The 49551-nt window shown below is 59.3% G+C and carries 44 protein-coding genes and 1 tRNA gene (1 of these 45 cut by a window edge); 30 read left to right on the top strand and 15 right to left on the bottom strand.

The features are described 5' to 3' along the window. From purC to purD, 8 genes are all read left to right on the top strand, one after another. A partial coding sequence (gene purC, locus Q0J75_RS02215) for a phosphoribosylaminoimidazolesuccinocarboxamide synthase (protein ID WP_297196355.1) occupies nt 1–582 on the top strand: 582 nt, incomplete at its 5' end. A gap of 3 nt (nt 583–585) precedes the next feature. After that, entirely contained in the window at nt 586–2007 is a 1422-nt protein-coding gene (locus Q0J75_RS02210) for an amidophosphoribosyltransferase (protein ID WP_297196353.1), read from the top strand. A gap of 54 nt (nt 2008–2061) precedes the next feature. Continuing rightward, nucleotides 2062–3486: an amidophosphoribosyltransferase gene (gene purF / locus Q0J75_RS02205; protein WP_297196351.1), complete on the top strand. Its 1425-nt coding sequence runs from the start codon at nt 2062–2064 to the stop codon at nt 3484–3486. An 18-nt stretch (nt 3487–3504) separates the two neighbouring features. Continuing rightward, nucleotides 3505–4548, top strand: a complete 1044-nt coding sequence (purM, locus tag Q0J75_RS02200; protein ID WP_297196349.1) for a phosphoribosylformylglycinamidine cyclo-ligase — start codon at nt 3505–3507, stop codon at nt 4546–4548. Next, entirely contained in the window at nt 4545–5177 is a 633-nt protein-coding gene (gene purN, locus Q0J75_RS02195) for a phosphoribosylglycinamide formyltransferase (RefSeq protein WP_297196347.1), read from the top strand. Before purM ends, purN begins: the two co-directional genes overlap by 4 nt. 4 nt (nt 5178–5181) lie before the next feature. Then, nucleotides 5182–5889: an IMP cyclohydrolase gene (locus Q0J75_RS02190; protein ID WP_297196345.1), complete on the top strand. Its 708-nt coding sequence runs from the start codon at nt 5182–5184 to the stop codon at nt 5887–5889. Between the two features lie 19 nt (nt 5890–5908). Beyond that, on the top strand, nt 5909–7081 hold the full coding sequence (locus Q0J75_RS02185; protein WP_297196343.1) for a phosphoribosylaminoimidazolecarboxamide formyltransferase: 1173 nt from the start codon (nt 5909–5911) through the stop codon (nt 7079–7081). 43 nt (nt 7082–7124) lie between these two features. Next, nucleotides 7125–8381, top strand: coding sequence for a phosphoribosylamine--glycine ligase (gene purD / locus Q0J75_RS02180; RefSeq protein ID WP_297196341.1), 1257 nt, complete (start codon nt 7125–7127; stop codon nt 8379–8381). A gap of 72 nt (nt 8382–8453) precedes the next feature. Here the strand turns inward: purD and Q0J75_RS02175 are convergent, their stop codons facing one another. From Q0J75_RS02175 to Q0J75_RS02165, 3 genes are read right to left on the bottom strand one after another with little or no spacing between them, the layout of a single operon-like run. Continuing rightward, nucleotides 8454–9677, bottom strand: a complete 1224-nt coding sequence (locus Q0J75_RS02175; protein ID WP_297196339.1) for an aspartate kinase — start codon at nt 9675–9677, stop codon at nt 8454–8456. Nucleotides 9678–9729: 52 nt separating this feature from the next. Then, nucleotides 9730–10944: a homoserine dehydrogenase gene (locus Q0J75_RS02170; protein WP_297196337.1), complete on the bottom strand. Its 1215-nt coding sequence runs from the start codon at nt 10942–10944 to the stop codon at nt 9730–9732. A 29-nt stretch (nt 10945–10973) separates the two neighbouring features. Beyond that, a complete protein-coding gene (locus Q0J75_RS02165) occupies nt 10974–11414 on the bottom strand; it encodes an ACT domain-containing protein (RefSeq protein WP_297196335.1) in 441 nt (146 codons plus the stop codon). Between the two features lie 175 nt (nt 11415–11589). On the opposite strand from Q0J75_RS02165, the gene ytvI reads away from it, so the two are divergent. Next, on the top strand, nt 11590–12714 hold the full coding sequence (gene ytvI / locus Q0J75_RS02160) for a sporulation integral membrane protein YtvI (RefSeq protein ID WP_297196333.1): 1125 nt from the start codon (nt 11590–11592) through the stop codon (nt 12712–12714). Here ytvI and Q0J75_RS02155 read toward each other — a convergent pair. Both Q0J75_RS02155 and Q0J75_RS02150 read right to left on the bottom strand, forming a co-directional pair. Beyond that, a complete protein-coding gene (locus tag Q0J75_RS02155; protein WP_297196331.1) occupies nt 12705–13094 on the bottom strand; it encodes a PaaI family thioesterase in 390 nt (129 codons plus the stop codon). The genes ytvI and Q0J75_RS02155 overlap by 10 nt on opposite strands. 13 nt (nt 13095–13107) lie before the next feature. Then, nucleotides 13108–13677 carry a xanthine phosphoribosyltransferase gene (locus tag Q0J75_RS02150; protein WP_297196330.1) on the bottom strand — a complete coding sequence of 190 codons (570 nt, stop codon included), beginning with the start codon at nt 13675–13677 and terminating at the stop codon, nt 13108–13110. A 162-nt stretch (nt 13678–13839) separates the two neighbouring features. Here Q0J75_RS02150 and Q0J75_RS02145 point away from each other — a divergent pair. The 3 genes from Q0J75_RS02145 (at nt 13840) to Q0J75_RS02135 (ending at nt 15697) form a co-directional block, all read left to right on the top strand. Then, nucleotides 13840–13928, top strand: a tRNA-Ser gene (locus Q0J75_RS02145). A 108-nt stretch (nt 13929–14036) separates the two neighbouring features. Next, nucleotides 14037–14963, top strand: coding sequence for a restriction endonuclease (locus tag Q0J75_RS02140; protein WP_297196328.1), 927 nt, complete (start codon nt 14037–14039; stop codon nt 14961–14963). A gap of 170 nt (nt 14964–15133) precedes the next feature. Then, entirely contained in the window at nt 15134–15697 is a 564-nt protein-coding gene (locus Q0J75_RS02135) for a hypothetical protein (protein WP_297196326.1), read from the top strand. An 84-nt stretch (nt 15698–15781) separates the two neighbouring features. Here Q0J75_RS02135 and Q0J75_RS02130 read toward each other — a convergent pair whose 3' ends face one another. The 4 genes from Q0J75_RS02130 to Q0J75_RS02115 form a co-directional block, all read right to left on the bottom strand. Then, complete coding sequence (locus tag Q0J75_RS02130) at nt 15782–17131, bottom strand: MATE family efflux transporter (protein ID WP_297196324.1); 1350 nt, start codon at nt 17129–17131, stop codon at nt 15782–15784. Between the two features lie 101 nt (nt 17132–17232). Beyond that, nucleotides 17233–17793: a GNAT family N-acetyltransferase gene (locus tag Q0J75_RS02125; RefSeq protein WP_297196322.1), complete on the bottom strand. Its 561-nt coding sequence runs from the start codon at nt 17791–17793 to the stop codon at nt 17233–17235. Next, nucleotides 17786–19096 carry a 2-hydroxyacyl-CoA dehydratase gene (locus tag Q0J75_RS02120; protein WP_297196319.1) on the bottom strand — a complete coding sequence of 437 codons (1311 nt, stop codon included), beginning with the start codon at nt 19094–19096 and terminating at the stop codon, nt 17786–17788. The genes Q0J75_RS02125 and Q0J75_RS02120 overlap by 8 nt, the downstream gene beginning before the upstream one ends. Before the next feature lie 52 nt (nt 19097–19148). Beyond that, nucleotides 19149–22085 carry an acyl-CoA dehydratase activase gene (locus Q0J75_RS02115; RefSeq protein ID WP_297196317.1) on the bottom strand — a complete coding sequence of 979 codons (2937 nt, stop codon included), beginning with the start codon at nt 22083–22085 and terminating at the stop codon, nt 19149–19151. A 259-nt stretch (nt 22086–22344) separates the two neighbouring features. On the opposite strand from Q0J75_RS02115, the gene Q0J75_RS02110 reads away from it, so the two are divergent. Next, on the top strand, nt 22345–22674 hold the full coding sequence (locus Q0J75_RS02110) for a PadR family transcriptional regulator (RefSeq protein WP_297196315.1): 330 nt from the start codon (nt 22345–22347) through the stop codon (nt 22672–22674). Further along, nucleotides 22667–23644, top strand: coding sequence for an HAAS signaling domain-containing protein (locus Q0J75_RS02105; RefSeq protein WP_297196313.1), 978 nt, complete (start codon nt 22667–22669; stop codon nt 23642–23644). The genes Q0J75_RS02110 and Q0J75_RS02105 overlap by 8 nt, the downstream gene beginning before the upstream one ends. Nucleotides 23645–23695: 51 nt before the next feature. On the opposite strand, the gene malQ is transcribed toward Q0J75_RS02105, so the two are convergent. From malQ to Q0J75_RS02090, 3 genes are all read right to left on the bottom strand, one after another. After that, complete coding sequence (gene malQ, locus Q0J75_RS02100; protein WP_297196310.1) at nt 23696–25183, bottom strand: 4-alpha-glucanotransferase; 1488 nt, start codon at nt 25181–25183, stop codon at nt 23696–23698. 121 nt (nt 25184–25304) lie between these two features. Beyond that, on the bottom strand, nt 25305–25856 hold the full coding sequence (locus tag Q0J75_RS02095) for a DUF4358 domain-containing protein (RefSeq protein WP_297196308.1): 552 nt from the start codon (nt 25854–25856) through the stop codon (nt 25305–25307). Continuing rightward, entirely contained in the window at nt 25841–28330 is a 2490-nt protein-coding gene (locus Q0J75_RS02090) for an ATP-dependent Clp protease ATP-binding subunit (RefSeq protein ID WP_297196306.1), read from the bottom strand. The genes Q0J75_RS02095 and Q0J75_RS02090 overlap by 16 nt, the downstream gene beginning before the upstream one ends. Nucleotides 28331–28658: 328 nt before the next feature. On the opposite strand from Q0J75_RS02090, the gene Q0J75_RS02085 reads away from it, so the two are divergent. The 10 genes from Q0J75_RS02085 to cls all read left to right on the top strand — a co-directional run bounded on the left by Q0J75_RS02085 (nt 28659) and on the right by cls (nt 40263). Further along, a complete protein-coding gene (locus tag Q0J75_RS02085; RefSeq protein ID WP_087189254.1) occupies nt 28659–28829 on the top strand; it encodes a DUF362 domain-containing protein in 171 nt (56 codons plus the stop codon). Nucleotides 28830–28935: 106 nt separating this feature from the next. Then, nucleotides 28936–30225: a branched-chain amino acid transport system II carrier protein gene (gene brnQ, locus Q0J75_RS02080; protein ID WP_297196303.1), complete on the top strand. Its 1290-nt coding sequence runs from the start codon at nt 28936–28938 to the stop codon at nt 30223–30225. Nucleotides 30226–30337: 112 nt separating this feature from the next. Then, a complete protein-coding gene (locus tag Q0J75_RS02075) occupies nt 30338–31087 on the top strand; it encodes a glycoside hydrolase family 25 protein (protein ID WP_297196301.1) in 750 nt (249 codons plus the stop codon). Between the two features lie 76 nt (nt 31088–31163). Next, a complete protein-coding gene (murB, locus tag Q0J75_RS02070; RefSeq protein WP_297196299.1) occupies nt 31164–32078 on the top strand; it encodes a UDP-N-acetylmuramate dehydrogenase in 915 nt (304 codons plus the stop codon). 11 nt (nt 32079–32089) lie between these two features. Further along, entirely contained in the window at nt 32090–32950 is an 861-nt protein-coding gene (gene rapZ / locus Q0J75_RS02065) for an RNase adapter RapZ (protein ID WP_297196297.1), read from the top strand. Nucleotides 32951–32963: 13 nt separating this feature from the next. Further along, on the top strand, nt 32964–33980 hold the full coding sequence (locus Q0J75_RS02060; RefSeq protein WP_297196295.1) for a gluconeogenesis factor YvcK family protein: 1017 nt from the start codon (nt 32964–32966) through the stop codon (nt 33978–33980). A gap of 13 nt (nt 33981–33993) precedes the next feature. After that, a complete protein-coding gene (whiA, locus tag Q0J75_RS02055) occupies nt 33994–34887 on the top strand; it encodes a DNA-binding protein WhiA (protein WP_297196293.1) in 894 nt (297 codons plus the stop codon). Between the two features lie 25 nt (nt 34888–34912). After that, nucleotides 34913–35176: a hypothetical protein gene (locus tag Q0J75_RS02050; protein ID WP_297196291.1), complete on the top strand. Its 264-nt coding sequence runs from the start codon at nt 34913–34915 to the stop codon at nt 35174–35176. Between the two features lie 34 nt (nt 35177–35210). Next, nucleotides 35211–38693: a DNA polymerase III subunit alpha gene (locus Q0J75_RS02045; RefSeq protein WP_297196289.1), complete on the top strand. Its 3483-nt coding sequence runs from the start codon at nt 35211–35213 to the stop codon at nt 38691–38693. Nucleotides 38694–38718: 25 nt separating this feature from the next. Then, on the top strand, nt 38719–40263 hold the full coding sequence (gene cls / locus Q0J75_RS02040) for a cardiolipin synthase (protein ID WP_297196287.1): 1545 nt from the start codon (nt 38719–38721) through the stop codon (nt 40261–40263). A 58-nt stretch (nt 40264–40321) separates the two neighbouring features. On the opposite strand, the gene Q0J75_RS02035 is transcribed toward cls, so the two are convergent. Beyond that, nucleotides 40322–41791 (bottom strand): serpin family protein, encoded by a 1470-nt coding sequence (locus Q0J75_RS02035; protein WP_297196286.1) that lies wholly within the window; start codon nt 41789–41791, stop codon nt 40322–40324. 3 nt (nt 41792–41794) lie between these two features. Next, entirely contained in the window at nt 41795–42262 is a 468-nt protein-coding gene (locus Q0J75_RS02030; protein WP_297196285.1) for an RNA polymerase sigma factor, read from the bottom strand. Nucleotides 42263–42506: 244 nt separating this feature from the next. On the opposite strand from Q0J75_RS02030, the gene Q0J75_RS02025 reads away from it, so the two are divergent. After that, nucleotides 42507–42755 (top strand): IreB family regulatory phosphoprotein, encoded by a 249-nt coding sequence (locus tag Q0J75_RS02025; RefSeq protein WP_087338832.1) that lies wholly within the window; start codon nt 42507–42509, stop codon nt 42753–42755. Between the two features lie 142 nt (nt 42756–42897). Next, nucleotides 42898–43590 (top strand): ATP-binding protein, encoded by a 693-nt coding sequence (locus Q0J75_RS02020; RefSeq protein ID WP_297196283.1) that lies wholly within the window; start codon nt 42898–42900, stop codon nt 43588–43590. Nucleotides 43591–43664: 74 nt separating this feature from the next. On the opposite strand, the gene Q0J75_RS02015 is transcribed toward Q0J75_RS02020, so the two are convergent. After that, nucleotides 43665–45224 (bottom strand): L-lactate permease, encoded by a 1560-nt coding sequence (locus Q0J75_RS02015; RefSeq protein ID WP_297196281.1) that lies wholly within the window; start codon nt 45222–45224, stop codon nt 43665–43667. Nucleotides 45225–45608: 384 nt separating this feature from the next. On the opposite strand from Q0J75_RS02015, the gene larA reads away from it, so the two are divergent. From larA to Q0J75_RS01995, 4 genes are all read left to right on the top strand, one after another. Next, the gene (gene larA, locus Q0J75_RS02010) at nt 45609–46883 is read left to right on the top strand and encodes a nickel-dependent lactate racemase (protein ID WP_297196279.1); all 1275 of its coding nucleotides are present in this window, start codon (nt 45609–45611) and stop codon (nt 46881–46883) included. 62 nt (nt 46884–46945) lie between these two features. Beyond that, complete coding sequence (locus tag Q0J75_RS02005) at nt 46946–48367, top strand: FAD-binding oxidoreductase (protein WP_297196277.1); 1422 nt, start codon at nt 46946–46948, stop codon at nt 48365–48367. 22 nt (nt 48368–48389) lie between these two features. Continuing rightward, nucleotides 48390–49196 (top strand): electron transfer flavoprotein subunit beta/FixA family protein, encoded by an 807-nt coding sequence (locus tag Q0J75_RS02000; protein WP_087338817.1) that lies wholly within the window; start codon nt 48390–48392, stop codon nt 49194–49196. A 15-nt stretch (nt 49197–49211) separates the two neighbouring features. After that, nucleotides 49212–49551 carry the 5' end (the start) of an electron transfer flavoprotein subunit alpha/FixB family protein gene (locus Q0J75_RS01995; protein ID WP_087338814.1) on the top strand. Its footprint extends 665 nt past the window's final position, so 340 of the gene's 1005 nt are visible here — the first part of the coding sequence; it begins with the start codon at nt 49212–49214; its stop codon lies off the right edge, out of view.

The following is a 49551-nucleotide window of genomic DNA, read 5'->3' as shown; positions in this document are numbered from 1 at the left end:
GGCAAGGGCGCCATCAACAACCGCATGACCAACAACCTGATGCGCCGCCTGGAGGCCAAGGGCGTGCCCACCCACTATGTGGAGGAGCTCAACGACCGGGAGACCGCCGTGAAGAAGGTCTCCATCGTGCCCCTGGAGGTCATTGTCCGCAACATCTCCGCCGGCTCCTTTGCCAAGCGGTATGGCGTGGAGGAGGGCATCGTGTTCGACGAGCCCACCATTGAGTTCTCCTACAAGAACGACGACCTGGGCGACCCCCTGCTCAACACCTATCACGCCCTGGCCCTCAAGCTGGCCACCAAGGAGGAGATCGCCCTCATTGAGAAGTACACCTTCATGGTCAACGACCTGCTGAAGGGCTTCATGAAGGAGATCGGCATTGATCTGGTGGACTTCAAGCTGGAGTTCGGCAAGACCGCCGACGGCACCATCGTGCTGGCCGATGAGATCTCCCCCGACACCTGCCGCCTGTGGGACGAGAAGACCCACGAGAAACTGGACAAGGACCGCTTCCGCCGGGATCTGGGCGGCGCTGAGGAGGCCTATGAAGAGGTCATGCGCCGCCTCATGGGGGACAAGTAAGACATGGGAGGCTTTTTTGGGACCATCTCCAAGCGCGACTGCGTGATGGATGTCTTCTTCGGCACCGACTATCACTCCCACCTGGGCACCAAACGGGGCGGCATGGCAATCTACGATGCCGCCACCGGATTTCAGCGCCAGATCCATAACATTGAGAATACTCCCTTCCGCACCAAGTTTGACAAGGACCTGGCGGATTTCCACGGCTGTGCCGGGATCGGCTGCATCAGCGACACCGACCCTCAGCCTCTGATCGTGCGCTCTCATCTGGGTCTGTATGCCATCATCACCGTGGGCATCATCACCAACACCGACGCTCTGGTGGAGCGGTACTTTTCCGAGCGGGGCCACCAGTTTATGGCCATGAGCTCCGGCAAGGTCAACGCCACCGAACTGACCGCCGCCCTTATCAACCAGAAGGAGGATCTGGTCAGCGGCATTCGCCACGCACAGGAGGAGATCGACGGCTCCTGCACCATGCTGATTCTTACCTCGGACGGTATCATCGCCGCCCGAGACAAGCTGGGCCGGCTGCCGGTACTCATCGGCCGGAACGACGAGGGCTGCTGCGTCTCCTTTGAGTCCTTCGCCTACCACAAGCTGGGCTATACCGACGCCTACGAGCTTGGTCCCAATGAGGTGGTGAAGGTGACGGCGGATGGATGGGAGACGCTTGCCCCCGCCGGGGACAAAATGCGCATCTGCGCCTTTTTGTGGACCTACTATGGCTATCCCAACTCCAACTATGAAGGGGTCAACGTGGAGGTCATGCGCTACCGCAACGGCGAGATCATGGCCCGGGACGAGGTCCAGAAGGGTCAGCTGCCCAAGGTGGACTATGTGGCCGGTGTGCCAGACTCTGGTCTCCCCCACGCCATCGGCTTTGCCAACCGCAGCGGCAAGCCCTTTGCCCGCCCCTTTGTCAAATACACCCCCACCTGGCCCCGGTCCTTCATGCCTGCCAACCAGGAGGCTCGCAATCAGGTAGCCAAAATGAAGCAGATCCCTGTCCCTGAGCTCATCGAGGGGAAGAAGCTGCTCTTTGTGGACGACTCCATCGTCCGGGGTACCCAGCTGCGGGAGACGGTGGACTTTCTCTATGAGTCTGGGGCCGAAGAGGTCCATATGCGCTCAGCCTGTCCCCCCATTATGTACGGATGCAAGTATCTGAACTTCTCCCGCAGCAACTCCGATATGGAACTGCTGGCCCGGCGCACCATCCAGGAGCTGGAGGGCGACGAGGGACAGCAGCATCTGGAAGAGTACGCCGATTCCTCTACCCAGCGGGGCCAGTGTATGCTCAAGTCCATCTGTGAGAAAATGGGCTTTGATTCCCTGGGCTATCAGTCCCTGGAGGGTCTGCTGGAGGCCATCGGCATCGACCGGGACAAAATCTGTACCTACTGCTGGACCGGCAAGGAATAACCCTTTCCCAGCCACCACGTCCAAACCCCATACGCAAAGGAAGATCAGAAAACTATGGCAACGATTCATGAAGAATGCGGTGTGTTCGGCGTATGTGCAGCCGGCATGACCCACGCCGCTTCTGTCACCTACAACGCGCTCTATGCCCTGCAGCACCGGGGCCAGGAGAGCGCCGGCATAGCCATCAATGACGATGGCGTCATCACCAGCCACAAGGACGTGGGACTGGTCAGTGAGGTATTCACCCCTGAAATTCTGGAGCATCTGGGCCCCGGCAGCATGGCTGTGGGCCATGTACGCTACGCAACCACCGGCCGGAAGAGCCGCACCAACGCCCAGCCCATGGTCATCAACCACATCAAGGGCTCTATGGCGCTGGCCCACAACGGCAACCTAACCAACGCCGCTGAGCTGCGGGAAAAGCTGGAGCTGTCCGGCGCTATTTTCCACACCACCAGCGATACTGAGGTCATCGCCTACACCATCACCGGCGCTCGGCTGAATAAACCCTCCATCGAGGAGGCGGTCTCCGCCGCCATGGATGTAATCCAGGGTGCCTACTCCCTGGTCCTCCTCTCCCCCCGCAAGCTGATCGCCGCCCGGGACCCCAACGGTTTTCGGCCCCTGTGCATCGGCACACTGGACAGCGGCTATGTCTTTGCATCGGAGAGCTGCGCCCTGGATGCCATCGGCGCCCACTTCCTCCGGGATGTGGAGCCCGGCGAGATCGTGATTGCCGACCAGTCCGGCCTGCGGAGCATCAAGGACCACTGCGGCAAGACCAAGAGCAGCCTGTGTGTGTTTGAATTCATCTACTTTGCCCGGCCTGACTCGGTGATCGACGGCGCTGGGGTCCACGAGGCCCGGCTGCGGGCCGGGGCCTTCCTAGCCTTAGAGCATCCCGTCCAGGCCGACATTGTGGTGGGCGTGCCCGACTCCGGCATTGACGCCGCCATCGGCTACGCCCGGCAGTCCGGCATCCCCTACGGCACCGGCTTCATCAAAAACAAATATATTGCCCGCACCTTCATCGCCCCCGGCCAGAAAAACCGGGAGGACAAGGTGCGCATCAAGCTCAACCCCATTTCCTCAGTGGTTCGGGGCAAGCGGGTGGTCATCATCGACGACTCCATCGTCCGGGGCACTACCTCGGCCCGCATTGTGGGGCTGCTGCGGGAGGCGGGAGCCACCGAGGTCCACATGCGGGTGTCTGCGCCCCCCTTCCTCCACCCCTGCTATTTCGGCACCGACATCGACTCACGGGACCACCTCATTGCCTGCAACCATACGGTGGAGGAGATCGCCCAGATCATCGGGGCTGACTCTCTGGGCTACCTCAGCGTAGAGAGCGCCCACAAGCTGGCCAACGGCTGCAGCTGCACCTTCTGCGACGGCTGCTTTACTGGTCAATACCCGGTACCAGTGCCCCAGGCCAGAGAGAAATTTCGTTTTGAACAGAAAATCGGTCAAACCCAATAACAAGGGAGGTTTCTCCGTATGAAAAATTCCCATTCTGAGTCCTACGCCGCCGCCGGCGTGGACGTTACCGCCGGCTATGAGGCGGTGGAGCGCATCAAGCCCATGGTGGAATCCACTTACATTCCCGGCGTGATGGGCACCCTGGGCGGCTTCGGCGGCCTGTTTGCCCCCAACATGTCCGGCATGAAAAAGCCCGTGCTGGTGTCCGGCACCGACGGTGTGGGCACCAAGCTGCGGCTGGCCCAGCTGATGAACAAGCACGACACCATTGGCATTGACTGTGTGGCTATGTGCGTCAACGATATCATCTGCGGCGGCGCTTCTCCCCTTTTCTTCCTGGATTACATCGCCTGCGGCAAGAATGATCCCGCCCGTATCGCTGATATCGTCTCCGGCATCACCGAGGGCTGCCGTCAGGCAGGCTGCGCCTTGGTGGGCGGCGAGACCGCCGAGCACCCCGGTCTGATGGCCGACGACGACTATGACGTGGCCGGTTTCTCCGTGGGTCTGGTGGACGAGGAAAAAATCATCGACGGCAAAGATCTGGTTGTAGGCGATGTACTCATTGGTCTGGCCTCCAGCGGTGTCCACTCCAATGGTTTCTCCCTGGTACGCAAGGTGCTGGACGTGGAGCACGCCGACCTGACCGCTCCCGTGGAGGAGCTGGGGGGCAAGAGCCTGGGCGAGACCCTGCTCACCCCCACCCGAATCTATGTCAAGGCTGTTCAGTGTCTGCTGAACAACGAAATCCACGTCAAGGCCATCAGCCACATCACCGGCGGCGGACTGTATGAAAACGTGCCCCGGATGATGAAAGAAGGCCTTACTGCCAGAATTGAGACCGCTGCCTTCCCCGTCCCCCCCATCTTCGGTCTCATCGCCAAGAAGGGCGATATCCCCATGCGGGACATGTACAACACCTTCAACATGGGCGTGGGTCTTATTCTGGCCATTCCCAAGGATGAAGTGGGGCAGGCCAAGGAGCTGCTCTGCGGCTGCGGTGAGCAGGCCTATGTCATCGGCTCCGTGGTCAGCGGCGATGCTGGGGTGGAATTGGTATGACGAGAATTGCTGTACTGGTCTCCGGCGGCGGCACCAATCTCCAGGCACTCATTAACGCCCAGGCCAGAGGAGAGCTGAAAAATGGGGAGATTTCTGCCGTTATCTCCTCCAAAGCCGACGCCTATGCCCTGGAGCGGGCAAAAAATGCCGGTATTCCCGGCTATGTAGTGGCCCGGAAGGACTACTCCTCCAATCGGGATATGACGGCGGCCTTGGTGGACAAATTGAAGGAGCTGGACATTCAGCTGGTGGTACTGGCAGGCTTCATGCACATTCTGACCGAAGAGATGGTGGCGGCCTACCCCAACGCCATCCTCAACGTCCATCCCGCCCTCATTCCCTCCTTCTGCGGGGCGGGCTATTACGGCCTTCACGTCCACGAAAATGCCCTGGCCTATGGGGTAAAGGTCACCGGCGCCACCGTCCACTTCGTCAATGAGGAGCCGGACGGTGGCCCCATCGTCCTGCAAAAGGCGGTGGACATCCTGCCCGGCGACACGCCGGAGGTCCTCCAGCGCCGGGTGATGGAGCAGGCCGAGTGGCATATCCTGCCCCAGGCGGTCTCTCTGTTCTGTCAGGGCCGCCTCTCGGTGGAGGGACGCATCGTAACCATCAAAGAAGGGGAATGATTGTATGAATACATTGGATCTGACTGAACTGCTGCGCTCCAACCCCTATCCCGGCCGGGGCATCGTGCTGGGCCGCTCCTCTGACGACACCAAGGCAGTCATGGCCTACTTCATCATGGGCCGCAGCGAGAACTCCCGCAACCGGGTCTTTGTGGAGACCCCTGACGGCATCCGCACCCAGGCCTTTGACCCCTCCAAGATGACCGATCCCTCCCTCATCATCTATAACCCGGTGCGGGTATTCGGCGCCTCCACCATCGTCACCAACGGCGATCAGACCGACACCATCCGGGAGGGACTGGCGGCGGGCAAGACCTTCTCCCAGGCCCTGCACACCCGCACCTTTGAGCCGGACGAGCCCAACTACACCCCCCGCATCTCCGGTCTGGTGAAAAAGGACGGCGATTATGTGCTGTCCATCCTGAAGAGTGCCGGCGGTGACCCCGCCTCCTGCCGCCGCTATTTCTTTACCTATGAAAAGCCCCTGGCCGGTCAGGGCCACTTCATCCACACCTATATGGGGGACGGCAATCCCCTGCCCTCCTTTGAAGGAGAGCCGGAGCAGGTAACCATCCCCAGCGAGACCCCGGAGGAGTTTGCCCAGCTGATCTGGGAAAGCCTGAACGAAGACAACAAGGTTTCCCTGTTTGTACGGTATGTGGACCTTATGACCGGCAGTTGGGATACCGTTATCCTCAACAAGCATCAGTAAGAAGGAGGAAGCACAGAACATGACCGAACTGGAGCTGAAATACGGCTGCAACCCCAACCAGAAGCCCGCCCGCATCTTCATGGAATCCGGTGAGCTGCCCATCAAGGTACTCAACGGCAAGCCGGGCTACATCAATTTTCTGGACGCCCTCAACTCCTGGCAGCTGGTGAAGGAGCTGAAGGAGGCCACCGGTCTGCCCGCCGCCGCTTCCTTCAAGCATGTCTCCCCCGCCGGCGCTGCCGTTGGCACTCCTCTCTCCGACGTAGAAAAGCAGATCTACTTTGCCGAGGATATGGACCTCTCCCCCATCGCCTGCGCCTATGTGAAGGCCCGGGGAGCCGACCGGTTGTGCTCCTATGGCGACTGGGCCGCCCTGTCCGACGTATGCGACGCCTCCACCGCCCGCTACCTGGCCCTGGAGGTCTCCGACGGCGTCATCGCCCCCGGCTACACCGACGAGGCCCTGGCCATTCTCAAGACCAAGCGCAAGGGCGGCTACAACGTGGTAGAGATCGACCCCAACTACGTTCCAAAGACCATCGAGCATAAGGACGTGTTCGGCATTACCTTCGAGCAGGGCCGCAACAACTACGCCATCAGTGCCGACCTGCTGAACAACGTGGTTACCGATAACAAGGACCTGCCTGAGCAGGCCAAGCGGGATATGATCCTGGCCCTCATCACCCTGAAATACACCCAGTCCAACTCCGTCTGCTATGTGAAGGACGGCCAGGCCATTGGCGTGGGCGCCGGCCAGCAGAGCCGCATCCACTGCACCCGTCTGGCGGGCTCCAAGGCGGACAACTGGCTGCTGCGCCAGCATCCCAAGGTGCTGGGCCTTCAGTTTGTGGAGGGCATCCGCCGTCCCGACCGGGACAACGCCATCGACGTATACATCTCCGACGAGTACGAGGATGTGCTGGCCGAGGGCGTGTGGCAGAACACCTTCCAGGTCAAGCCCGAGGTGCTGACCGCAGAGGAAAAAAAGGCCTGGATTGCCACCCAGTCCGGGGTGACCGTGGGCTCTGACGCCTTTTTCCCCTTCGGCGACAATGTGGAGCGGGCCCGGAAGTCGGGTGTGTCCTATATTGTCCAGCCCGGCGGCTCCATCCGGGACGACCATGTCATTGCCACCTGCAACAAGTATGGCATTGCCATGGCCTTTACCGGGATGCGGCTGTTCCACCACTGATAGGCGCATCGCCTGATATCAACGAGAAACGAGGTATAATGCTATGAAAGTTCTCGTCGTAGGCGGCGGCGGGCGGGAGCACGCCATCTGCTGGAAGCTGTCCCAAAGTCCCCATGTCACCCGGCTTTTCTGCGCCCCTGGCAACGGGGGCATTGAGTCGGTGGCCCAGTGCGTTCCCATTGCCGCCACCGATGTGGATGGCATGGTCAAGTGGGCCAAAAGCCACGGCATGGACTTTGTGGTCGTAGCGCCCGATGATCCTCTGGCCCTGGGCATGGTGGACGCCATGGAGGCGGCAGGTATCCCTGCCTTCGGCCCCACGGCGGATGCCGCCATCATTGAGGCCAGCAAGATTTTCTCTAAAAATCTGATGAAGAAGTACCACATTCCCACCGCGCAGTATGAGACCTTTACCGATATGGACCAGGCTCTGGCCTATGTGGAGGCCCAAGGCGCCCCTATCGTGGTAAAAGCCGATGGTCTGGCCCTGGGCAAGGGGGTCATTGTGGCCCAGACGGTGGAGGAAGCCAAAGAGGCCGTTCGCTCCATGATGAGCGACCACCGCTTTGGCGACGCTGGGGCTAAAATCGTCATTGAGGAGTGCATGACTGGTCCCGAGGTGACGGTATTGGCCTTCTGCGACGGCGAGCATTTGCTGTGTATGCCCTCCTCCCAGGACCATAAGCGGGCTTATGACGGCAATCAGGGTCCCAACACCGGCGGTATGGGGGCCATCTCCCCCTCCCCCAACTACACCGCCGCCGTGGCTATTCAGTGTATGCGGGAGATCTTTATGCCCACTGTGGCGGCTTTAAAGGCAGAAGGCCGTCCCTTCAAGGGTGTGCTCTACTTCGGTCTGATGATTACCCCCAATGGCCCCAAGGTCGTGGAATTCAATGCCCGCTTTGGCGATCCCGAGTGCCAGGCGGTGCTCTCCCTACTGGACTCCGACCTGCTGGAGATCATGGCCTCCTGCCGGGACGGTATCCTCAACAAGATGGATATCCAGTGGAAGCCGGGCGCCGCCTGCTGTCTGGTGCTGGCCTCCGGCGGCTACCCCGGTAGCTACCAAAAGGGCCATCCCATCACAGGCCTGGACGAGGCTGGGGAAACCGCCGTGGTGTTCCACGCCGGTACCAAGCTGGACGACAACGGTGATATCGTCACCAACGGCGGCCGGGTCCTGGGTGTCACCGCCACCGGCGAAACCTTGGACGCCGCCATTGACGCGGCTTACGATGCCGCAAAGCATATCCACTTTACCGACATGCACTTCCGCACCGATATCGGACGGGTATAATTATCTTTTATAACATGAAAAATGGCCGCCTGTGAAGGCGGCCATTTTTATATGTTTTGTAATTGATGTCTCTCAGTTCCCGCCGAACTCGTTAAAAAAGCGGTCGTGGATGACCTGAACGGCCCGGTCAGCCTCGGGCAGGTCCACCAGCACGGAGACCTTGATCTCACTGGTGGAGATCATGTTGATATTGATACCGGCGTTGTAGAGGGCTTCAAACATCTTGGCAGCCACGCCGGGATTATGGATCATACCGGCGCCCACGATGGACACCTTGGCAATGGAGTCGTTGACGTCAATATGGTCAAAGCCCAGGGCAGACTTATTTGCCTCCAGCACTTCCTTAGAGCGCTCCATGTCCTGCTTGCTCACAGTGAAGCTGATGTCCTTGGTATTGTTGCGGCCGATGGACTGGAGGATGATATCCACATTGACCTTTTCCTTGGCCAGCAGAGCAAAAATCTTAAAGGCGATACCGGGCTGGTCGGCCAGCCCCACAACGGCCAGACGAGCCACATTCTTGTCGCAGGCCACCCCGCTGACGTGCATTTTTTCCATGGTTTTTGCAACCTCCTTGACTTTGGTGCCGGGCTTGCCGGAGAAACTGGAGAGCACCTCCAGATTGACGCTGTAGCGTTTTGCCATTTCCACCGAGCGGTTGTGGAGCACCTGGGCACCCAAGGTAGCCAGCTCCAGCATTTCGTCATAGGTGATCTCCTCCAACTGGAAGGCCCCAGTGACGTGGCGGGGATCGGCGGTAAATACGCCGTCCACATCGGTGTAGATCTGACACAGGTCGGCCCGCAAAGCAGCGGCCAGGGCCACCGCCGAGGTATCCGAGCCGCCCCGGCCCAGGGTGGTGATATCGTCGTACTTGTTCAGGCCCTGGAAACCGGTGACAATCACGATGCACTTTTTGTCCAACTCGGCCAGCACACGCTCAGTGTCCAGGCGCTTGATGCGGGCATCCCCGTAAACGGAATTGGTGCGGAATCCAGCCTGCCAGCCCGTCAGGGAGATGACAGGATAGCCCATGGCCTCAATGGCCATGGCACACAGAGAGCAGGAGATCTGCTCACCGGTGGACAGGAGCATATCCATCTCCCGCTTAGAGCCATTGGGGTTGATCTCAGCGGCCTTGGCGATCAGATCGTCGGTGGTGTCTCCCTGGGCGGAGAGCACGGCCACCACATTGTGGCCCCGGCGGTAGGTCTCGGTGATAATACGGGCCACGTTACGGATGCGGTCGGCATCCGCCACAGAGGTGCCTCCAAATTTTTGTACGATGAGTCCCATTGGTGTTTGTACCCCCTAAATCAGGTAAAATCTCTTACAATATTGTATGCGCTCAGTCCAGCACCCGGAACACGGAGCAGGGGCTCAGCCGGGAAAGGCTGGCATCCAGCGCGGAACGAGTCATAGCCTTCGGGGTGAGGAAAGCAAACTCATTTTCCGGTGCACCGGCCCGAGGCAGCAGCGCGGCCTCCGGGAAGGCAGCTTTGACCTCTTCCAGCCGTCCCTCTACCCGGACATACCAGACACTCTCCAAATCGGTGGGCGGAACGGCTACATCGTCGCCCCCCTCAGACCAGAACATCCGCTTCTTTTCATCCTTATGGCGGGCAGCATCGATGACGTCGGCCACCACGGCGGAGGCGGTGGGCAGCTTGCCGGCTCCCCTGCCGTAGAACATCACGTCTCCGATGGCGTTGCCCTTGACGGCGATGGCGTTGAACACGTCCTCCACCCCCGCCAGCGGGTCCTCCCCATCCACCAGATGGGGCGCCACATAGGCGCACACTTTGCCGTCCTCCCGATGAATGGCCCGACCCAGCAGCTTGATCTTCTTGCCGCAGGCATCGGCATAGGCCACATCAGCCAGCGTTACGCCGGTGATGCCCTCAGTGGGCACCTGACGGGGATAGACGTGGCGGCCAAAGGCCAGAGAAGCGAGAATGCAGATCTTCCGGCAGGCGTCATGACCCTCGATATCGGCGGTGGGGTCCTGCTCGGCATAGCCATTCTGCTGGGCCTCCTTCAGGGCCGCCTCAAAGCTGAGCCCGGCCCGGATCATCCGGGTGAGGATATAGTTGGTGGTGCCGTTGAGGATGCCGCAGATCTCCTCGATCTCATTGGCGGCCAGGCACTGGTTCAGAGGCCGGATAATGGGAATGCCGCCCCCCACGCTGGCCTCAAACAGATAGCTGACGCCCTTTTCCTGGGCCAGCTTGAGCAGCTCGCAGCCGTGCTCGGCCACCAGTTCCTTGTTGGAGGTGACCACGCTCTTCCCGGCCATCAGCGCCCGGTGGGTAAAGTCCAGGGCCACCTTGGCTCCCCCGATGGTCTCCACCACAATGTTGACCTCAGGATCGTTTTCAATGATGCTGAAGTCGTGGATCACCTGATCGGCAAAGGGACTGTCTGGAAAATCCCGTACATCCAGAATATATTTCAGCCGGATCAGATCGTCCACCTTTTTGTCAATATGGCTGCCGTTGGTAGCCAGAACCTCCGCCACACCGGAACCTACCACGCCAAAGCCCAAAATCGCTACGTTCACCATTGTAATGCCTCCTTACCTCCAAAGGGCCGTTACCCCGATAATACCTGACTATTCAGCACACCGTTTTCCTTTCTCAGCCGCTCCAGCAGCTCCTCCATGGGGATTTGAAGCCCGGAAGTCTCCGCCCCCACTGTCACCGCTGCGCAGCCGTTGACGGGGATCGCCTGGTTAATGGTCAGAATATTTCCGCCGGTGGCGGCAAAAATATTCAGGACTGCCGACAGCACCCCCGGCTCATCCTTCAGCATGATCTGAAAGGTAACGATGCGTCCGTGGAGCATATCGTTGAAGGGACGGATGGTGTCCTTATATTTATAAAAGGCGCTGCGGCTGATGCCCACCCGGCGTACCGCCTGGTTGACCGCCCCGGCCTCACCGGTTTCCAACAGCCGCTTGGCCTCCGCCACCTTCAAAAACACTTCCGGGAGCGCGCCGGCCTCCACAATGAAATAGCCTGGTGCCTTGCCCATTCTATGGCCCCCTTTCTGTCCTTGACAGAAAAGCATTTGTTTTTGTATTGTGGTCTATTTTAGCACAATAAAGTCCCTCGCGCAAGGTCCAACTTTCCCCTGCACGCCGATTTCCTCCTGTGATCCACAGCCGAATTTGGTCAATTTATACATATTTCACAAAGGAGGGGCTATTTTGCGGGAGGACAGGTACCTGCGGTGGGTAATCCGTCTGCTGTGGGCAGGTCTGGTACTGGCCGGGGTTTGGGCGGGCTTTCGGTGGGTGCTGCCTTGGCTTGCCCCCTTTCTGCTGGCGGCCATTTTGGCCTGGCTGCTGGAACCGCTCATCCGGCTGTTGACCGAAGTATGCCATCTCCCCCGCCGTCTGGCGGCGGCACTGTGTACACTAGCGACAGTGGCTCTGCTTGGGGGGATTGCAGCACTGCTGCTGTGGCGGCTGTGGTACGAGCTGGTTCAGCTAGCCGGGCGGCTACCCACATTGCTGGGGAATCTGAGCGCGCTGGCCGACCAGGCGGAGAGCTGGCTGTACCGTCTCTTTATAGCCCTTCCCTCCGATCTGCGGAAACCAGCCCGCCAAGCGGTAGAAGAGCTGGCCCGCAGCGCACTGGCCTTGCCGGGACAGATGGGAGAAACCGGGGCGGCTTGGGTGGCAAATACCCTCTCCGCCCTGCCATCGGCCGGGCTGTTTCTCTTTACCCTCTTTCTGGCCACCTACTTTTTCAGCGCAAGCCGCCCCGGCCTGCGGGCAGCAATCCGGCAGCTGCCGTCCCACTGGCAGAGCCGGCTTAGTTGGTGGCAGCAAGCTACTGTACAGGCAGCCGGAGGCTGGCTGCGGGCTCAAGGGCTGCTTCTCATGGCTACCTTTGCCCAGGTAACGGTCGGCCTGCTTCTCCTGCGGGTGGAACCCGCTGTCCTGCTGGCTGGCCTTACCGCGCTGGTGGACGCTCTGCCCATCTTTGGAAGCGGTACAGTGCTGGTTCCCTGGGGGATCTGGGCGCTTCTGAGCGGAGACCTGCTTCGTGGATTTGGCCTTTTGTTCCTGTATGGACTGGTTACCCTGGTGCGCAGCCTTCTGGAGCCCCGTCTGGTCGGCCGGCGGGCAGGGCTTCCTCCCCTGGTGGCGCTTATTAGTATGTATGGAGGCTTTCGGCTCTTCGGTATCTTGGGGCTGTTACTGGCGCCGCTGGCGGCAGTGGTGATCTGGCAGCTCTGGATGGAAGGCAAGCCTGACCCAGAAGTAAAAAAAGGGACGGCGCCCAAGCCGTCCCCCAGAAAAGATCCGCCCTGCAATCAGTGCTGATTGATGCAGAAGAAGGTAAAATCGCCGGTAGCCAACAGGGTTCCTGTCCCGTCACAGATTTCTACGGCAAGCTGACAAGTACTCTTACCCCGATGCCGGACCCGGGCGGTGGCCGTTACTTTTCCGCTGCGGGCAGAGCGGATAAAGTCGATGCCGCCGTGAAGCGTGACATACCGGCGGCCATCAGACCGGCAGGCACAGCCACAGGCACAGTCGGCCAGGGTATAATAGGCACCTCCGTGCAGCAGCCCATAGGGGTTGAGGCTGTCCGGTACGACCTCCAGCGTCGCTTCCGCCTGTTCCGGGCCAACCACTCTGTATTGGATACCATTGTGTTCAGCAAATGCGTTGGGAAGCAACGGGTGTTTTTGTTCTTCCATCGTGTTCTTCCTCTTATGCTAACATGATTCGGCCATGTTCAATGGCCTCCACCGTGGCCAGCGCCTCTACCCGGATACCCATCCGGCGCAGCACTCTTCCGCCCTCCCGCATGGACTTTTCAATGGCCACGCCTACGCCAACCACTTCCCCGCCCGATTTGGATACCAGCTCCAGCAGACTGAGCATCGTCTGGCCGTTGGAAAGAATATCATCCACCAGCAGCACCCGGTCGTCCTCTGTCAGGTATTTTCTGGATACCCGCAGGGTATAGGATTTATCCAGCGAAAAGGAGTGGGTCTCTGCGGAATACACATCCGGGTCGATGTAGCCGGTCTGAAACTTCTTGGCGTAGATCACCGGTACATCCAGAGCTTTCGCGGTAAAGCAGGCCAGCGCAATGCCGGAACTCTCAGCGGTCAGCACTTTGGTGATCCGCTCTCCCCGATACCGTTTGGCCAAAGCGGCACCCATCCGCTCCATGAGATCCATATCCATACAGTGGTTGAGGAACATATCGACATGAATAATGTCCCCCTCACCCACGATCGCGTCACTGAGTATGCGTCGTTTCAGTTCTTCCATGTTTTCCCCCTTGCGTATGTTGACGCGGTTTTGACATGCCTGTATCAGCTATCAATTATATCCCATTTTATGCCGCGCCGCAATATTGACAAGCGCACAAAAATAATGTATCCTATATAATACTGTGTCGTGTTCTTTTGCGCCGGCACAAACTTTGCATACGCAGCGGTATCGAAGTGGTCATAACGGGGCTGACTCGAAATCAGTTTGCGGGCAACCGCACGAGGGTTCGAATCCCTCCCGCTGCGCCAGAACGGGGCTCTGCCCCAAAAAGTGGAGCATCCATCTGGATGCTCCACTTTTTATTGTTGGGAAAATGGAAAGCATCAAAAACAATAAAATAAGGACAGGTGAACAGTATGGCAATTCCAAAATACGATGAAATGTATCGAGCACTTCTGGAATGTTTGGCTGATATGCAGCCTCATAAACGTAAAGACATAAAGGATGCCATCGCCAGTAGCCTGCATGTTACACCGGAAGAACGACAGATACTGCTCTCCAGTGGTCGTCAACGGCTTTTTGATAATCGTGTTGCTTGGGCAAGTTCCTATTTATCAAAGGCAGAACTGATTGAACGTCCGGTTAGAGGAACCTATCAACTCACCGCACGCGGAAAGCAGGTACTAGATTCTAATCCCCCTGTTCTAGACAATACATTTTTGAAACAGTTTGAATCATTTCGGCAGTTTATTCATGCTGAAACATCACCAACTGAATCGAAACAGAGTAGCGCCGAAAATTTGGACGGACAGACCCCTCAAGACGCGTTTGATCTTGCTTATCAACAAATTAATCACGCACTGGCTGATGACCTTCTCTCAGAGATCATGAAACAAACTCCTGCTTTTTTTGAAAAAATGGTCGTTCAGTTGCTGGAAAATATGGGATATGGCGGTTCTATAGAAAACGCGGGGCTTGTTGTTGGCCAGACTGGTGATGAAGGGATTGACGGTATTATCCGGGAGGATAAGCTGGGATTCAGTCTGATTTATATCCAAGCAAAGCGATGGGATAGGACAACTTCCGTTGGAAGGCCGGAAATTCAAAAATTTGTTGGAGCACTGGCAGGTCAGGGGGCCAATAAGGGATTGTTTATCACCACTGCACAATTCACCAAAGATGCACGTGAATATGCCAAGAAACAGCACACAACAAAAGTGGTACTGGTTGATGGTGAATCTTTAGCGAAACTTATGATTGAATATAATCTTGGTGTGTCTACAGAAGCGGTATACCAGATCAAACGGCTGGACACCGATTTTTTTAGTGACGATAACGATTGATTAGCATAAAACAGCGGCACGGAGCCACGCTCCATGCCGCTGTTTTTCTGTCGAAACGTCAAGAAAAGGCCCCTGGCCTAATCTTAATAAAACCTTAATTTGTTTCAGGTTTTGGTCGACTTATCCTATAGAAGGTACTCCATAACATCTTTCAAAAAGGAGGTAGCCACATGAAATTGGGAGAGGCACGGCGGATTACGTCAGAACATCTTAACAACCTGTATCACAAGAAAAAAGAACTCACCGACCTACTCAAGGACGAGCAGGCGGTCAGCTCCAGCTACGACCGGGTGGAACTCTCCAAGGCGCTGGCCGCGATAGAAAAGGAGTACGAGCAGACCCAAGAGGTGGCGGACGACCTCAATAACGTGGATGCCGCCATCCAAAACGCCGAGGCAGCCCGCCAGCAGGGCGAGGCCATGATGGAGGCCGCTGAGGAGCTTTTTAAGATTCTGGAAATCTTTCGGCGCATCTCTAAGGGTGACCATGTGCCAATGAAAGATGAAAACAAACTGTTAGAGTATAGCCATGAGCTGTATATGACCGCTAAAAATATGGCCCTGATGAGCCAGAACGCCAAAGCCAAAAAGCACAAATCTCTTTGGGAAGAGGAGGAACCACAAGAAGAACCTCTCTCCCCCTCTGAGGTTGCCTCCAATGTGGAGGTGGGCGATCCTCTGGCCGGCGTGACAGCCTCCTCCAGTAGCTCTGAGGGCCACACAAGCGCTGAATAAGCGCTATTGTCCAGGGCCCTTCAATCCAGCAAAACGGCCGCCGAAAGGGCGGCCGTTTTGCTGGATCTGGGGCAATCACAAACGCTAAGAAGTTTTATCCAGAATGCTGATTTTCTTCTGGTAGACCCGCCGGTAGAGCAGCAGGGCCACACCACAGGAGAGCACCTCCGCTGTCAGAAATGCAAACCATACCAGGCCGCCGCTCAGGGCGCCCAGTACTGCGGCGGCGGGGAGCAGCAGGAGGATCTGCCGCAGCAGAGAGATCAGCAGACTGGCATTGGCAGAGCCCAGCGCCTGGAGCGCCGAGCACAGGATGATGGACACACCGGCAAACACAAAGGAAAGGGCAATGATCCGCAGCGCGGCGGTACCGGCTTCCAGCAGCGGACCGGAGGCATCAAACAAGCTCAGCAGGGGTCCGGCCAGCACCAGCAGGATCAGCGTTCCTGCCGCCATGATGCCCACAGTCAGAAACAGAGCAAAGTGGATGGTACCTGTAATGCGCTCTTTGCTTTTAGCTCCATAGTTAAAGCTGATGATGGGCACCAGAGCGTTGTTCATGCCGTAGAGCGGCATGAAAATAAAAGACTGGATCTTATAGTAGGCCCCCAGAATAAACACACCAAAGGGGGTGAACAGAGGCAGGATCAGGTTCATACCCACGGTCATGAAGCTGGACAGCGCCTGCATCAAGATGGCGGGAAAGCCCACCCGGAACATGGTGCGGATGATCTCCCCATTGGGACGGAATCGCCGGAAGGTCAGATGGATCACCGGGCTGCGGTGGACCATGATGAAGCTGGCTGCCAGACCCACGATCTGCCCCAGCACGGTGGCCAGCGCCGCCCCCGCCACTTCCATCCGGGGGAAGGGACCGATCCCGAAAATAAACAGCGGGTCCAGGATCAGGTTGACCACCGCTCCCACTCCCTGGATAATCATGGGGCCTACTGTGTTGCCGGTGGCTTGGAGGGTGCGCTCCCCCGCAAACTGCATACAGACTCCAATGGACAACCCGGTCACAATGGACAGGTACTGTGTGCCATACTCAATTTGTTGGGGCACGTCAGAGAATAGTGTCAGAAAGGGACGGGCAAACCCTACCCCCAACACCAAAAAGACCAGCCAACATACAAAATAGACAAAGTAGCCGTTGGCGGCCACTTGATCGGCCTCCTCTTCCCTGCGCTGGCCCAGGCGGCGGGCCAGCAGAGCATTAAAGCCCACACCGGTACCCACACATACCGCCACCATCAGCATCTGTACCGGATAGACCAGCGCCAGCGCCTCAAAGCCGTCCCGGCTCAACTGGGCCACAAACAGGCTATCTACCATGTTATACAGCGCCTGGATCAGCATAGACAGCATCATGGGCCAGGACATATTCAGCAGCAGTCGGCGCACCGGCATTACCGCCATTTTATTTCCTTCCAAACAAAATTCCTCCTATCCGTTTCCTTCTTATGAGAAATCGGGGCGTGCTGACGCACGCCCCGATCTTTTGTTCCCCAGCGGCGTGGCAGCCCGCGGGGCGATTATCCTATTTTCACATAGCGCAGATCATGGCACACCATATTGTGGGGAAAGGGAACCTCCTGTACAGTGCCATCCCAGGCAAAGCCATGGCGCCCATAAAATCGCCTTGCCCCGGTATTCTCCCGCAGTACAAACAGGGCACAGCCTGGATGCCCCGCGGCCTTCAGACGGCCTACCGCCTCCTCCAGCAGCAGACCTCCATACCCCAAACCGGTTCTGGCTGGCTCAGTGTAAAGCGAAATCACTTCTCCCCATCCCTCATAACGGGAGGAATCAATGACCAGCTCTTCACTCTGACGGGGACTGGGACCATTTCGGATGGGACCGTAGTTACAGCAGGCTACCGGCTGGTCATTTTCGTAAAGCAAAAATCCTTTGCACCTTTTGGTGGCGTAGTCTTCCCGAAAAAATGGAACCCACCGCTCCTCGGTGACCACCTCTTTTAGGTAGTCGTCGGGCACATAGCCAGGATAGGCGGCCCGCCAGCCCCTACAGTGAATGGCGCTCATGGCGGCAAAGTGGGCCTCGGTACAGGCGTCCACAAACCGCAGCTCAGGCATGGACTGTCTCCCCTGCCTGATGGCGCTCACGCTCTGCTTTCTGCCGTGCCAGTGCCCGGGCGTTGGCCAGCATCAGCTTGATGCGGTTCTCCTGATTGATCTTGGTGGCGCCAGGGTCGTAGTCAATGGCCACGATATTGGAGTTGGGATAGTCATCCTTCAGCTTTCGGATCATACCCTTGCCCACGATGTGGTTGGGCAGGCAGCCGAAGGGCTGGGTGCATACGATGTTGGGGGTACCGGAGTGGATGAGCTCCAGCATCTCGGCGGTAAGGAGCCACCCCTCCCCCATCTTGTTGCCCTCACCCAGGTAGCCCTTGATGAGCCGGCGCAGGTCCTGGAAGGTACCGGGAGCCCGGAAGCCGCCCCGCTTCATGGCGTCGATCATGGCACGCTGGCACTTTTCCACATAGTGGCGGAAGGCGGCGCAGGCCGTCTTTTTGGCCCATTTTCCGCCGTAGATATCTACATCCACTTCCCGGTTATAAATCTTGAAGATAATGAAGTCGGTAAGGCCGGGCACCACCGGCTCCGCGCCCTCAGACAGGAGGAACTGCTCCAGATTATTATTGCCCAGGGGGGAGTATTTGATGTAGATCTCCCCCACCACGCCAACCCGTACCTTGGGCTCTCCCGCCACAGGGATGGCCTTGAATGCGGCTACAATATGGTCAAAGTTCTCCACCATGCTCTTGAAGGACAGCCCCTTGCCCTTGTCCATCTCCTCCAGCAGATGGCTTTCCACTTCCTCAATGGTACGGTCGGTCTGACCGTCCTCCACCTCGTAGGGGCGCACCTGATTGGCGGACTGGACAATGATGTCGCCGTACATCAGGCCGAAAATGGCCTTGCGGATGATCTCCAGATTCAGCTTGAAGCCGGGATTTTGCTCCAGGCCGGACAGGTTGAGAGAGATCACCGGGATAAACTCCAACCCCGCCTTGACCAACGCCTTGCGCAGCAAATGGATGTAGTTGGAGGCCCGGCAGCCACCGCCGGTTTGGGTGATGAGCAGGGCCACCTTGTGGGGATCGTACTTGCCGCTCTTCACCGCGTCGATCAGCTGGCCGATGACCAGCAGAGCCGGATAACAGGTGTCATTGTGGACATACTTCAGGCCCTCATCCACGATATTGCGGTGGTTGGTGGTGAGCATCTCCAGTTTATAGCCTTCCCGTTCTAAAATCCGGGCGATCAGGCCAAAGTGGACAGGCAGCATGGTGGGAAAGAGGATGGTGTACTCCTCCTTCATCTCCTTGGTAAACAGGAGGCGGCCGGTCTTGTCATAAATCAGTTCTGCCATAGTAACGATGGTTCCTTTCCTTGCAAACGTGAGCCCGCTGGCCCACAGGTCTTCAGCTCTGCGCCTTTCTGGCCTCCATAGCCGCCATCAGGGAGCGGACCCGGATGGTGACGGCCCCCAGGTTGCTGATGTCGTCGATTTTTAGCTGGGTGTACAGCTTGCCGCCCTGCTCCAGAATATCCCGCAGCTCGTCGGTGGTAATGGCGTCGGTACCGCAGCCGAAGCTGACCAGCTGCACCACCTGCATGTCGGGCTGGGTACACACATACCGGGCAGCGTTGTACATCCGGGACTGGAAGGTCCACTGATTGAGCACCCGCCGGGGGGCGTAGCCCTCCAGGTAGCTGAGAGCGTCCTCAGTGACCAGCACAAAGCCAAAGGAGGTAATGAGGTCGTTGATGCCGTGGTTGATCTCCGGGTCGATGTGATAGGGCCGGCCGCAGGCCACGATAATGGGCATATCGTGGGCCCGGGCATACTCAATATACCGCTTGCCCGTCTCCCGTACGTCGTGGACATAGGCATCATAGGCCTCATAGGCCGCTTTGACAGCCGCTTCCGTCTCCCGCTTCGGGATGCTGAACTGCTCATGCATCAGCTTGGAGATGTGCTTGGCAAAATCCTTGTGCCTCCACAGGCCAACGTAGGGGTCAAGGAATCTGGTCTGCTTGAGGATCGGCACATTGGCGGCCAGCAGCTCCGGATAGTAGGCCACCACCGGGCAGTTGTAATGGTTATCGCCAATGCCCTCGTCGTTGTTGTAGGACATGCAGGGATACCAGATGGCGTCCACCCCCGCCTCCACCAAAGCCTCCACATGACCGTGGAGCAGCTTGGCGGGATAGCACACCGTATCCGAGGGGATAGTGTGCTGGCCCTTCAAATAGAGCTTGCGGGAGGACTCAGGGGACAGTACCACCTCAAAGTTGAGGCGGGTGAAGAACTCAAACCAGAAGGGCAGGTTTTCGTACATATTCAGCCCAAAGGGGATGCCCATCCGTCCCCGGATGCCATTGCCCTTCCCCTTGCCCTGAAGGGCCCGGAGCCGCTTATACTTGTAGTGCATCAGATCGGGGTTTTCGGTGCGCTCCTTGCCCAGAGGCCGGGAGCACCGGTTACCCGAGATAAACCGCCGCCCGCCGTCAAAGGTGTTGACGGTGAGGGAGCAGTGGTTGGTACACAGGTTGCAGGTGGTGGGTCGGGCGGTGTGGGTAAAGGACTTCAGGGCCTCCGCCGTCAGCAGGGTACTCTGCTCCAGATGGAGGTCCCGGGCGTAGAGAGCGGCACCGAAGGCACCCATAATACCGGCGATAGTGGGCCGGGTCACATTGCGGCCCAGCTCCAGCTCAAAGGCCCGGAGCACCGCGTCGTTGTGGAAGGTGCCGCCCTGAACCACGATGTGCTTGCCCAGGTCATCGGCGTTGGCGGCCCGGATGACCTTGTACACCGCGTTTTTCACAATGGAGATGGACAGTCCGGCGGAGATGTCCTCCACGCTGGCCCCGTCCTTCTGGGCCTGTTTTACGCTGGAGTTCATAAACACGGTACACCGGGAGCCCAGATTCACCGGGTGCTTGGCAAACAGGCCCAGCTTGGAGAAGTCTGCAATGCTGTAGCCCAAAGCCTTGGCAAAGGTCTCAATAAAGGAACCGCAGCCGGAGGAGCATGCCTCATTGAGCATGATGGAGTCCACCGCTCCGTTGCGGATTTTAAAGCACTTCATATCCTGCCCGCCGATGTCGATGATGAAGTCCACATCGGGGTTAAAGTGGCGGGCGGCATTGTAGTGGGCTACCGTCTCCACCAGACCGGCGTCACAGGCAAAGGCGTTTTTGATGAGCTCTTCACCGTAGCCGGTAACCGCCGCCCCTTTGATAACAATGCGGTCCCCGCACAGCCCGTAAATCTCTCTGAGCTGGTCCAGCACAATGGCCACCGGGTTGCCCAGGTTGGAGTGGTAATAGGTATACAGCAGCCCGCCGTCGGCGGTGATGAGCGCTATCTTGGTGGTGGTGGAACCGGCGTCAATGCCCAGCCAGGCGTCCCCGCTATAGGTATGAATATCCACCTCCGGCGGGCGCATGGCGTTGTGCCGCTCCAGAAAGGCGTCATAGTCGGCCTGATCGGTGAAAAGCGGGGGCATGGTGTCCACCAGACCCACATTGTCCACACTTTTCTCCAGCTGCTCCATGATCTCATCAAAGGAGCGCTCGGCCAGCTCAGTGGCACACAGGGCAGCGCCGATGCCCGCAAAGCAGTCGCCGTCCTCCGGGAAGATGGCGTGGGCTTCATCCAGCTTCAGCGTCTCCACAAACCGCTGCCGCAGGCCCTGGAGGAAGTGGAGGGGGCCGCCCAAAAAGACGATCTTGCCCTTCAGCTCCCGGCCCTGGGTCAGTCCGGCCACCGTCTGGTCCACCACAGCCTGGAAGATAGAGGCCGCCACGTCCTCCTTCCGCCCGCCCTGATTCAGGATGGGCTGGATATCGCTCTTGGCAAACACGCCGCAGCGGGAGGCGATGGGATAAATCTTTTCATGCTTCAAGCTCAGCTCGTCCAGTTCATTGACTGACACATTCATTAGGGTGGCCATCTGGTCAATAAAAGCCCCGGTGCCACCGGCGCAGGAGCCGTTCATGCGCTCCTCCAGAGCTCCGCCAAAGAAGATGATCTTGGCGTCCTCGCCACCCAGCTCGATCACCGCGTCAGTGTCCGGTATGTAGGTGTTGACCGCGGCGGCGGTGGCGTACACCTCCTGCACAAAGTCAATGTCCGCCGCCTTGGCCACGCCCAGGCCGGCGGAACCGGTGATGGCGATGCGCACCTGCTGGCCCCGCAGCTTTTCCTCGATGGAGCGCAGGGTCTCGGCCGCACGCTCTCTGGCCTTGGAGTAGTGCCGCTCATAGGAGCGGAACAACAGCTGGTTCGCCTCGTCCAGTACCACCACCTTGACCGTGGTGGAACCAATGTCAATTCCAATCCGCAGACTCATAGATTCACCTGATATCCTTTATAATGAAGAATTTCGCATCCATCATAATATAACAAAAGCATTTTTTTGACAAGAGAAAACCGGCAAAATGCAGGAAGTTCCGCAGGCGGAAAGAATTATGCCGAAAAATATTATTTTCCCATCAAAAAATAGGTGTATTTTTACCAACAGAATCTGTTGTCCACCCTCCCCCGATATCCTTGTTGACAAGCAATATTATATAGCATATAATATCGCTTGTCTGAAAGGGGGACTTGGTATGACCTTTCCATTGGGTGCTCCCCTGCTGGACGCCTGTGTGCTGGCGGTCCTGGCGGAGGGCGATACCTACGGCTACCGGCTGACCCAACGCATGAAAGAACAGGTAGAGCTGTCTGAATCTACTTTGTATCCCGTTTTGAGGCGTCTTCAGCAGAGCGGCTGTCTGAGCGTATACGACAAGCCGTTTCAGGGCCGCAACCGGCGCTATTACGCCATCACACCCGCCGGCCGGGCTTTGCTGACGGGCTACCAGGAGGAATGGGTGCGCTATTGCAGCCAGATCGAGGAACTCCTGTTGGGGAAAAAGGGGGAACAGCACGATGAATAAAGCACAATTTTTAAAGGAGCTGCGGGCCATTCTGGAGGGAAAGCTGTCACCAGAGGAATTGGAGGACGCACTCTCCTACTATGAGGGATATTTCGCCGACTCTGATGAGGATGAGGAAACTGTGGCAGAGCGTCTGGGTTCCCCCGCCTCCGTGGCCGAGCAGGTGCTGAAGGAGGCGGCAGAACGCCCCTACGTCTCCACACCGCCCCCACCCAAAAGAAACCACAGCACTCTTTTTCTGTATATCCTTGCCGGCGTAACCGTTCTGGCCGGTATGCTTTGGTTGGTCACCCGCCAGGGCTGGTCTATCATACCTTCGCCAAAGGCAGCGCTGGACAGTGTCCTCTCCCCCTCTGTCAGTCCGGTACCGGACATCCAGGATATCACCCTGGAGCCCTTTGACACCCTGAAGTTGGAGGTGGCAGTCGCCGCGATCCAGGTAAAAGAGGGCGATTCCTGGCGCCTGCAGCTGGTCAATGAGGGCTTGAACCTTCGGGACACCGCGCCCTATCAGCTGAACTACAGCCAAACGGACGGCACTCTTTCGATCTGGAGTTCCCCAGACCACTTCAATCTACTTCCTTCTCACAGCGATTCCGACATCCGGGTGGAGCTCACCGTCCCCTCCGGCACCGTTCTGGACCGGGCGGAGCTTACCCTGGGCGTGGGCTCACTGGACTGGCAGGACTGCGCCGTGGAGGGCCTTCTGCAGGCCGAAAACGGCGTGGGTGAGCTGGATGTATCCGCTCCGGTTGGGGAAACCGAGCTCACCACCGGTGTGGGCGATGTTTCGCTGGAGGTCATGGGAGAGCAGGCGAACTACTCCTGGCAGTTGGATGCAGGCGTCGGAGACATCCGGCTGAATGGGGAAACAACACCTCCCTTTACCTTTACGGAAACAGGCGGTCAGGGAAAATACACACTATCTCTGTCTGCCGGCACAGGGAGCGTCAGCCTGGACTTCCAATAAGTTTCCATATAAAACCCCCGCCCGCCGCATTTGCGGCGGGCGGGATTCCATTTATCTGCGGTAAGTCCGGGTGATCTTGGCCAGTTTGCCGGACACAGTGGGATTGAGCGCGTCTACCCGCACCCGCCAGGACCAATTCTGGTCCCCCATGGTGCCTGGAGCGTTGACCCGGGCGTCTCCACCCAACCCCAACAGATCCTGGAAGGGGGCAATGGCCAGACGGCAGGGGGACATCCAGGCTCCGCACACTGCTCCCCAGCCGTAGCCCTCCTCCTCCCGCAGGCGCAGGTAGTCAAAGGCGTACTGCCGCTCGGCGGGATTGGCCTCGGTAAAGAGCCACTGGACAAAGGTGGGGGTGTCGTGGGTACCGGTATACATCACCGCGTCCCGGGGGCAATTGTGGGGCAGATAAGCGCTCTCCCCCACCGGATCAAAGGCATACACCATCACCTTCATACCGGGCAGGCCGCTCTGAGCAATGAAGGCCAGGGCGGCAGCGTCCAAGTCACCCAAGTCCTCGGCGATCAAAGCCAGACCGGGCACCTTTTTCAGCACATCCAGCAGGGCGTTGCCCGGCCCCTTCTCCCAGTGACCCTCCCGGGCGTCCTTGGCCCCTTCGGGAATAGACCAGTATGTATGGAAGGCCCGGAAATGGTCGATGCGCACCACGTCATACAGCTTGGCCATGTGGGTGCAGCGCCGCTTCCACCAGGCAAAGCCAGTCTTTTTGTGGTACTTCCAGTCGTACAGGGGATTGCCCCAGTGCTGGCCCACATCGGAGAAGGCATCTGGGGGCACGCCCGCCACACAGGAGGGGCGCATATCCTTTTTCAGCTGGAAAAGCTCCGGATTGCCCCACACCTCGGCGCTGTCCGGGGAGACATAGATGGGCAGATCCCCAATGATGGAGATACCCTTGGAATTGGCGTAGGTCTTGACTTTTTTCCACTGGCGGAAGAAGAGATATTGCAGGAAAATCTGGAAGGCACACTCCTCCGCCAGCTCAACCCGGTACTGAGCCATGGCCGCCGGTTGACGCAGCCGGGCCTCATCGGGCCAGTCGGCCAGCTCCTTACCTTCAAAATGGGCCCGCAGAGCCAGAAACAGAGCGTAGTCAGGCAGCCAGTCCTTCTCCTCTGCCGCAAACCCCTCCAGCTGGGCCTCATACTTCTCCCGCCCCCGCTCAAAGGCCTTGCGCAGCAATGGAATACGGGTCTCATGAATCCAAGCATAATCCACCCGGTCCGGATTATCCCGATGGGCGGAATTCAGCTCCTCCCCGGTGAGCAGCCCTTCCTCCGCCAGCTCATCCAGATCCAGAAACAGAGGGTTACCGGCAAAGGACGAGGCGGACATATAAGGTGAATTTCCTCCGCCCGGCGGGACAAGAGGGAGAATCTGCCAGAACTTCTGACCGCCCTCCGCCAAAAAGTCGATAAACTGCCGGGCCGGCTTGCCCAGCGTGCCGATGCCGTAAGGCCCCGGCAGGGAGAATACGGGAAGCAGGATCCCGCTGGCTCTCGCTTGCATCACTTGCATAAACAGGCCTCCACTTCTTTGAGTACGAACTTGCATATTATACCGCTTTTATCCAAAATCCGCAAGGCCGGAAAATACGTCAGGGGGCGCTGCAGCAGATACAGCGCCCCCTGGGCATGGGTCAGGTCTTGGCCTCAATGGTGGTCTGGATGGATTCGTATACCTGGTCCTGATTCTCACACATCACCAGCAAAATGGTTCCGTCCTTCAGCGTGCCCAGCTTGGCCTTGTTGGCGATTTCGTACTGGTCCTGTAAATACTGCTGAAAGCTCCCCTTCTGGGTTGCAATAAAATCGTTGAGGCCGTTGCGTACCGCCTCCTCCCGGCCCGCCACCGGATAGACAACAGCGATGCCGTAGGCCTTGACGTTCATCAGAGAGGCTGACAGAGCGCAGGCCTCCACATCCTCCTTATCCAGCCCCAACAGGTTAAAGGTGGTCTGTCCCAGGTCGTCATCCACGCTGGTGATGATGGTGAAGGCGTTGTTTTCCTCCTCGTCCCTGGCGTTTTCGATGGCGGTCTGGTAGAGCTCCGTCCGTTGATCGGCTGTCAGCTCCTCCGTTTGATCCATCTCGTTCTCCACTTTGTCCATCTCGTTTTCCATTTTGCCGCAGCCGGCCAGGGCCAGCAGCAAGGCCAGCACGGTCAAAGGGATCATCAACTGTTTTCGCATGGTTCGTTCTCCTTTTTCTGTTCTTGTTTGTTCAGGATCAGGGTATCCCCCGCCCGGTCCACCAGAAGGGTATCCCCCGCCCGCACCGTGCCGCCCAGCAGCAGCTCCGCCGCAGGGTCCTCCACCTTGGTGCGGATGGCACGGCGCAGGGGCCTGGCCCCATAATCCGGGTCAAAGCCCAGCCCCGCCAGAGCATCCAGGGCACCATCGGTCCAGGCCAGCTTTACCCCAAGGGCATCCAGCCGCTCCCCAACACGGGAGAGCATCCGCCGGGCAATCGCCTTGATCTCGCTCCGGCCCAGTTGGGTAAAGACGATGGTCTCGTCCAGACGGTTGAGAAATTCCGGCCGGAACACCTTTTTCAGATCCTCCATCACCGCGGTCCGCAGCTCCTCCGGGGAGCGGGTCTCCCCGTCCCTGTGCTCTATTGCGGAAAAGCCCAGACGACTGCCCTTGGCGGTGATCTTGGACGCTCCCACGTTGGAGGTGAGCACCACCACCGCGTTGCGGAAGTCGGCCTTTCGGCCCTGGGCGTCGGTGACCACTCCATCCTCCATGATCTGGAGCAAAATCCCCCACACATCGGGGTGGGCCTTTTCGATCTCGTCGAAAAGCACCACACAGTAGGGCCGCCGCCGCACCTTTTCGGTGAGCTGTCCACCCTCCTCATGGCCCACATAGCCCGGGGGCGAGCCAATCAGCCGGGAGACGGCGTGCTTTTCCATATACTCCGACATATCAAAGCGGAACAGGGCTTCCTCACTTCCAAAGAGGGACAGGGCCAGGGCCCGGCTCAGTTCAGTCTTGCCTACGCCGGTAGGGCCCAAGAAGAGGAAACAGCCTGTGGGCCGTTCGGGCTCCTTCAGCCCTACCCGTCCCCGGCGCACCGCCCGGGCCACTGCTTTTACCGCCTTCTCCTGGCCCACCACCCGGCGGTGGAGCTCCTGCTCCAACTGGAGCAGCCGGTCGCTTTCGGCCTGCGTGAGGGTGGTAACGGGGATTCCCGTCCAACCGGATACCACCGCCGCCACGTCCTCGGCGGTGACTCCCCCGGTGTTCTGTCCCGCCTGCCACAGGGCCTTTTGCTGGTCCAGTTCCCGCCGGAAGTCCTCCTCCGCGTCCCGCAGCATGGCGGCCTTTTCAAAGTCCTGGCTGCGGATGGCCTCTTCTTTCTCTCCTCTGGCCCGAGCCACCTTGTCCTCCAGCGCCCGCAGGTCGGGGGGCGCCGCCAGCCGGTCCAGCCGCACCCGGGCGGCCGCCTCGTCCATCAGGTCGATAGCCTTGTCGGGCAGTCGGCGGTCCCCAATATACCGGCTGGACAGGGCCACGGCGGCGGTAATGGCCTCGTCCCGGATGGTAATGCGGTGGTGGGCCTCATACCGGTCCCGCAGCCCGAAGAGAATGGCCTGGGCGGTCTTTTGGTCAGGTTCTCCCACCAGCACCGGCTGGAACCGCCGCTCCAGAGCGGCGTCCTTCTCGATATACTTGCGGTACTCCTCAGTGGTGGTGGCTCCGATCACCTGGAGCTCCCCCCGGCCCAGGGCAGGCTTGATGATATTGGCCGCATCAATGGCCCCCTCCGCCGAACCAGCCCCCACAATGGTATGGAGCTCGTCGATAAAGAGGATCACATCCCCCACTCGGCGCACCTCAGACAGGATATTTTTTACCCGCTCCTCAAACTCACCCCGGTATTTGGTACCTGCCACCATGGCGGACAGATCCAGGGAAATGAGCCGCTTGCGCCGCAGCTCCTCCGGCACCGCTCCGGCAGCCATCATCCGGGCCAATCCCTCGGCCACCGCCGTCTTACCCACACCAGGCTCCCCAATGAGGGCAGGGTTGTTCTTCTGCCGCCGGGACAGGATCTGGATCACCCGGCGGATCTCTCTGTCCCGGCCGATCACCGGGTCCAGAAGGCCCCCGGCGGCCATCCGGGTCAGATCCCGGGCAAACTGCTCCAGCAGCTTAGACTCCCCCGGATAATCCCGCTCGGTGCGGGGCTTTCCGCTTCCCCGAAAGGGAGACGGCGGAACCTCTCCCCCCATGGCGGCGGCCACATCCCCCCGCAGGCGGCGGGGCTCCACCCCGGCGGCATCCAGCACCCGCACCGCCACTCCGTCTCCCTCTTTCAGAATGCCAAGCAGCAGGTGCTCGGTGCCCACATATTGGTGGCCCAGGCGTACCGCTTCATTGAGGGAGAGTTCAATAATCTTTTTACAACGGGGGGTAAGCCCCTGAGAGGGGGCTGTCCCCGGCGTGCCTACCCCCACCAGCTGGGATATCGTTTTCTTCAGCCCCTCCGGTTCCAGCCCGGCGGCCTGGAGCACCTTGGACGCCACCCCTCTCCCCTCTTTGGCCAGCCCCAGCAGAAGGTGTTCGCTGCCCACGTAGCCATGCCCCAGCTCCGCCGCGCTCTCCTGGGCCAGCCGCAGGGCGGCCTGGGCCCGCTGGGTGAATTGAGTCTCATTCATGCTCTCGCCTCGCCGGCTCCTCATCCATGGGAAGAACCTGCGCTTTTTCTTGACGGGCTTCATACCCTGTGCCACGCCCCTTTTCCTTTGTTCTGTGCGGATGGGCCCCGCTGCGGGGGGCTCCATTCAGCTCCGGGGTCAGATCCCCCGCCGCCTCCATGCGGAATGTCGACGCTTTGTCCATTGGATCGCTCCCTTCCGGCTATGCATCGCAATTATCATTTTTCCCGCCAGAAAAAAATATACCCATTGCACGCACATTTTAGCATTGCAATTTTGAAAAGTTATGATACAATAGCGTTAGCTTTGAAGTTTGGAGGTGGATCCAATGGCCTATGTCATCAGCGACGCTTGCGTGAGCTGTGGCGCTTGTGAGGGCGCTTGCCCCGTTGGCGCGATCGCTCAGGGCGATGACCACTACGTAATCGATGCCGGTTCCTGCATCGACTGCGGTACTTGTGCCGATACCTGCCCCACGGGTGCTATTTCCCAGGGCTAATTGGTACATTGCGTAAGAAAACAGCGGCATACCAGTGGTATGCCGCTGTTTTTACATCCCTGAGCGGGCGGCGGCTTTGCCGCCCCGGAAAGAGAGAGGATCGTATATGCGTCTGAAAGGCAAGAGCCTGCTTCTGGTGGGCCTGACCCTGTTCTCCATGTTTTTTGGCGCGGGCAACCTAATCTTCCCTCCGGGCATCGCTTCCCAGGCGGGAACCGCCACCTGGCCCGCCTTTCTGGGCCTTGCCATCAGCGCCGTGGGCCTTCCAGTATTGGGTGTGGTGGCGGCGGCACGGTCCGGGGGCCTGGACCAGCTGTGCAGCCGGGTCCACCCGCTCTTCTCCAAGGCCTTCACCATCGTCACCTATCTGGCTATTGGCCCCTGTCTGGCCATTCCCCGCACCGCCACTACCTCCTTTGAGATGTCTGTGCCCCCCTTTGCCGGACCAGACGCCCCCCTCTCCCTCTTCCGGCTGGTCTATTCCCTGGTATTTTTTGCGGCGGCTCTGGTGATGGCTCTGCGGCCGGAAAAGCTCACCGACCGGCTGGGCAAGATCCTCTGCCCCATTCTGGTGGCTCTCATTGTGGTCACCTTTGCCGGTTGTCTGGTTAATCCCCTGTCCGGCTATGGGGCCGCCACCGGGGACTATGTGACCCATCCTGTGGTAAAGGGCTTTCTGGAGGGCTACCAGACCATGGACACCATTGCAGCGCTGGCCTTCGGCATCGTCATCGCCGTCAACATCCGGGCCAGAGGTGTGGAGGAGGACCAGGCTGTGGTCAAAGGCACCATCCGCTCCGGCATCATCGCCGGGGTGATGCTGCTCATTATCTACGCCATGCTGGCCCACATCGGTGCTCTGTCGGGCGGTGCGGTTCCCAATCCCACCGACGGCGCCGCCGCCCTCACCAATGTGGTGGGGCTGCTGTTTGGACCTATGGGCAACGCCCTGTTGGCGGTCATCTTCATCATCGCCTGCTTCAACGTATGTGTGGGGCTTATCAGCTCCTGTGGGGAGTTCTTCCACACCCTCTTTCCCAAGCTGAGCTACCGTGGCTGGGCGGTACTCTTCGCTCTGGTGAGCATGGTGATCTCCAACGCCGGTCTGGCCCAGATCATCTCGGTGTCCGCCCCGGTGCTGGGGGTGCTCTACCCCATGGCCATCGTGCTCATTGCCTTGTCCTTCTTCCAGCGCTGGCTGGAGGGGCGGCGGATGGTCTATCCGGTAGCCATTCTGTTTACCGGCGTAGCCAGCCTGCTCTACGCCCTGAAGGACGCCGGCCTTCCCCTTACCTTCCTGAAAGGGGTTCCTCTGGCCTCCATGGGGCTGGGTTGGGTGCTCCCCGCCGCGGCCGGTATTCTGCTGGGGCTGCTGCTCTCTGTCAAAAAGGCCTGAATCTCCCAAAGGGGATACCGCCGCGGCGGTATCCCCTTTGTTTTTTCTTGCCTTTTGTCCCATATACGGGTATGATAGTAACAATTGAATCCCAATCTGATGGTGATGCCTTTTGAGACGGTTTTTCCGTATTCTGCGGCGGCTTCTGCTGATTCTGCTGGTCCTGGCGGCGGCTGCCCTTCTGGGCTTCTGGCTGCTGCGCTGGCGGGGCCTGATCCTGTATTCCCACGAGTCCAACCCGGAGCAGTGGGAGATCTTTGGGGTGGATGTGTCCTCCTACCAGGGGACTGTGGACTGGTCGGCTCTGGCTGAGCAGGGCGTGGACTTTGCCTTTATCAAGGCCACCGAGGGCTCCTTGCTTCAGGACAAACAGTTTTCCGCCAACTGGGCCGGAGCGGCGGAGGCGGGTGTGCGCACCGGCGCCTATCACTTTCTCAGCTACGACAGCCCCGGTGAGACCCAGGCAGACAACTTCATTTCCATGGTCCCAGTGACCGAAGGCGCCCTGCCGCCGGTGGTGGACATTGAGTTTTATGGGGAGTATCTGGAGACCCCGCCGGACAAGGAGCACGTCCAGGCCATTCTGGACCCCCTGCTGGAACGGCTGGAGGCGCATTATGGGGCAAAGCCCATCCTGTATGTCACCTACCGCTCCTACTATAACTATCTGGCCGGGGGCAAGTATGACAGCTATCCCGTATGGTGCTCCAGCCCCACCCTGTTTCCCCTGCTGCCCCAATGGGACTTCTGGCAGTACTCCCACTCCGCCCGGCTGGAGGGCTATCATGGCGCCCAGCCCCTCATTGACCTGAACGTCTTTCGGGGCAGCAAAGCACAGTTCGAGGCCTTCGGTCTGGGGTAACAGGCGCTTCTATTCCGCTCCGCTTTTTGGTATAATACTCTCTGATACGATGCAAGTTTATGGCAAGGAGGCCCCTATGGACCAATTGACTGTACTGATACAAGAACTGAACCGCCGCATCCCCCAGCTGGAGCTGCGGGAACAGGAGCCCATGGCGGCCCACACCACCTTCCGCATCGGCGGCCCCGCCCGGCTGATGGCCCTGCCCAGAAGCCGGAAGGAGGCCATGGCTGCGGTCCGAGCGGCCAGAGAATTGGACATCACGCCCTTCTTCCTGGGCAACGGCAGCGATCTGCTGGTATCCGACAAGGGATATGGAGGCTTCGTCCTGAAAACCACCGGTCTTGATGATGTACGGGAGGTATGCCACCGCCTGCGGGCGGAGAGCGGCATCCCTCTGGCCCGGCTGGCCATGGCGGCCTGGGGCCGGGGCCTCACCGGTCTGGAGTTTGCCCACGGTATCCCCGGCACGCTGGGCGGCGGCGTCACCATGAACGCCGGGGCCTACGGCGGCGAGCTGGTCCAGGTACTGACTTCCGTCACCTTCCTCAATGAGACCGGTGAGGTGGTCACCCTGCCTGTGGAGGAGTGCGCCCTTACCTACCGGCACAGCCTGTTTACCGACCACCCAGAGTATCTCATTCTGGAGGCCGAGTTTGAACTGGCCCAGGGTGTTCCCTCCATCATCAAGATAAAAATGGATGAGCTGGCCCAGAAGCGCCGCTCCAAGCAGCCCCTGGAGCTGCCCAGCGCGGGCAGCACATTTAAACGGCCCGAGGGATATTTTGCCGCCGCCCTGATTGAGGAGTGCGGCCTGAAAGGCGTTGGGGTAGGCGGCGCCCAGGTATCGGAAAAACACGCCGGCTTCGTGGTCAATCGGGGTGGCGCTACCGCCGACGATGTGCGCCGGCTCATGGAGCTGGTTCAGAGCACCGTCCTCCGGGAGACCGGCGTGGCTCTGGAACCGGAAGTCAAGTTTTTGGGTTTTTGAGGTGAGTTCCCATGGATTTTATCATTATTTCCGGCCTGTCCGGTGCCGGAAAGAGTAAGGCTGCCTCCTTTCTGGAGGACATTGGATTTTATGTGGTGGACAACATGCCCGCCCCGCTGATCCCCAAATTTGCCGAGCTATGCATGGCCAATCCCGCCCGGTATGATCAAGTGGCCCTGGTCACCGATATCCGGGGCGGCCAGACCTTTGACGGACTGTTCTCCGCCCTGGATGCCCTGAAAGACATGGGATGCGCCTACAAGATCCTCTTTGTAGAGGCCAGTGTGGAGACCATCATCAAACGCTATAAAGAGACCCGCCGGGGCCATCCTCTGGCCGGCTCGGCCCACTCTTTGGACGAGGCGGTTCGGCTGGAGCGCACCGTCCTGACCCCGGTCCGGCAGCGGGCGGAATACATCATTGACACCTCCGCTCTCTCCACCGCCAAGCTGCGTGGGGAGGTACTGCGGCTCTTCGGTCACGGCGGGGACACCCCGGAGATGAGCGTCAGTGTGATCTCCTTCGGGTTTAAGTACGGCATCCCCATTGAGGCCGACCTGGTATTTGACGTGCGCTTTCTGCCCAACCCTTACTATATCGCAGAGCTGCGCCATCAGACCGGCCTGGACGACGGGGTGTATGATTTCGTATTCGGCTACCGACAGACCACTGACTTCATGACCTATCTGGAAAATCTCATCGGCTTTCTCCTCCCCCTCTATGTGGCGGAGGGTAAGGCCGCGCTGGTCATTGCCGTGGGCTGTACCGGCGGACAGCACCGCTCTGTGGCCATCACCCACGCTCTGGCCGAGTTTATCAAGCAAAAGGGCTATCAAGCCACCGAAAACCACCGGGATATGACCCGAGCATAAAGGAGGAGCCGCCGTGTATCAATCCTTTTATGAGCGCCGCTGGGCCCAGGGCCCCAAGATCGTCGCCATTGGCGGCGGCACCGGCCTGTCCACCATGCTGCGGGGTCTGAAGAACCACACCAAAAATCTGACCGCCATCGTCACTGTGGCCGATGACGGCGGCGGCTCCGGGATGCTGCGGCAGGATCTGGGGATGCCCCCTCCGGGGGATATCCGCCACTGTATGGAGGCCCTGGCCAACGCCGAGCCGGTGATGCAGCAGCTTTTGACCTACCGCTTTCCCCAGGGCTCTGGCAATCTCACCGGCCAGTCCTTCGGCAATCTGATCCTGGCCGCCCTCAACGGCATTTCCGGCTCCTTTGACGAGGCGGTGTCCAAAATGAGCCAGGTCCTAGCCATTACAGGACGGGTATTACCGGTGACCAACGCCGACGTGGTACTGGAGGCCACCTTTGAAAATGGCACCAAAGTCCAGGGAGAGTCCAAGATCAGCGACTTCAAAAAGGCCCAGGACTGCCGGATTGAGAGCGTACGTCTGCTGCCTGAACACCCCCAGGCCCTGCCTCAGGCCATTGAGGCCATCGGACAGGCCGATCTGATCCTGCTGGGCCCCGGCAGCCTGTATACCAGCGTCATTCCCAACCTGCTGGTGGACGGCATCTCGGAGGCGGTGTGCGCCTCCAAGGCCATAAAGATCTACATCTGTAATATCATGACCCAGGACGGCGAGACCGAGGGCATGACCGCCTCCGACCATGTGAAGGCCCTGCTGCGCCACTCCGGCCCCTGTCTGATCGACATCTGCCTGTGCAACTCCGCCCCAGTGCGGCCCGGCCTGTTGGAGCGGTACCGGGAGGAGGACGCCGCCCCCATTGTGGTGGATAAAGAGGCGATTGAAGCCCTGGGGGTGGAGCTGGTTACCCGGCCCCTGGCCTCCGAGACCCTGGATTACGCCCGCCACTCCTTCGCCCGGCTATCCGCCGCTGTGATGGACCTGTATCAGGAACGGGCCTCCACCCGGGTCCTGTAAGGAGGGCAGCTTCATGTCCTTTTCCACCCAGGTGAAGGCCGAGCTGTGCCGCGCCCCCCTCAACCGCAAGTGCTGCGCCCAGGCGGAGGCCTACGGCGTGCTGCTCTACTGTTCCCTGTCCACCCCTGCTGAGGTGCGTATCACCACCGAATCCCCGGAATTTGCCGACCGGCTGCCTCAGCTCTTTCAAAAAGCCTTTCAGGCGCGCTTTGACCGCCTGCCCAACCCAGGGGCGGGCAAGCGCGTCTTTTCCATCACCCACCCGGACAAGCTGTCCGCCTTGTGGTCGGTTTTCGGCCATGATCCGGCGGAGGCCCTGGTCCACCACATCAACTTTGCCGTGCTGGAGGAAGATCACTGCCGTACCGCCTTCCTGCGGGGGGCCTTTCTGGCGGGAGGCTCGGTCACCGACCCGGCCAAGCGCTATCATCTGGAGCTGGCCACCTCCCACCTGTCGGTCAGCCGGGAGTTATACGCTCTGCTGCTGGAGATGGGCTTCTCCCCCAAGGCCAGCCGCCGCAAGGCCAACGCCATCACCTATTTCAAGCAGAGCAACGCCATTGAGGATGTGCTCACCGCCATGGGGGCCCCACTGGCCGCTATGGCGCTGATGAACGCCAAGGCGGAAAAGGACCTGCGGGGCAGCGTCAACCGCCGGGTCAACTGCGACGCCGCCAATCTGGATAAGGCAGTGGACGCCGCGCAGGGACAGATCGAGGCCATCTATAAGCTGGAGGCCCGTGGAATGCTGGAGGAGCTGCCCGCCAAGCTGAAGGAAGCGGTAGACCTGCGGATGGCCCATCCGGAGCTCACCCTGTCCCAACTGGCAGAGTTGTGCGATCCGCCTGTCAGTAAATCCGCCTTCAACCACCGGCTGCGCAAGCTGATGGAACTGGCCCGTTCCTGATTGGGCCAGAGAGGAGAAACTGGTTATGATTACCTTGACTCAAACCTGGAAAAACATCTTCTGGGGCTGTATGATCGCTTTTGTGCTGCTGATCCTGTGCAGCTTTGTGTTCCGCCTCAGTCCCCTGTTCGCGCTGGCCCTGGTGGATGGCGTGGTCATCTGCATCCTGGCCCAGGGCAAGCTCCGCTGCCCTCATTGCCGCAAGTTTATTCTTCAGGAGGCCCTGAAGGTCAAGCTGGAGGGAGAAGTCACCTGCCCCAAGTGCCGCTCGGACATCACCATCTGCTGACAGACCGCACCACCCCACAATAGGAGGTATATCCATGTCCTTTGTCCACCTGCATGTCCATACCGAGTTTTCCCTGCTGGACGGCGCCTGCCGCATCCCCCTGCTGGTCAAGCGGGTAAAGGAGCTGGGCCAGCCCGCCGTGGCCATCACCGACCACGGGGTGATGTACGGCGTGGTGGACTTCTACAAGGCCTGCAAAGCGGAGGGGATCAAGCCCATCATTGGCTGTGAGGTATATGTGGCCCCCCGGAGCCGCACCGATCGGGTCCACGAGCTGGACGCCGCCATGTATCACCTGATCCTCCTGTGCCGCAATGAAGAGGGCTACCGCAATCTGTGCTATCTGGACTCCTATGCCTTCACCGAAGGCTTTTACATCAGGCCCCGCATTGATAAGGAGTTACTGCGGCAACACGCTGGGGGGCTTATCGCCCTGTCGGCCTGCCAGTCCGGCGAGGTACCCCGGCGCATCCTGGCAGGCGACTATGCCGGAGCCAAAGCCGCCGCTCTGGAGATGCGAGAGCTCTTTGGGGAGGATGGCTATTATCTGGAGCTCCAGGACCACAACCTGCCCAACGACCCGGCCATCAATCAGGGCCTGATCCGCCTCCACCAGGAGACTGGTATCCCCCTGGTGGTCACCAACGACGCCCACTACCTGCGCCGGGAGGACGCCCGGATGCAGGATACCCTGATGTGCATCCAGATGGGCAAGACGGTGGACGACCCCAACCGTCTGAAAATGGAGACCAGTGAGCTGTACGTCAAATCCACCGAGGAGATGGCCGCTCTCTTTCCCGACTACCCGGAGGCGGTGGAAAACACCCTGAAGATCGCCGAGCTGTGCAATATGGACTTCCAGTTCGGCACCTATCACCTGCCGGAATTCAAACTGCCTGATGGGTATACCGACGGAGACGCCTACTTTGAAGAGCTGTGTCAGCGGGGCTACGCTCGCCGCTATCCCGATGACCCGGAGGGCTACCGGGACCGGCTGACCTACGAGATGGGGGTCATCCGTCAGATGGGGTTTGTGGACTATTTTCTGATTGTCTCCGACTTTATTGGGTATGCTAAAAGCCAGGGCATCCCGGTGGGCCCCGGCCGGGGCTCGGCGGCAGGCTCCATGGTGGCCTACTGTATGGACATCACCGACGTGGACCCCATGAAATACTCCCTTTACTTCGAGCGCTTTCTCAACCCCGAGCGAGTCACCATGCCCGATATCGACATTGACTTCTGTATCCGCCGCCGGCAGGAGGTCATTGAGTATGTTCAGCGCAAGTACGGCGAAGACCATGTGGCCCAAATCGTCACCTTCGGCACCATGGCCGCCCGGGGGGCCATCCGGGACGTGGGCCGGGCCCTGAATATCCCCTACGCCGATGTGGACACGGTGGCCAAACAGGTGCCCAGCGGCCCCGGCGCCCTTCACATCACCCTGGACGAGGCCCTCAAGCTGTCCAAGCCCCTGCGGGAGGCCTACGAAGGGGACGAGCGGATCAAATCCCTCATCGACACCGCCAAGGCCATCGAAGGGATGCCCCGCCACGCCTCCACTCATGCCGCCGGAGTGGTCATTACCCGGCGCCCGGTGGTGGACTATGTACCTTTGGCAAAAAACGACGAGTCGGTGGTCACGCAGTACGTTATGACCACGCTGGAAGAACTGGGCCTTCTCAAAATGGATTTTCTGGGGCTGCGCAACCTGACCATTCTGGACGATACCGTCAAGCTGGTGGCTCAGAAACAGCCCGGGTTCTCTCTGGCGGACATTCCCGACAACGACCCGGCCGTGTTCCAGATGCTGTCCGACGGCAAAACCTCCGGCGTGTTCCAGATGGAATCCACCGGCATGACCGGGGTGTGCGTGGGCCTGAAGCCCCACAACATCGAGGACATCACCGCTATCATCGCCCTCTACCGCCCCGGCCCCATGGACTCCATCCCCCGATTCATCGCCTGCAAGCACAATCCGGACAAGGTAAAGTACAAGCACCCTGCCCTGGAGCCCATTCTGTCGGTGACCTATGGCTGTATCGTCTATCAGGAGCAGGTCATCGAGATCTTCCGCCGGCTGGCGGGATACACCATGGGCCAGGCCGACATGGTGCGCCGGGCCATCTCCAAAAAGAAAAAAGCCCAGATCGAAAAGGAGCGGCATACCTTTGTCCACGGCGACCCGGAGCGGAATATTGCCGGGTGTACCGCCAACGGCATCCCCCAACAGACCGCCGAGGATATTTACGACGAGATCGAAGCCTTTGCCCAGTATGCCTTCAACAAGGCCCACGCGGTAAGCTATGCCATCGTGGCCTACCACACCGCCTGGTTCAAGTGCCACTATACCAAGGAGTACATGGCTGCCCTCCTCACCTCGGTGCTGGACTCCAGTGAAAAGGTGGCGGAGTACATCGCCGAGTGTAAGGACTGCGGTATTACCCTTCTCCCCCCTGATATCAACGAGTCGGGAGCTGACTTCACTGTGGCCGGGGACCACCTGCGTTTTGGTCTGGTAGCATTAAAGGGTGTGGGCCGCGGCTTCATCAACGCTGTGCTGTCAGAACGTGAAAAGGCAGGACCCTTTACAAATTTCCCTGACTTCTGCCAGCGGATGTTCGACGCGGATTTGAACAAGCGGGTGCTGGAAAGTCTCATCAAGTGCGGCGCCTTTGACAGTATGGGGGTCTTCCGCTCTCAGCTGCTGGACGCCTATGAGTCTCTGGTGGATGCCATCGCCCAGAATAAGCGCAAAAATCTGGAGGGTCAGTTTGACCTGTTCGGCGGCGGTGGGGATGAGCCTCAGAGCTCTCCCCAGCTGGTGCTGAAAAACATCCCGGAGTTTTCCCGCCGGGAGCTGATGACCATGGAGAAGGAGACGACCGGTCTCTACCTCACCGGCCACCCCATGGACGAGTACCGGGAGCTGGTCAAGACTCTGAAAGCCGCCCCGATCGGGGCCATCCTCTCCGACTTTGACCAGGAGGGCGGTCCTACTACCTACCGGGACGAGCAGCGGATCACCATCGCCGGAGTGGTGTCGGCCTCCCGCACCCGCACCACCCGGAACAACACCCTAATGGCCTACGTCACTTTAGAGGATGACACCGGCTCCATGGAGATGCTGGTGTTCTCCCGGGCTCTGGGAGAGTGCGGTCCCTATCTCAAGGAAAATATGCCCCTGCTGGCTGAGGGGCGTATCTCGGTGCGGGATGAAAAGGCTCCCCAGCTCATGTGCGACCGGGTGCGTCCCCTGGACCACCTGCGGGAGGGGGGTGGACCTGAGACGCCTCCGCCCCAGATCAAGCCCAGACGGCTCTACATCCGTATTCCCGGGCTGGAGGACCCCCGCTGGCGCAAGATCCGGCTGATTCTTACCATGTTCCCCGGCACGGAGCAGCTGGTCGTCAAGTGCGACGACACGGGAAAACGTCTGTCCACCCCCTGTGTGATCCATCCGGCCCTGGCCGACGAGCTGCGGGAACTGCTGGGACCGGAAAATGTGGTGGTGAAGTAACCCTTCCGCGGCAAGGAGTAACCCTGTGAACATCAAAAAGCTATCTTCCTTCCTCTTTCAGCGCTCGGTGATCGTGGCCCTGCTGATTCTGCTGCAGGCCGTAGTGCTGCTGATACCCATGGTGTGGGCCTCCAACTATTATGTCTATGTGTACTGGGCCTGTGTGGTCCTGTCCCTGCTGGCGGTGCTGGTCATTGTCCGGCGGCAGACCGACCCGGGATATAAGATCGCCTGGATCATTCCCATCCTCCTCTTCCCCATGTTCGGCTGGCTGGTGTATCTGCTGTGCGGGGGCAACAAGCTGTCCGCCCGGATGCGCCGGAAGATGCAGGGCATGGACCGCACCATGCTGGAACAGCTGGAGCGGGACTACAAAGCCCAAACTCTGTCCGTTTTGGGCCGGGACGCGGTAAATCAGGCCCGTTACCTGGAGCGATATGCCCGCTGCCCGGTATACACCAACACCTGGACCCGGTACTTCCCGCTGGGGGACGACGCCTTCCCCGCCATGCTGGAGGAGCTTAAAAAGGCCAAGCGGTATATCTTCCTGGAATACTTCATCCTGGCTCCCGGCGTGTTCTGGGACAGCATTGTGGCTGTTTTGAAGGAAAAGCACGCCGCCGGGGTGGATGTGCGGGTGATCTATGACGACGTAGGCTCCCTGGGCACTCTGCCCGCCAATTACGCGGTCAAATTTGAGGAGGAGACTGGTATCCCCTGCTGCTTCTTCAACCGCTTCAAGCCGGTGATCTCCATCCGCATGAACAACCGGGACCACCGGAAACTGTGCATCATCGACGGCCACACCGCCTTTACCGGCGGCATCAACCTGGCCGATGAGTATATCAACCAAAAGCCCCGCTTCGGCCACTGGAAGGACAGCGCCATTCTGGTGAAGGGCGAGGCGGCCTGGAGCATGACGGTGATGTTTCTCACCATGTGGGAGTATATCCGGGAGGTGAAGGTGGATTACGACGCTCTCCGGCCTGCTGCCCTACCACCTGAGTCCACTCTGGGGAAAGACTGTTTTGTCCAGCCCTATGCAGATAATCCTCTGGACAATGAACCGGTGGGCGAGACGGTATACCTGAACCTGATCTCCAAGGCCAAGCGGTATATCTATATCATGACGCCCTATCTCATTGTCAGCGACAGCGTCAACACCGCTTTGTGCAACGCCGCCAAGTCGGGGGTGGATGTGCGCATCATGACGCCCCACATTCCCGACAAGAAGCTGGTGTTTGAGCTGACCCGCTCCCACTATCAACCTTTGCTGGAGGCGGGGGTCACCATTTTGGAATATACCCCCGGCTTTGTCCACGCCAAAAATGTGGTGGCGGATGATCTCTATGGGGTGGTGGGCACTATCAATATGGATTACCGGAGTATGTTCCTCCATTTTGAGGACGCGGTACTTCTCTACCGGGACTTTACCCTTCTGGACGTCAAGGCCGATTTTCTGGCTACCCAGCTCCAGTGCCGTGAGATCACGCTGGAGCAATGTCTGGAGCGGTCCTGGCCCCGGCGGCTGTTCCGCTCCATCCTGCGGGTATTGGCGCCGCTGGTGTAACTCTCAACAAAACGGTCCCCACGGCAATGTGCCGTGGGGACCGTTTTGTTGCTGTATCCTATACTTGTTCCACCACACCCACAAAGAGGGTGACGCCCTCAGCCTGGATCAGGAAGAGGAAGGGCCGGTCCAGATCCATGATACAGACCTTGGGGTCCTCCGGTGGGGCGGATGCTCCACTGTCCGCCAATAGCGTGACGGCGGCAGCCTCTACCCCTTCCTCGTTTACCTTTACCCGGGCGATCTGTTTGGCCTGGTCCAGCCACACCGGCTCCAAATCTGTCAGAGGGGAGAAATCAGAGACCTCCGGGTGGAATACATCGGTGATGCCCAGTCCCTCCAGGGTGGTTTTCAGGTCCAGGTCGGAGCTGACGTCAAACTTGGGCACCGACCACTGGACCTCACCATAAATGCCATCCTCAAAATCGGTGGTCTCCTTCAAAAACTCCGGATCGGCCAGCAGACCGGCAGGGCTGATACCCTCGTCGGGCAGTACAAAGATCATTTGTCCAAAGGTGGTACTCAGGGAAGCGGCCTGATAGCCGTCCTGCCGCAGAAAGGTCGCATCCTGGGTCATGTGCATGAAATCTACCCTGGTTTCGGTGCCGTCAGCGGCGGTGAAAACGTCTTCTTTCGTGTTGGATGGATGAAACTCATTCCTCCATCCCGCCTGGTAATAGAGCGTAGAGGCCAGTACCGCCAGGGTGTCAGTGTTGGTCTCCAGCACCTTGCCGTCAGAGCCGATCAGTCCTTTGGTCTGTTCCGATACCCAGGCACTGAGCGCGTTGTCCGCCTTGTCGGTGCCCATGGGCACCTGGTAGGAGCCGGTATAGTAGTGCTTGGCCAGAATATTCAGGGTATCCTGGTGGAATCCTATGTCTTCATTGAGCCAGATAGAGGTACCCAGCAGGGACGTGGCAGTACCGTCATCCAGATAGAGGGTGTGCCACAAAATGTCCGCCCACTCTTGCAGCTGCTCCGTGTCAAAGGCCCCCAAAACATCCAGTACCTGCTGCCGGGTATCTCCACCGGTGGTTTCTGCAAGCATGGCCAAGGCAAACCACAGGGATATGGGGGAATATACCCGGTTATCCTCCCCTGCCAACGCCAGAGTGGTGCTCTGTTCGGTAAAGTCCTCCAGCGCCTCCATAAGCGCGGGGGTATCTCTCAGTGCAGGAACCTCCTCTTGATAATCCCGCCAGGCGTTCCAATAGAGATCAAAGTCCTGATTGAACCGCTCCCAGGCGGCCTCATCGCCTCCCAGCGGCTCGGTGGGGTATTGGGGCAGATCAGGATACTCCGGCAGGGCAATGGCGTAGGCGCTGCCCCCCAGCGGCCCGCTGCCGCTTGACAAGCCCGGAATCCCAGTGACTAACAGGGCAATGGCCGCCACACCTGCCACACCCGCCGGGATCAGGGCTTTCAGGGGCTTTTTCTTCCGGCGGGGCCTCTCCCCCGTTATCGCCCGCTCCATGGCAGACCGGGTGGGGTGGAGAACCTCGTTGGCTCGTCTATAGCGCTCCATCATGGGTCAGTCATCTCCTTTCAGTTCCACCGCCAGCTTCTCCCGGCCCCGGGACAGCCAGCTTTTTACCGTCCCTTCCCGGGCCCCGGTAAGGGCTGCGATCTCTGTCACCGAGTAGCCCTCATAATAGTGCAGGTGGAGAGCGGTACGGTATTTCCGAGGCAGGGCCAGCACTGCCTGATAGACCTCCCGGTCCTCCGGCTCCATAGCTTGGGTTACCGCCTCCTCCAGAGGCAGGTGAGTCCGCCAGCGAGCGGACAACAGCGTGTTGGTACAGTTCAGGGTACAGCGGATGAGCCAGGCCTTTCGATGCTCGTCGCTGTCCAGGTTCTCCTGATGTCGAAAGAAACGGGAAAACACCTCCTGAAATACATCCTCACTGTCCTGAATATGGCGGGTGCGGGCCAATGCCAGCCGCCACACCATATCCCCCCAGCGGTCTATCTGTGCCCGGGCGCTCCTCTCGTCTGTCATGGCGCTTCACCTCTCTTTTGGGCATCCAGGTCCCGTCGGTTCCCCGCCGCCCATGCCCATGGACAGCGGCCCTCTCCGGCCCTCTGGTACCAATAATACCACGGTTCCCATCAAATGGTTGCAACGCGTCCGATGTTTTCTTTCCAACATCTTAAAGATTGATAAATTTTCATTGCCCCTCTTTACAGCGGCCAGTTTTTCGGCTACAATGAGGATTAGATTTTAACCGGGAGGTGTGATAGGTATGGAGCCGGATTATACCCGTAAATTCAGCATCCGCTACGAAAAGGACCCTGAGATCAAAGAGGTGCTGACCTCCGTATACAGCTCCCTTCAGGAGAAGGGATACAACCCCATCAATCAGATCGTGGGGTACATCCTCTCGGAGGACCCGACCTATATTACCAACTACAACAATGCCCGGGCCTTGATCCGCAAGCTGGATCGGGACGAGCTGTTGCAGGAATTGGTCAAGCAGTATCTCAGAGACTGACCTTGCGGAATCCCAAAAGGCGCGCTGTATGTGAGCAGCGCGCCTTTTTCCATCTATCTTTTCTTTTTTGTTGCCGCTGCAACAGATATGGGAAGGTGTGTCTGGTATACTATCCTCACTCAGAAGCAAGGAGGCGTTCCAAATGAAACGCAAAATCATAAAGATCGACGAGACTCTGTGCAACGGCTGCGGCCTGTGCGCCGCCGCCTGTCACGAAGGGGCCATTGAGATGGTGGACGGCAAGGCAAAGCTCACCCGGGAGGACTACTGTGACGGACTGGGAGACTGTCTGCCCGCCTGCCCCACCGGAGCCATCACCTTTGAGGAACGGGAGGCCCCGGCCTATGACCACGCCGCCGTACTGGCCGCCAAGGCGGCAAAGGCCGCGCCCCAGCCCTGTGGCTGCCCTGGCAGCATGAGCCGCACCATCCGCCCAGAGCATCAGGCCCCCTCCCCCACCGCCGGAACTGTCCCCAGCCAGCTGCGCCAGTGGCCGGTCCAGATCAAGCTGGCCCCGGTGAATGCCCCCTATTTTGACGGCTGCCACCTGCTCATCGCCGCCGATTGCACCGCCTACGCCTACGGCAGCTTCCATCAGGATTTCATCCAAGGCAAGGTGACCCTGATCGGCTGCCCCAAGCTGGACGAAGGGGATTACACGGAAAAGCTCACCGCCATCCTGGCGAGCAATCATGTAAAAGAAGTCACTGTGGTCCGCATGACGGTACCCTGCTGCGGCGGCATCCAGCGGGCAGTCCAGACCGCTGTGGCCGCCAGCGGAAAGGACATTCCTCTCCATGTGGTGGTGATTTCCCCCGACGGTACCCTGCAATAACATACCAGACAGCAAAATCCCCTGTGGATACCCTGAAAAACAGGTTTCCACAGGGGATTTTTATACTGATACGCTTACCCCACCAGATAGGGGGCAACCCACTGGAAGCAGCCCACCAGGATACAGGCCAGCACCAGCATCAGCAGCGCCCACTTCAGCACGGCGGCCAGCACCTTGCTGTCCTGACCCACCAGGCCCACTGCCGCCACGGCAGTGGCGATGCACTGGGGCGAGAGGATCTTGCCGATGCCCGCGCCCACCGAGTTGGCTGCCGCCAGCCAGTAGGGCGAGGCCCCGATGGCCACCGCCGCCTCCGACTGAAGCCGGCCCAGCAGCACTTCAGTATTGGTGCCGCTGCCGGTGACAAAGGCGCCGATGGCAGCGATGATAGGAGAGACAAAGGGATAAAACACACCGGTGATGGAGACAAACAGGCCGGCCATATCAGAGATCATGCCGGAGTAGGTCATGATCTTGGCCACCGCCAGCACCGCCATGATAGTGATGATGGTGCGGCTCATCTGCTTCAGGGTATCCAGGAAGGTCTGCCACATCAGCTTGGCACTGGCCTTCTGGACGATCCCCCCGATGATGGCCGCCACAAAGATCATCACACCGGGGGTATTCACCCAGCTGAAGGAGGTCAAACCCGCCGCCGCCGAGGTGCTGATCTGGAAGGAAGAGGAGAACTGGGCCAAGAAGCTGTTGACCGGCGGCACCAGCTTGGAGGTCACCAGCAGCAGGACGAAAATCAGCAGGAAGGGCAGAAAGGCAACCAACGGAGACATGGCGCTCTCCTTTGCCTCCTGGGCCGTCTGGCCTCCTGTCATCTGATACTCCTGGGGAATGGCCTTGCCCTTGCGGGTCCGGGCCATCAACAAAGTACAGACCAGGGAGACCACGCTGCCCACTACCACAGTCAGCTCAGGCCCCAGGAAGTAGGACACCAGTAGCTCAGGCAGAAGGAAGGACAGCCCAGCCACCAGCGTAATGCCCACCACGCCCTTCAAAGCCTTGATTCCGCCGCCTCCGGCGATGACCATCAGGAAGGGCATGAGGATCATAAAGGGCGCCATCTCCACCACGGTGGTGAAGGCCAGCGGAATGGCATCCAGGCCGGTGACGCTGACCAGCGTAGTGGTAGGGATACCAACAGAGCCGAAGGCCGTGGGGAAGGCGTTTGCCAGCATACACACCAAGCAGGACAGAACCGGGTCCATACCCATACCGGCCAGCATACCGGCGGGAATCGCCACTGCGGTACCAAAGCCGGCCATACCCTCCAAAAAGCCGCCGAAGCACCAGCCGATGAGCAGGATGATGACCCGCTTATCCCCCGACACATTGGACAGCATCCGCTTGATGACGTCCATAGCGCCGGTGCGCAAAGACAGATTATAGGTGAAGATCGCGGCGATAATGACCAGGATGATGGGCCACAATGCCGCCGCAAAGCCCTCCAGCGCTGAGGTCACACAGTCCACCGGCGGCATCTTCCACAGGGTAAGGGCCAGTACAGCGGCAATGACCAGCGCGATCAGACAGGCCCGATGGCCCGGCATCTTCAGAACAGCCAAAGCGATGACCAGCCAGACAATAGGCAGCAGAGTAAGTACAGACATCAGCAATGTCATAGAAAACGGGACCTCCTTCTTCTCCCGCCGCCGTCCGCATCCGGGCGGCAGTTCCTTTTTATTGGTTCTACCAGTTTAAATAAAAAATAAATTTCTCGGCCAATCCCTCCTTGATTCTATGGCCAGCGCTATCCATCTCAGGCCGGCCATCTATAAACTAGATAGTATTTATTATAAGATTTCATGTGAAGAATGTCTATAACATTTCCTTATTTTCGTTCAAAATTATCATTTTGCATAAATCTCATCTTCAATTTTAGGAATATGAGAGAAAATGAAAACCAGGGATTGCTTTTTTCAAAAAATGTGGTAAAGTGTTGTCAGCAACAAAGTGGTCGAACCAATTTAACCACCATGATCTGATACGCTAAGGAGGTAACTGCAATGGCACTTACGATCCCCTTCGGAACAGCCGGCATGACCCTTCACGCCGATCTGTCCGGGGCAGAGGTCCTCACCTCCCACATTGGGGAGCTGACCGCCTCTGACACCGAAGACGGTCTGGTTCTGACCGCCATGGCCTCCCCCATTCAATCCAAACCCCTGTATGAGTTGGCCGCCGGAAAAAAGACGTGTACCATCATCATCAGCGACCATACTCGTCCCGTCCCCAGCAAGCATATCCTGCCCCACATGCTGGGGGAGCTGCGCCGGGGCAATCCCAACATCCAGATCACCCTGCTGGTGGCCACCGGTTTCCACCGACCCACCACAAAGGAAGAGCTGGTGGGCAAGCTGGGCGAGGACATTGTGGAGCATGAGAAGATTGTGATCCATGACAGCCGGGACCCCGCCTCCAATGTGAAAATCGGCGTGCTCCCTTCCGGCGCCGACTGTGTGATTGACCGGCTGGCGGTGGAAACCGACCTGCTGGTGGCCGAGGGCTTCATTGAGCCCCACTTCTTCGCCGGCTTCTCCGGCGGCCGCAAGAGTGTGCTCCCCGGCGTGTGCGATCAGGTCACCGTACTGGGCAATCACTGCTCCAAGTTCATCGCCTCCCCCTACGCCCGCACCGGCGTACTGGATGGCAATCCCCTTCACACCGATATGCTGGCCGCCGCCAAGATGGCCAAGCTGGCTTATATCGTAAATGTCATCATTGATGAGGACAAAAAGGTAGTGGCCGCCTTTGCCGGCGACCCGGAGACCGCCCACCGCAAAGGCTGCGACTTCCTGCTGGGCTACTGTCAGGTCAAGCCGGAGCGCCGGGGCGATATCGTCATCTCCAGCAACGGCGGCTACCCCTTGGATCAGAATATCTACCAGAGCGTCAAGGGCCTCACTGCGGCGGAGGCCGCCGCAGCCGAGGGCGGGGTGCTCATCATGGTCAGCTCCTGCATGGACGGGGCCGGCGGGGACAGTTTCTATCATGCCCTGCGGGACGCCTCCTCCCCCCAGGCCCTGACCGAGGAGATTCTGGCCACGCCTCAGGACCACACCAAGCCCGACCAGTGGGAGTTCCAGATCCTGGCCCGTGTGCTGTGTAAGCACCGCGTGATCTACGTCACCGTGCCCGAGCAGCGCCAGACCATTGAGGACATGAAGATGGAGTGGGCCCCCGATGTGGACACCGCTCTGGAGCGGGCCCGTCAGGCCAAGGGACCGGATGCCCATCTGGTGGTCATTCCCAACGGTATTTCGGTGATGGTGCGGGAGTAAGTTTTTTCTCGCATATTAGTCTTTCATTTTGAAGTAACAGCAATATGGAGGAGGTTTTACTTATGGCAACGTACAATCCTGTCACGCCTGAAATCATTGCCCAGCTGGAGCAAGTCGTTCCCGGCCGTGTGGTGGTCGGTCAGGATGTGAACCCCGACTATGCCCGGGACGAGATGCCCATCTACGGCGTCAAAATGCCCGAGGTAGCCATCGACGTGCTCACCACCGAAGAGGTGGCCGGTATTGTCAAGATCTGCTATGATAACAACATCCCCGTTACCACCCGGGGCGCCGGTACCGGTCTGGTGGGCGGCTGCACCCCCGTGTGCGGCGGCGTGGTGCTGTGTACCATGCGGATGAATAAGATCCTCAATTATGACCTGGAGAACTTCGCCGTTACCGTTCAGCCCGGTGTCCTCCTCCAGCAGCTGGCCGACGACGCCCTTACCCACGGCTGCCTCTATCCCCCCGATCCCGGCGAGAAGATGGCTACCTTGGGCGGCAACGTGGCCACCAACGCCGGTGGTATGCGGGCCGTGAAGTACGGCGCTACCCGTGACTATGTCCGGGCCATGACCGTGGTCCTCCCCACCGGCGAGATCACCCACTTCGGCAGCACCGTCTCCAAGACCAGCTCCGGCTACAGCCTGACCAACCTGATGGTTGGCTCCGAGGGTACTTTGGGCATTATCACCGAGATGACCCTGAAGCTCATCCCCGCCCCCAAAGCCACCGTCAGCCTTATCGTGCCCTTTGAGGACCTGGACGCCTGTATCTCCACTGTGCCCAAGGTGTTCATGCACCACTTCAAGCCCCAGGCTGTGGAGTTCTTTGAGAAGGAGATCCTGGTCTCCTCCGAGGAATATCTGGGCAAGCAGGTCTTCCCCCGCCAGATCGAGGGCGTGGAGGCCGGCGCTTATCTGCTGCTTACCTTCGACGGCGAGTCCATGGACGAGCTGGACCCCATCGTGGAGAGCGCCGCCGAGATGCTGGTGGAAGAGGGCGCACTGGACGTGCTTATTGCCGACACCCCGCCCAAGCTGAAAGACGCCTGGGCTGCCCGTTCCTCCTTCCTGGAGGGTATTGAGGAGCAGACCAAGCTGCTGGACGAATGTGACGTGGTGGTACCCGTCAACAAGATTGCCCCCTATGTGGCCTTTGTCAATGAGATCAAGGGCAAGTATGACTTTGAAGTTAAGTATTTCGGTCACGCCGGCGACGGTAACCTGCACATCTATGAGTGTTCCAACACCATGGAGGAGGGCGAGTTCCGCAAGCAGGTGGATGAATTCCTCAGCGCCATTTATCAGAAGGCCATGGAGCTGGGCGGCCAGATCTCCGGTGAGCACGGCATCGGCTACGGCAAGGTCAAGTACCTGGCTGAGGCGGTGGGACCGGTGAATATGGCCCTGATGCAGGGCATCAAGAAGGTCTTTGACCCCAAGATGATCCTCAACCCCGGCAAGGTCTGCTGCACCCTGTAAGCGCTGAGAAAGGAGCTTTGCTATGAATATTCTGGTATGCATCAAGCAGGTCCCGGACACGACGGAGATCAAGATCGACCCCGTCACCAACACCCTGGTCCGGGACGGCGTCCCCAGCATCATCAATCCCTTTGACGGCTACGCCCTGGAGGCCGCCGCCCGCATCAAGGACCAGGACCCCGATACCCGTATCGTGGTGCTGTCCATGGGCCCCAAGCAGGCGGAGGCCGCTCTGCGGGAGGCTCTGGCCATTGCCGCCGACAAGGCCTATCTGGTCACCGACCGGATGTTTGGCGGGTCGGACACCCTGGCCACCAGCTACATCCTGTACAACGCCATTTCCAAGGTGGAAGAGCTGGAGGGACTCAAGTTTGACGCTATCTTCTGTGGCAAGCAGGCCATTGACGGCGATACCGCTCAGGTTGGCCCCGAGCTGGCCGAGCTGCTCAACTATCCCCAGGTTACCTATGCCCTGGAGGCCACCAATGCCGACGGTACCCTGCACATCCTGAAGGAGGGTGAGGACGGCAACTACCTCATCGGCGTCAAGACTCCCTGCCTCATCACCTTCACCAAGCCCTCCTTTGACCCCCGCTTCCCCACCATCAAGCGGAAAATGGCCGCCCGCAAGGCTGTCATTGAGAACCTGACCTCCGCCGAGCTGCCCAACATCGACCCCGCCCGGGCCGGTCTGAAGGGCTCCCCCACCAAGGTCAAGAAGACCTTTGTGCCTCCCCGCAAGGAGGCCGGTGTGGTCATCAAGGAAGAGACCGGCGAAGAGTCCGCTCAGAAGCTGTTCACGCTGCTGAGCGAGGCCCATGTGATTTAAGGGAGGCGTTACAATATGGAAGCGAAAACCAAGGACCTTTGGGTATTTGTTGAGACCAAAGAGGACGGCTCCGCCAAGAACGTGGGCATTGAGCTGCTGAATCCCGGCCGGGAGCTGGCCGACAAGCAGGGCGGCAAGCTGGTGGCTGTGGTCATCGGCTGCGGTGTGAAGGCCGCAGTGGAAGAGGCCGCCTGCCACGGCGCGGACCAGGTCCTCTATGTGGATGGCGAGGAGTTCCGTCAGTACTCCACCGACGCCTATGTGGCCGCCCTGGATCATCTGGTGGAGACCTATGGCCCCACCACCATGCTCATCGGCGCCACCCCCAACGGCCGGGACATGGGTCCCCGGCTGT

It is taken from the genome of uncultured Flavonifractor sp., from assembly GCF_944385615.1.
Lineage (GTDB): Bacteria > Bacillota > Clostridia > Oscillospirales > Oscillospiraceae > Flavonifractor.
The sequence above is the reverse complement of the archived record's forward strand: the minus strand, read 5'-3'. Positions and strand labels throughout refer to the sequence as shown.

Excerpts from the sequence above, each read along its gene's own strand:
- Q0J75_RS02210 (WP_297196353.1), top strand. The coding sequence starts at position 586 with ATGGGAGGCTTTTTTGGGACCATCTCCAAGCGCGACTGCGTGATGGAT.
- purF (WP_297196351.1), top strand. The coding sequence starts at position 2,062 with ATGGCAACGATTCATGAAGAATGCGGTGTGTTCGGCGTATGTGCAGCC.
- purM (WP_297196349.1), top strand. The coding sequence starts at position 3,505 with ATGAAAAATTCCCATTCTGAGTCCTACGCCGCCGCCGGCGTGGACGTT.
- purN (WP_297196347.1), top strand. The coding sequence starts at position 4,545 with ATGACGAGAATTGCTGTACTGGTCTCCGGCGGCGGCACCAATCTCCAG.
- Q0J75_RS02190 (WP_297196345.1), top strand. The coding sequence starts at position 5,182 with ATGAATACATTGGATCTGACTGAACTGCTGCGCTCCAACCCCTATCCC.
- Q0J75_RS02185 (WP_297196343.1), top strand. The coding sequence starts at position 5,909 with ATGACCGAACTGGAGCTGAAATACGGCTGCAACCCCAACCAGAAGCCC.
- purD (WP_297196341.1), top strand. The coding sequence starts at position 7,125 with ATGAAAGTTCTCGTCGTAGGCGGCGGCGGGCGGGAGCACGCCATCTGC.
- Q0J75_RS02175 (WP_297196339.1), bottom strand. The coding sequence starts at position 9,677 with ATGGGACTCATCGTACAAAAATTTGGAGGCACCTCTGTGGCGGATGCC.
- Q0J75_RS02170 (WP_297196337.1), bottom strand. The coding sequence starts at position 10,944 with ATGGTGAACGTAGCGATTTTGGGCTTTGGCGTGGTAGGTTCCGGTGTG.
- Q0J75_RS02165 (WP_297196335.1), bottom strand. The coding sequence starts at position 11,414 with ATGGGCAAGGCACCAGGCTATTTCATTGTGGAGGCCGGCGCGCTCCCG.
- Q0J75_RS02155 (WP_297196331.1), bottom strand. The coding sequence starts at position 13,094 with ATGGAAGAACAAAAACACCCGTTGCTTCCCAACGCATTTGCTGAACAC.
- Q0J75_RS02150 (WP_297196330.1), bottom strand. The coding sequence starts at position 13,677 with ATGGAAGAACTGAAACGACGCATACTCAGTGACGCGATCGTGGGTGAG.
- Q0J75_RS02140 (WP_297196328.1), top strand. The coding sequence starts at position 14,037 with ATGGCAATTCCAAAATACGATGAAATGTATCGAGCACTTCTGGAATGT.
- Q0J75_RS02135 (WP_297196326.1), top strand. The coding sequence starts at position 15,134 with ATGAAATTGGGAGAGGCACGGCGGATTACGTCAGAACATCTTAACAAC.
- Q0J75_RS02125 (WP_297196322.1), bottom strand. The coding sequence starts at position 17,793 with ATGCCTGAGCTGCGGTTTGTGGACGCCTGTACCGAGGCCCACTTTGCC.
- Q0J75_RS02120 (WP_297196319.1), bottom strand. The coding sequence starts at position 19,096 with ATGGCAGAACTGATTTATGACAAGACCGGCCGCCTCCTGTTTACCAAG.
- Q0J75_RS02115 (WP_297196317.1), bottom strand. The coding sequence starts at position 22,085 with ATGAGTCTGCGGATTGGAATTGACATTGGTTCCACCACGGTCAAGGTG.
- Q0J75_RS02110 (WP_297196315.1), top strand. The coding sequence starts at position 22,345 with ATGACCTTTCCATTGGGTGCTCCCCTGCTGGACGCCTGTGTGCTGGCG.
- Q0J75_RS02105 (WP_297196313.1), top strand. The coding sequence starts at position 22,667 with ATGAATAAAGCACAATTTTTAAAGGAGCTGCGGGCCATTCTGGAGGGA.
- malQ (WP_297196310.1), bottom strand. The coding sequence starts at position 25,183 with ATGCAAGTGATGCAAGCGAGAGCCAGCGGGATCCTGCTTCCCGTATTC.
- Q0J75_RS02095 (WP_297196308.1), bottom strand. The coding sequence starts at position 25,856 with ATGCGAAAACAGTTGATGATCCCTTTGACCGTGCTGGCCTTGCTGCTG.
- Q0J75_RS02090 (WP_297196306.1), bottom strand. The coding sequence starts at position 28,330 with ATGAATGAGACTCAATTCACCCAGCGGGCCCAGGCCGCCCTGCGGCTG.
- Q0J75_RS02085 (WP_087189254.1), top strand. The coding sequence starts at position 28,659 with ATGGCCTATGTCATCAGCGACGCTTGCGTGAGCTGTGGCGCTTGTGAG.
- brnQ (WP_297196303.1), top strand. The coding sequence starts at position 28,936 with ATGCGTCTGAAAGGCAAGAGCCTGCTTCTGGTGGGCCTGACCCTGTTC.
- murB (WP_297196299.1), top strand. The coding sequence starts at position 31,164 with ATGGACCAATTGACTGTACTGATACAAGAACTGAACCGCCGCATCCCC.
- rapZ (WP_297196297.1), top strand. The coding sequence starts at position 32,090 with ATGGATTTTATCATTATTTCCGGCCTGTCCGGTGCCGGAAAGAGTAAG.
- whiA (WP_297196293.1), top strand. The coding sequence starts at position 33,994 with ATGTCCTTTTCCACCCAGGTGAAGGCCGAGCTGTGCCGCGCCCCCCTC.
- Q0J75_RS02050 (WP_297196291.1), top strand. The coding sequence starts at position 34,913 with ATGATTACCTTGACTCAAACCTGGAAAAACATCTTCTGGGGCTGTATG.
- Q0J75_RS02045 (WP_297196289.1), top strand. The coding sequence starts at position 35,211 with ATGTCCTTTGTCCACCTGCATGTCCATACCGAGTTTTCCCTGCTGGAC.
- Q0J75_RS02035 (WP_297196286.1), bottom strand. The coding sequence starts at position 41,791 with ATGATGGAGCGCTATAGACGAGCCAACGAGGTTCTCCACCCCACCCGG.
- Q0J75_RS02030 (WP_297196285.1), bottom strand. The coding sequence starts at position 42,262 with ATGACAGACGAGAGGAGCGCCCGGGCACAGATAGACCGCTGGGGGGAT.
- Q0J75_RS02025 (WP_087338832.1), top strand. The coding sequence starts at position 42,507 with ATGGAGCCGGATTATACCCGTAAATTCAGCATCCGCTACGAAAAGGAC.
- Q0J75_RS02020 (WP_297196283.1), top strand. The coding sequence starts at position 42,898 with ATGAAACGCAAAATCATAAAGATCGACGAGACTCTGTGCAACGGCTGC.
- Q0J75_RS02015 (WP_297196281.1), bottom strand. The coding sequence starts at position 45,224 with ATGACATTGCTGATGTCTGTACTTACTCTGCTGCCTATTGTCTGGCTG.
- larA (WP_297196279.1), top strand. The coding sequence starts at position 45,609 with ATGGCACTTACGATCCCCTTCGGAACAGCCGGCATGACCCTTCACGCC.
- Q0J75_RS02005 (WP_297196277.1), top strand. The coding sequence starts at position 46,946 with ATGGCAACGTACAATCCTGTCACGCCTGAAATCATTGCCCAGCTGGAG.
- Q0J75_RS02000 (WP_087338817.1), top strand. The coding sequence starts at position 48,390 with ATGAATATTCTGGTATGCATCAAGCAGGTCCCGGACACGACGGAGATC.